The following is a 57,320-nucleotide window of genomic DNA, read 5'->3' as shown; positions in this document are numbered from 1 at the left end:
ACGTTGATTGGGGCAACCATGGTGCATCTGGGCGATGCGGATGGCTTAATTTGTGGAACTGTTGGTCGTTATTCAGACCATTTGCTCTACATTGATCAGATGCTTGGCTTAGCACCGAATGCCTCAGTGTATGCGGCAATGAGTATCTTGCTATTGCCGAATCATACGCTGGTGCTTGTGGATACGCACGTCAATGAAAATCCAAGTGCGCAGCAAGTGGCTGAATTTACGCTAGCAGCTGCGCAAGAAATGCGTCGCTTGAATTTGATTCCAAAAGTGGCTTTACTGTCGCGTTCGAATTTTGGAACAGGGAACACTGCTTCAGCTCAGAAAATGCGCGATGCGTTAGCTATCTTACGTGAACAAGTCCCCGATCTGGAAGTGGATGGTGAAATGCACGGTGATTGCGCACTCGATGAGAAGCTGCGTTTGCGTGTATTGCCGTCTTCTACGCTCAAAGGGGCAGCCAATTTGCTGGTATGTCCGAATATGGAGTCGGGCAATATCGCATACAACCTGCTTAAAACAGCAGCGGGTAGTAATGTCACGATTGGTCCATTCCTTTTAGGGCCGAAAGCACCTGTTCATATTCTGACCTCAAGTTCGACAGTTCGCCGAATTGTGAACATGACGGCATTAACCGTGTTAAAAGCCAATCATCAGGAAAACAACGGGTAAAAGTCCTGTGCGATCAAAGAGGTGGGGGTCAGACGTGTGGTTTGACCTCATCTCTGAAACAACCAGGCCAGATTTCAAAATGGCGCAGTGCACAGGTTGTATTTTTAGTAACTGAATCTAGAGTGTTGTGAATTACCCGCACTCCCGCATTGATTCATCGCGGTTTAGTCGATACGATTCGGCACTAGAGGTTCGTTATGACAACAACATGGGGCAGCAGGCTATGGCTAATGTAAACAAAACGCAAATTGATAGTTTGCTTAAAAATGGTGGGGAGTTTGACGCGCAATCCGATTTGGAAACAATGCGTGCACAACTCGAAGAAGCCGGTTTGGCATGCTTTATGGCAGAGTGTTCGAAAGCGAGAAACCGGTCAGCGGTGTTTCGGGCAGTCGCCAAAGCAGTGGATTATCCTGAGTTTTTTGGGTCCAGCTTAGAAGGCTTATACGACTGTTTAACAGACACGATTTCTGAGCAACGCGTGGGCGTGGCCATGCTTTTTCAGGATTTGCATTCGGCCGATCCGGATTTAGAGCCCGTGGTGCCACAAATTCAGGAAGTACTCAACGAAGCTGTTGACTACGCACGGGATCAGAATAAGGTGTTCTTATACGGCATTCAGCACGGTGGCAAACACCCAGACGCAGTCCCGGGCGTGGTGCATGCTTGGAGTGACGTGGCAGAATAAAGCCCGTTCTTCGTGATCATTACCAGCCTAGCAAAGCGCTTAGGCTGGCCACAGCAGTCAATCCAGCCGTTTCCGTTCTTAGAACACGTGGACCTAAACTAACGCAATGACTGTGCGCCTTTTGGAGAAGTTGGATTTCTTGCAGATCCCAGCCACCTTCGGGACCAATAAAAAAAGCACATCCGTTGGCAGCTCTGATTTCAGAAAGTAGGTCAGCGTGGTTTAAAGGCAGGGCTTGGCTATCTGGCAATAAGGCGAGTCGAGGCACTTGATCGCATAAAGTGATGGCTTGCGTAAGCGACACCGGCATGATGAGTTGCATCAGGTGATTACGACCACATTGTGCACTGGCCGATTCAATGATGCGCTGCCCGTGTTCTAAACGACGCTGTGCGCGCTTTTCATCTAACTGCACCACACTGCGTTTGGCTGTGCTCACAATTACGCGATGGACGCCTAGTTCAGTGGCTTTTTCAAGGACCCAGTCCAGTTTATCTTGCTGGGTCATCGCTTGCACTAGGGTGATTTGCCCAAGCATTTCACGACTTAAGTGCTCTGTCTGAAATACCCTAACGAGGGCGCGTCGTCGATCAATTTCTTCTAATGTGGCCTGGGCCTGTAAGCCTTGGCCGTTAAACAAGGTGATTGTTTCACCTAGACGCAATCGTCGCACATGCATGTGATGTGCGACCGTTTCGGGTAATTCGAGCAGTTGCTCTGTTTTGAGCTCACCCGGGCAGAGGAATCGTGGCCATTTCATGGTTTGATTTTAACAATTTCCTACCTCAACAAACCAAAACGCTTGCGATCAGGGGTTTGCTCAGGAAATCGGTCGCGCGGTGCTAAAATCTGGACTTTTCATGGACGCATCATCCTGTTGATGACAGGCTGCTGGTGTTTTTGTGTGTCAGCGGCTAAATCAATCTGTGATGTGTTCCGATTGCTGATTCGCTACATAAGGGCTTTCCCGTTTCATGAGTACATCCGACGTCACACCAACCCAGATGGCCAACGCAATTCGCGCGCTCTCCATGGACGCTGTCCAGAAAGCTAAATCAGGACATCCCGGTGCACCGATGGGTATGGCAGAAATGGCCGTCTCCTTGTTTACAGAGCACTTAAAACACAACCCAGTAGATCCGGACTGGTTTGACAGAGATCGTTTTGTGTTGTCAAACGGCCATGGTTCGATGCTGATGTATGCCTGTTTACATCTGGCTGGCTACGATTTACCCATGGATGAGTTGCGCCAATTTCGCCAACTCCATTCGCGTACACCAGGTCACCCCGAGGTCGGCTACACACCCGGTGTTGAAACCACCACAGGCCCACTCGGTCAAGGTTTGGCCAATGCAGTCGGGTTGGCGCTAGCTGAAGCATTACTCGCCAAAGAATTTAATCGCGATGATTTCCCCGTTGTTGATCATCATACCTACGCCTTTATTGGTGATGGTTGCCTGATGGAAGGGGTGTCGCACGAGGTATGTTCGCTGGCTGGAACATTGTCTCTAGGTAAGCTCATCGTTCTTTATGACGACAATGGTATTTCCATTGATGGTCAGGTGGAGTTTTGGTTTAAAGATGACACAGCGCGCCGTTTTGAGGCGTACGGATGGAATGTCATCCGCGATGTGGATGGTCACGATGTTCAGGCAGTCAATGCTGCGATTGAAGCGGCTAAAACTGATGGACAGGCCCAGAATAAACCGACACTGATTATTTGTAAAACCGTAATCGGCAAGGGCTCACCAGGCATGGCCGGCAGTGAGAAAGTGCATGGCAGCCCACTGGGTGATGAAGAGATTGCCGCTACACGGGAGGCTTTGAATTGGCCTGATGCACCCTTTGAGATACCTCAAGCGATTGCTCAAGCTTGGGATTGCCGTGCAAAAGGCCAAGCTAGTCAGAAAGCATGGCAAGCCATGTTTGAGGGTTATAGTGCAGCCCACCCAGAGTTAGCTGCTGAGTTAACAAGACGTTTGCGAGGTGATTTGCCTGAAGACTTTTCAGCGACATTACAAACTATGCTTGATGACATCAATACGCAAGCACAAACGCTGGCAACCCGCAAAGCATCACAAATGGTGCTGGGTCAATTGGCGAAAGAACTGCCAGAAATGTTGGGCGGCTCAGCTGATCTGACCGGTTCGAACTTCACTGACTGGCCTGATTGTGGTGCAGTCCGTGCCGATGCCAATGGTTTGTCATTCGGACGTCATATTAACTATGGTGTACGTGAGTTTGGTATGTCTGCCATCATGAACGGGATTGCTTTACATGGCGGTTATCTGCCATTTGGCGGCACGTTCTTGGTGTTTTCAGATTACTCCCGTAATGCGATTCGGATGGCTGCGCTCATGAAGCAGCGCGTTGTTCATGTGCTCACCCATGATTCGATTGGTCTAGGCGAAGATGGTCCAACCCACCAACCGATTGAGCATGCGGCCAGTCTGCGTCTGATTCCGAATCTGTCGGTTTGGCGTCCTTGTGACACCGTCGAAACGGCTGTGGCTTGGCAAACCGCTGTACAGCGTCCTGTGTCGCGTGGTATGCAAGTGCGGGATGGGGGACCGACTGCGCTGTTGTTGTCTCGACAGAATTTGCCGTTTGTTGAGCGTGATGCACAGACATTGCAAAACGTCTCACGCGGTGGTTATGTGTTGGCTGAGGATGCACAGGCATCGGCCACGATTATTGCAACGGGCTCAGAAGTGGAAATCGCCTTGCAAGCGCGTGATGCACTTGCTAAAGAAGGTGTGGCGGTCCGCGTGGTTTCGATGCCCAGCACAGATGTCTTCGATCAGCAAGATCTGGCGTATCGTCAGCAAGTGCTAGGCGTTGGTTTGCCGCGTGTGGCTGTTGAAGCGGGCGTACGTGATTTCTGGTTTAAATATGTTGGACTGGAAGGTGCTGTTGTAGGAATTGATCGGTTTGGTGAGTCTGCACCAGCCGCAGAGTTGTTTCAGTATTTTGGCATGACAGCGCAAGCCGTAGCGGATGCTGTCAAACAAGTAATTTCAAACTAGGAGAGTTTTGTCATGGCAATTCGCGTTGCGATTAATGGTTATGGTCGGATTGGTCGGAATATTCTGCGTGCTCACTACGAAGGTGGTAAGAAACACGATATCGAAATCGTGGCAATCAACGATCTGGGCGACCCAAAAACCAATGCCCATTTGACCCAATATGACACAGCACACGGTAAGTTCCCTGGCACAGTGTCGGTCGAAGGCGACTACATGGTAGTGAATGGCGATAAGATTCGCGTACTCGCTAACCGCAATCCCGCAGAGCTCCCTTGGGGTGATCTGAATGTGGACGTGGTGTTGGAATGCACAGGCTTTTTTGCCAGCAAAGAAAAAGCCAGCGCTCATCTGCAAGGTGGCGCACGTAAAGTCATTATTTCAGCACCTGGCGGCAAAGATGTGGACGCCACCGTGGTTTACGGTGTGAACCATGACATTTTGCGAGCTGAGCACACGGTGATTTCGAATGCTTCTTGCACCACAAACTGCTTGGCACCGCTGGTTAAGCCTTTGCACGACAAATTGGGCATTGAAACCGGTCTGATGACCACAATTCATGCCTACACCAACGATCAGGTGCTGACCGACGTCTATCACGAAGATCTGCGTCGTGCACGTTCTGCCACTATGAGCATGATCCCCACCAAAACCGGTGCAGCTGCCGCGGTCGGTCTGGTGTTGCCTGAACTGAACGGCAAGTTGGATGGTTATGCTATGCGTGTGCCAACCATTAACGTGTCGATTGTCGATCTGTCCTTTATCGCATCCCGTGAGACGACGGTGGAAGAAGTGGACACCATCTTACGCGAAGCGTCTGAAGACGGTGCACTCAAAGGTATTCTGACCTACAACACCGATCCGCTGGTGTCGATTGATTTCAACCACAATCCTGCATCAAGTAACTATGACGCTACATTAACCAAAGTGTCTGGCAAGCTGGTGAAAGTCAACTCTTGGTATGACAACGAGTGGGGCTTTAGCAACCGCATGCTCGATACGACTGTTGCATTGATGACGGCTAAATAAGCGCATGGATATTTTGACTCTGAAACAACTGGCCGAAGAAGGCCAGTTGCAAGGTAAGCGTGTTTTTATTCGAGCAGATTTGAATACACCCTTGAACGATCAGGGTGAAATCACCGAAGATACACGGATTCGCGCGTCACTACCCGGAATTGAACTTGCTCTACGTTCTGGTGCCAGTGTGATGGTGACGTCGCATCTAGGTCGTCCAACCGAAGGGCAGTTAACTGCAAAGGACAGTTTGGCACCGATTGCCAAACGTTTGCAGGATTTGCTCGGAAAGCCTGTACGTCTGGTTGCAGATTGGGTTGATGGTGTTGAGCTTGCACCCGGTGAAGTGGTGTTACTGGAGAATTGTCGCGCCAATCCGGGTGAGAAAGCCGATTCACCTGAATTAGCTGAAAAAATGGCTCGTCTGTGTGATGTCTATGTGAATGATGCGTTTGGTACAGCGCATCGTGCGCAAGCCACCACACATGGTCTGGCGTTGAAAGCACCGATCGCTTGTGCGGGTCCTTTGTTAAGCGCAGAACTTGGAGCGTTGGGCAAGGCTTTACATTCACCCGCTCGTCCTTTGGTTGCGATTGTGGGTGGCTCTAAAGTTTCGACAAAATTGTCGATTCTGAGCGCGCTTGCTGATCGTGTGGATCAGTTAATCGTGGGCGGTGGTATTGCCAATACGTTTATGCTGGCAGCAGGGTTACCAATCGGCAAATCACTGGCTGAACCTGATCAGGTTGAGCAAGCGAAAGCTGTGATGAAAAAAATGAAAGCACGTGGTGCACAAGTCCCCATTCCGGTGGATGTCGTTGTGGCCACGGAGTTTTCTGCCGATGCCAAAGCGACTCGCAAATCTGCCCAAGCGGTTGAGGCCGATGAGATGATTTTTGATATTGGTGAAGAAACCGTCAAAACGCTCTCAGAAATCCTAGCCAATGCGGGTACGATTGTCTGGAATGGTCCTGTGGGTGTCTTTGAGTTCGATGCGTTTGGATCGGGTACAGAAGGCATTGCAAAGGCCATCGCAAACAGCAAAGGGTTTTCGATTGCAGGTGGTGGCGATACCTTGGCTGCGATTGCCAAGTACGGCATTGGAGACCAAGTGGGGTATATCTCTACGGGTGGTGGTGCGTTTCTGGAGTTTCTGGAAGGTCGTGAACTGCCGGCAGTTGCTGCATTAAAAGCACGCATGAACGCTTAAGTGGTTGAAGTCATCTAAAAAAACAAATCGCTGGTTGCCATTTAGGCTTCCAGCGATTTGTTTTTTAAAAGAGGTTTTGTTGATTAACACATTAAAACTGATAAATTCATCGTCGCAAGCGACAGAAATTATATAAATCTAAGATTTTTATATACTCTGATTGATTTGTAGTACCGTTGTTTCGATAATTTTGAATGTTCACCTTTTGATAGTGATAGACTGCCTTGAAAACATTAATTTCTAATATCTACGATACCTTGGAGTCATTACTGGTGCCGTTAATTGCAACATTCTGGGATACCTTCAGTAGCAAACGACATTCGCATGACTTTGTCTATGCGCGTGCGGACTACTTTAGAACGCGGGTTGGTGTGATTGCGCTGATCTTTTTAATCCTAACGCCGTTCTGGGCGCTGTTTGATTTTTTTGTGCTTGCCGAGAATACGCGATGGTTGGTTATTCCCGCGCGCATTATCATGACCGTTGGTTTGATCGTGACCATGGTGATTGCGCTTAAAACGCGGAAAGGGACAACGCATATTTTTGTTGCGACCAGCTTGCTGTTTATCTTGCCGATATTGTTTTACCTGACTGTGGTGATCGCGACCTCGCAAGAGCCGCCATCAGACTTACCCGGGTATGACTTTATGCCGTATATGTTGACCGCAATGTTGGCGATTTTTCCGCTGACCCTGTTGGAAGGGTTGGTGTTGGGTCTGCTTTTCTTTTTGTCGCAAGTCTATGCATTGCACACTGATCATGTGCTCTTGAGCGTTCACGGTTTACAGACGTTGTGGCTATTAGGTGCGATCTTGGTGATCACTGTGACTTCAAGCTATTTTCATTTGGGCTTGTTGTTGCGTTTATACCGTGAGGCCACACACGATGGTTTGACAGGCCTGCTTAACAGAATGGCGTTCATACAGGCCGTGGAACAAGTGATGGCCACGCATCGGCGTGAAAGCATCGTGTTTATGATGCTGGACCTAGATCACTTTAAACGCTTGAATGACAATTATGGACATTCGGTTGGTGACAAGGTTTTGCAACAATTTGCCAGAATTATGCGCAAAGAAGTTCGGTCAATTGATTATGTGGCGCGTTATGGTGGCGAAGAGTTTGTGATTGTTCTCGTGGGTCAGAGCAAGGATGAAGCGATGGCGGTTGCTGAACGGATTCGCGCCAGTACTGAAAGCACGGTCATGCAAGATCATGAGGGTCAAGAATTTAATTTCACGGTCAGTATTGGGGTGGCGAGTTTGGAAGCGAATGAATCGATCGCGCAAGCCATGCGGCGTGCTGATGATGGTTTATACGAAGCCAAACGAATTTCACGTAATTGTGTGGTGGGTGTTTAATCACAAAGGTTTTTGTTTGCTAAGATTGATTTGAAAAGTGCCGGTGTACAGTGTGATGTAAACCGGCATTTTTGTTTGATTCACAGTGCGGATCACTCGAATATTAAAGATCCCACCAAGTACTGAATTATCTGAGGATTTATGTACAAAGACCAAATCATCTATTACGGGACAGGACTTGCGCTTGCCTTGCTGTTTTTAATCTTATCGAAATGGATGAGTGTTCGGCTTAAAAAGCAAACTAAAGTTGCCAAGAAAATTATCTATCACGGTTTGACCGTCACGCCATTGGTTTTGAGCGTATTGACGATCTATACCTACTACAACGAAGCGGCTGCAGAGTTTAAATTCACCCCCATTGTGAGCAAAATCGTCGATATAGCGATGCCGCTCTTAATTGCTTTTATTATTCTGCGGCAAGTGTTTGAACTGGTGAACTTGCTCGAAAGTCGTCAGATTAGCAAGGGAGAAGATAAAACCTCTGCCAGAGTTTTTTCTAGGGCATTAAAGATGCTCTCAACGCTGATTGTAGCCCTGTTGCTGGCGCATGACTTTGGATTAAATCTATCAGCGCTCATGGCCTTTGGTGGGATGGGTGGTTTGGTTGTGGGGTTGGCTGCTAAAGATACATTGAGTAATTTTTTCTCCGGCATCTTGTTGTTTTATGATCGGCAGTTTAATATTGGCGATTGGATTAGTTCACCAGACCGCAATATTCAAGGTACGGTGGTTGAAATTGGTTGGCGCTTGACCAAAATCATGACTTTTGATCATCGGCCATTGTATGTGCCTAACGCATTGTTTTCGACGATCAGTGTCGAAAACCCAGGTCGCATGACCAATCGACGAATTAAAACGTCCATCAGTTTACGCTATGAAGATGCCGCAAAAATTAGTGCAGTGGTAAGCGATATTAAGACAATGCTTAAAAACAATGAAGACATTGATCAGAGCCAAACTATGCTTGTGTATTTTGATGAATTTGGCGACTCTTCTTTAAATATTTTGATTTACTGTTTTACAAAAACGACCGTGTGGGCCAAGTGGTTGGAGGCGCAACAAACGGTCTTTTTAAACATCATCGATATTGTGCATCAGCATGGTGCAGACTTTGCGTTTGATTCCACTACGGTTTATCTCAAAAAAGATGATTAGAGGTTCAGGCTAGAGCTTCGGTGTTGTGACATAAAAAAACCCGCATGGTTGTCTTTGAAGAACGTTTTCTTAAACAACGAATGCGGGTTTATTTATGTCCGGTAGGGGACACCGGACAAATTGGTTTTACTTTGAAGTGGATTGCGTTTTTTGCTCCTCGCTTCGTGCTTGATTCTCATACAACACGCCACCCATGGCAGCTACTAGGATCATAAATCCTGTCCCCAGCAACCAAGCCAGATACCATGGACCATAGTCCCCCATGATGACTGTGAGTAAAATGGCGATGACAGCCAGTATCAGTAGAACGATGATGCGCGATAATAGTGACATAGCGTCATCTCCTTAATACAAGGTTTCTTCGGATTCGATGGTTTTGACATCGACTTTGCCGCGCATGACATAGAACGCCCAGCTGGTGTATGTCACGATAAGCGGGATAAAGATAGCCGTAAAGCCCAGCATCCAGCCCATGGTTAACGTGCTTGCGCCGGAGTTCCACACAGTCAAGCTATGGGAAGGACTGCTTGATGACGGCATGATGAATGGGAACATCGTCGCACCGACCATACCCAGTACACCCACCCAAGTCACGACACCCATCCACCAGCCCACTTGGTTGTAACGCTTATGCAAAGCAATCAACCCAATGATGATGCTTGCATAGGCTAAGGCGGGAAGTAACCATAAAACGGGGTATTGTGCAAAATTCTGCAGCAATGCGCCGTCCACGATGGTAACTGTCTGATGCAAGGGTGTTTGTGGCACCCCCGGTGCTGGCGACTGAACCAATTCGTAACCGGGATGGATCGTAGACCACAGACCCACTACCGTCATCAGAATCAAGGCCAGAATGCCACCCCAAGTGGCTGCTTTCAGTGCACGTTGACTAATGTTTTTTTCGCCACTGCCGATTAACAACATCGCAGCGCCTGAGTAAATAGACAAAGCCACGGATGTCAGTCCGCAGAGAATGGCGTATGGGTTAAAGAGATCGATGAAACTGCCCGTGTAATACGACACCATGCGTGCATCAAAGTGAAAGGGCACACCCTGCAGAACGTTACCAACGGCTGCACCAAAGACCAGCATGGGCACTAAGCCTGAGACAAACAAACTCCAGTCCCACATGTTGCGCCATTTACTGCATTCAATCTGGCTGCGATATTCAAACCCTAATGGGCGCACAATCATGCTCCAGAGTAAAACGAGCATGACGATGTAAAACCCAGAAAAGGCTGTTGCGTAAACCAATGGCCAGGCAGCGAAGATCGCGCCACCGCCCAGCACAAACCAGACTTGGTTGCCGTCCCAGTGAGGCCCGATAATATTCAGAGCCACTCTGCGTTCGTTGTCTGTGCGTCCGACATAGCGCAGGATAGTCCCCACGCCCATGTCCATACCCATCATTGCACCCAGACCCATCAGCAGGATCCCTAGGAGTAGCCACCAGACAATAATTAAATAAAAATATGTATCCATGGTGTTTGCCTCTTATTGCGCACTGAGTTGAGTTTGCGTTTGCAATCCGCGTTGCTGCAATTCTAAATCACTGGCAGGTGGCGGTCCCTCTTTGATTTTGCGTGTCATCAAGAAGACCTCAATGATGGCAAACACGGTGTAGAGCAACACAAATCCGATGAGTGAAACGATCATGTACGTGACGGAGTGCGTGGAAGCAGATAGCCACGTCGGCAAGACCTCATAAACAGTCCAAGGTTGTCGGCCCACTTCAGCCACAATCCAGCCCATTTCACAGGCAATAAATGGCACGGGAATCATCCAGACCGATGCGCGCAAGAACCAGCGTTTTTCATGCACTTTGTTGCTCAGTGTCAGCACAATGGCAGTCACAAAGTAGAGCAGCATCAGGAGTCCGAGTCCAACCATGATCCGGAAGGCCCAGAAAATAGCCCAGACTTCCGGAATGGTGTCTTTGGCAGCGAGCTCAACTTCACGTTCGGTGATTTGTGTCAGATCACCGTCGGGTGCGTATTTTTGAACCAATAAGCCATACCCGATGTCGTCTTTGTGAGCTTCAAAGATCGCCATCGCGTGTGCGTCTTGCGGATCACGCCCTAACTGCTCAAGAGCGTGTACGGCTGGGATGCCGTTGTGTATCCGCACTTTGGCTTCTTCCTGAAGCTCTTGAACGGAAGGCACCACACCATCGAGAGAGTGTGTGACCAAGATCGACAGGAACGCAGGAACTTGTATGTCGAATAGGTTTTTCTCTTCTTTTTGTGAAGGCAATGCAATCACGTTAAAAGACATAGGGGCTTTTTCTGGTTCCCAGAGTGCTTCCATCGCCGCCAGTTTGGACGGTTGTGCATGACCACCAATAAAGCCTAGCGCGTCACCCAAAGTGATAACACCCGCTGTTCCCATGACACCGAAGAGTGCAGCGATGCGGAAAGAGCGCTTGGCGATATCCATGTGACGGTTACGAAGCATGTAAAACGCGCTGATGCCACAAACGAAGACAGCCGCTGTGACATAACCGGCAATCACGGTGTGGACGAATTTGGCTTGTGCGTCAGGGTTAAAGAACAAGTCGTTAAAGCTTGCCAACTCCATGCGCATCGTGATGGGGTTCAGTTCGGCGCCCATTGGGCTTTGCATAAAGCTGTTGGCGACCAGAATCCAGAGTGCGGATAGGTTAGAGGCTAGGGCAACCAGGTAGGTGATCACTAAGTGTTTGCCTTTCGACAAGCGATCCCAGCCAAAAACCATCAGTCCGACAAAGGTCGACTCCATAAAGAACGCCATCAGACCCTCTACCGCTAGAAGCGTGCCAAATGTGTCACCGACAAAGCTAGAGTAGTAAGACCAGTTCATCCCAAACTGCACTTCCATGGTCAACCCGGTGGCGACACCGAGTGCAAAGTTGATCATGAAAAGATGCATCCAGAACTTGGTTGCGCGTTTATAGATTTCTTGCCCGGTGACCACATACACCGTTTCCATAATCGCTAGCATCACTGAAAGGCCCAGTGTTAAGGGCACAAACAGGAAGTGATACAAAGCGGTGGCGGCAAACTGTAATCGTGATAAATCAACGACGGTTTCATCAAACATTTTTACCCACCATAATTGTGATCTGGTTGCCGGAGACGACGCTCCAGAATGAATGCGACAAGCATCACGCACATAAGTACTCTTGGCAAGTTTGGCTGATCTAAATCAAAAAAATCAACTGTGACTCACCAGTAGTTTCAGAATAGACGTTAAAACGACATTCGTGTGAAGATTGTAAACTAAATAATTTGCAGGATTCCTGGTTGTAACGATCAAAAAGATTTCAAGAGATTTTTTATGGGATTTGCGTTGTCTTTTTGTCTCTTTTTAAGATTGTTTGATAAAAAATTCTGACTGAAAATTCGATTTCTATCGATTTCTGACTTTTGAATAATAGGTTCTCAATCGTTGTGCTCAGTGATAAGGTGACTTCAAATCAAGTGTCAGAGCGTCAATGCTTTTGTGATGCTTTTAAGACACATTAAAAATATACGGATGGAGACTGAGCATGATGAAGACTGTACCTGCGGGTGCATTAGCGGGTGTGCGTGTGATTGACGCCTCCCGAGTGTTGGGTGGACCGTACTGCGGTCAGATTTTGGGGGATCACGGGGCGGATGTCCTCAAGATTGAAGTGGCCCATGGTGATGATACTCGACAGTGGGGGCCGCCTTTTATGGGGCCCAATTCTGCTTACTTTAGCGGTGCAAACCGTAACAAGCAGACGCACATTTTAGATTTGTCGACGCCACAAGGACGTGAAGCCTTGTTTGAAATGCTTGACACTGCAGATGTGTTCGTGGAGAACTTCAAACGCTCGACGCTCGAGAAGTGGGGTTTGACCTTAGAGAGCTTCAGATCCCGCAATCCGCGTCTGATCCATTGCCGTGTGTCCGGATTTGGTTCAGTTGGTCCGTATGGTGACTTACCTGCCTATGATCCGGCTGTGCAAGCTTTGTCAGGCATTATGAGCGTGAATGGCAATGCGCAGTCAGGTCCGTTGCGGGTTGGGCTGCCTGTGGTGGATCTGACAACCGGTATGAGTGCCGTGATCGGAGTTTTGTTAGCGCTCTATGAGCGAACCTTGTCGGGCGTAGGACAACTGGTTGAAACAACTTTGTATGGCAATGCCTTAGCCATGTTGCATCCGCATACGAGTAATTATTTCTCCAATGGCAAGAATCCTGTTCGCACTGGTAATGCCCATCCCAATATTTATCCCTACGATTGTTTCGAAACTGCAGAAGGTTTGATTTATCTGGCGGTGGGCAATGATGTGCAATTTAAGATTTTTTGCGCCCATGTTGGATTAGAGCCATTGGTGAACGATGAGCGATTTGCCACCAGTACCCAGCGCCATATCAATCGTGATGCGCTAAAGGAAATCCTTGTGCAGCATCTACGCACTTATCACGCTAAAACATTGGCCACAGAATTGATTCACAAAGGCGTGCCTTGTGCACCCGTGCAATCCGTGGAGGAGGTATTAAGCGATCCACACACAAAAGCACAAAACTTAATTGTTGAGCTCGAACCGGGTTACCGAGGGATTGCTTCCCCCATCATGATGAGTCGCACGCCACCGAGCTATCGTTACGCGCCACCAACGCTTCCAGAAACTAAGGACACATCCGATGACTGAACCCATCCAGCAAACACCATCAGCCAAGGATGAGGCTGACTGGCGGTACCCATATGATTCAAAAAGTCGCTATCACTTGCATCATCCTCATTTAATTTGTCGTGATGTGGATGTCACGATTGATTTTTATACACGCTGGTTTGATGCCGAAGTCATCTGGGATGGTGAATATGCGGGGACACGCAACGTCTTTCTGAAAATTGGCCAAGGCGCGATGCATCTCTATGAAAAAGAGATTGATCCTAGTCCTCGCAATGCCGTGCATCATCTCGGTATTCAAATTGTTGGTTTGCAGGATCTGTATGATCGGATGCAAAAAGCAGGCATACCACTGCGTAATCCGATTCGCCACAATGGCGGTGGTGGCTATTTTATGGTGCAAGCGCCTGATCAGGTTTTGTTGGAATTGTTTGAGCCAGGACCAGAACGTGATCCGATTGTGCAACGATATTATGGATTTGATATGCCGTCATCGGAGTGATCGGATATACCCCGGTATATTGGATGAATTGAAGTCGTGCCTGTGAATAATTTCGTGTGTACCAGGTAGGTCGCGACTGGTATAGATTGTGAATAAATGAATTATGAAGGAGTGAATGTCGATGTTTAAGGCAATTTTGCTAGAGCGAGACGATGAGGGCGCAACCAAAGCTGCTTTGACCTCAGTCGCTGTTGATCAGTTACCGCAAGGTGAGGTAGAGATTGATGTCAGTTACTCCACCTTGAATTACAAAGATGCGCTTGCGATTACAGGCAAAGCGCCGGTTGTGCGTCAGTGGCCTATGGTGCCAGGCATTGATCTAGCGGGTGTGGTGCGGGCAAGCTCGGATCCAGCGTATCCGGTTGGGACAGCCGTGGTGGTGAATGGCCATGGCATGGGTGAGTTGCATTGGGGTGGTTTGGCAGAGCGAGCTCGTGTGCCGGCACAATGGATCACCAAGCTGCCTGAAGGAATGTCAGCCCAAGATGCGATGAGTATTGGAACGGCGGGTTATACCGCGATGCTCAGCGTATTGGCCTTGGAACGTCAAGGCGTCAAGCCTTCAGATGGTCCGGTGTTGGTGACGGGTGCCAATGGCGGTGTCGGTAGTTTTGCAGTGGCTTTGTTAGCTGGGCGTGGGTTTGATGTGACGGCATCGACGGGCCGGATGCAAGAAGCGGAGCGCTTAAAAGCCTTGGGTGCTAAAACAGTCATTGACCGCGGGCCACTCAGTGAAAAAGGCAAACCCCTGCAAAAAGAAGTGTGGGCAGCGGCCGTTGACTGTGTGGGCAGTCATACGCTGGCCAATGTATGTGCGCAAATGCGTTATGGGGGTGTTGTGACCGCCTGCGGATTGGCGCAAGGTTTGGATTTCCCAGCGACAGTTGCACCTTTTATTTTGAGAGGCGTCACGCTCGTGGGGATTGATAGTGTGTATGCGTCGGCATCAGCCCGAGAACAAGCTTGGCAAGCGCTTGCAAAGGAAACAACCCCAACATTGCGCCAAAACATGGTTCGTGAATTGACTTTGGATCAAGCCCTTGCCGGTGCGCAAGATTTGTTGGACGGAAAAATCTTGGGACGTGTGGTTGTGAACGTGAGGTCTTGATGAATCTGACAACCGAGTTCGATCAGCATTTACCAGAGTCTGCACAAGCTTTATTGCGTACAGCGCATGAGTTTGGCCAGCGGCATTTGCAACAAGATACGGCTGATTTATCTGACTCGGTGCGACGTGATCTGTTGCGCTTGGCGATACGGGCTGGACTGGCCAGTATGGAAGTGCCGATCGAACACGGAGGACCAGGACTGACTTTTGCGACTCGCATGCGAGTTTGTGAAACGCTTGCTAATTTCGATGGAGCATTTGCTTTTAGTCTCGTCAATCATCACAACATCATGTCTCGAATTGCGCGTTTAGGCACAGAAGCACTTCGTGCCGATGTGCTGCGAGCCATGCTTGCCGGGGATCAGATTGGTTGTACTGCGATGACTGAGCCGCAGTCGGGTAGTGATTTTGCCAATATGCAGACTATGGCAACGCGCACATCGGACGGTTGGTTGCTCACCGGTGAGAAAGCGTGGATCACCAATGCAGCCTTAGCCGACGTTTTACTGGTTTATGCCCAAACCGATCCCACTCAGGGGATTGGTGGTATTGCTGGGTTTGTGGTGAAAGCGACAACGCCTGGTTTTGAGCGACTACCTGCCTATGATGCAAAGTTCACGCGTGGCACGGAAGTGGGTGGCTTTGCGCTGAAAGATTGTTTTGTGGCCGATAGCCACGTTCTGTATCCAGCACCTCAAGGATTTAAAGCCGCCATGAGTGGCGTCAATCAAGCCAGAATTCATGTGGCTGCGCTTAATACGGGCTTAGTTGATAGTGCTTTACAGACCGCACTGAACTACGCTCGTGAACGAAATGCGTTTGGGGTGGATCTTTTAAGTCACCAGGGTATTGGTTGGTCGCTCGCCGACGTGGCCACACAATTGCAAGCGATGCGTTTGCTGCTATATCAGGCGACTCGTGCCGTTGAGTCATCGCAGTCATCATCAGAGGATGTCCAGATGGTGGCTGCAATGGCCAAGAAATTCTCAAATGATCATGCGCTACAAGCCATTGCACAGTGCATGCAAGCCATGGGTGCAGAAGGTTTGCGAGATCGTTATGTGTTGGCGCGTCATCTGGCGTGCGCGCGAGCCTTGTGCTACACAGATGGGACACCAGAAATGATGAACGAGAGGATTCGCGTTCTTTTACGAAAATCCTCATAGATCTGCAGTATTTAATTAGAGGAGAGGGTGATGACAAGAAAAAGTTGCTTTATTCGCATGGAAGATGTGACGCCGTATTCGCCTGCAAACCATGAGGGAACAAAAAATTATCGGATTATTTCTCCAGAGACCGTGGGCGCTCAGCACCTTGAAGTTTTGATTGGTGTCATTGAGAAAAACCAAGGCGCCTTACCCCATGCACATCCTGATATGGAACAGGTTTGTTATTTGCTAGAAGGTACAGCCGTGGCCGAAGTGTGTGGAGAACGTCGAGAAATGGTGCCTGGAGATTGCTGTTTTTTCCCTGCGGGTGAGCCACATGTTTTTACGGCCACCAGCGATGAGCCTGTGAAATTGATGGTGATTTACTCACCGCCGTATGGTGAAGACCCAGCTAAAGTGATTCGTTGAAGGATTCGATTAGAGTTGAACTGTGGATGACGCCGTGTATGTTTGGTGTTTAAATAGATCTGAGTTTTTTGCACGGTTAATTCGATAATGTCTAAAATCCTCCGCTTTTTTCTGTTGTGCTGGTGTTTGCTGTTTGTGTCGGAGTTGCCTGCGCAAACGCAATCACCTCATGAGCCAATTTCTATTCAACGTGAATCACCTTACGAGGTGTTTCAGAGCTTCATGGGTGCGACACAACGTGCTGAAGCGGATTACGAGCTTTACAAACAAGATAAAAGCGCCCAAAAGCTGTCTGCTTTGCTCGATGATTTAGGACGCATCCGAACTCTCTTGGATTTGAGTCAAACACCACCTGCGACCCGTACACGGATTGGGGACAACGCCATTGTGTATCTCTACGATATCCTGGCTCGTTTGCCAGAAATTCCCTCAGACACCATCCCGGGTTACCAAATCAAAGGGGATGCGGCGAGTTTGAAAGATTTGCCATCACGCTGGACAATCCCAGGCACAGATATTCAGATCGTGCGTGTGCAAGAAGGTCCTTATAGCGATGAGTATCAGTTCTCTGCAGCAACGGTTAAAAACCTTGCAGATTACTACCAATCTTTTATCGATTTGCCATTACGACATCCGCGTCTGTATTCATCACTTTATTTAGAACGTGCCAATGCCACGGGCTATCTCATGCCAAAAGATTTTGCGAACGTCTTCCCAGATTGGATGCAAAAACATTATTTCAACACGCCGATCTGGAAAATTGCGCTGATCAGTTTGCTTAATATCGTTTTGATTGTTTTAGCAGTTTTATGGATTCGGTTTGGTTGGCGGTTTGCGTCTTCGAGAACCGGTGTCATCCGTCAAACCTTGTATATATTGATTCCATTGGGTTTGCTAATTGGACTTTATAGCAGTGATCATTTTGTGATCACACAGATTTATCCGGTCGGAAGTTTTGCCAGTGGCGGCGGTTTAGTGACTTCGATTATTTACTATGGTTTGGCAGCTTGGTTGGCTTGGCTGATTGTGTATTTAGTCGCGGATTTGCTGATTCGTTCGTTGCAGTTCTTCTCGAAAGGTTATGACGAACCATTACTTCGTTTGTCTGTGAAGCTTTTTGCGTGGATTGCGGTCTTATTGATCATCTTTCAAGGAGCGGATCAGTTAGGAATCCCAGCCATGGGCTTGCTGGCAGGTTTTGGGGTTGGGGGGATTGCGGTCGCCTTGGCATCACAATCCACGATAGAAAACCTCTTCGGCGGTTTGTCGCTTTTTGCGGATCGTCCATTTCGCGTGGGCGACAAAATTGAGTTTAATGAGCAGGCTGCGACAGTGCTTCGAATCGGACCTAGATCCACGCGTTTGCGACTGGTTAATGGCGCATTGTGTACGGTGCCAAACTCTGATCTGGCCAAGATGCATATCGTGAACTTTACTCAACGAAATGCTTGTCATCTGGATCAGGTGATTTCATTACGAAGTGATAGCTCGACGGAGGATATCCGGCACGTCCTGATTCAGATCCGTGAACGGGTTCTGCAGGAGCCCTTGGTCGAGAAAAAAAGCGGCTGGCCACGGGTACAGGTCATTAGCGCACGACAAGGGCGCATCGACATCCGAATCCGCGCCATGGTTCTAACGGGTGACATGAGTGAGTTTCTCTCCGTTCAGGAATTAATCATGCTGGATGTGCTGAACTATCTCGAAGAGATGCAGCTTAAATTGATTCAACCTTATCCGGTGGCTTCGTAAATGATGCAAAAAGATACGACATCTGCATTCAAAGGTAAAACCGGTTTGACCCGGATTGTTCGGGCTTTTGGTTATTCCTTGAAAGGTCTTCGGGCGACTTGGCGCGATGAAGCTGCGTTTCGGCAAGAATGTGTTCTAGCGATTGTGATGTTGCCAGCAGCGTTTTGGGTGGGCAGAACCGCGGTTGAGATTTTTCTGTTGTGTGTGACGGTGATGTTGGTTCTGATGCTGGAGCTAGTGAATAGTGGACTTGAAGCCTTGGCAGACGCCATCAGCCTTGAACACCATCCATTACTAGGAAAAGCCAAAGACACAGGGAGTGCCGCTGTACTTTTAGCGTTGATTTTGGCAGCAGGCTGGTGGGGCTACGTTCTTGTGGATCGGTTTGTTCTGAGCTGAATCATTAGTTTGTTTTTCAAAAAACACGGGCCACTTCAATCGTGTGATTGCTGACGTGCTGTGAACAGAGTCTACGGTATAAGATGATGACATCGAATTCGCGGCTTGAGGCTTGTTGGGTCACGCCAGTTTTTAATCTACTTTTGAGTTGATATAAACCATGAATCTTGAGAATTACACACTGCTACAACTCCATGATGGATTGCGCACTGGTGAGGTGTCGGCGGTTTCAATTCATGCGCAATGTGTCGAAAATTACGAAGCACGTGAGGCGCATTTGCAAGCGTATAAATATTGGGATCCAGCGAGTGCACAAGATACAGCACAATCCGCTGATCATTTGTTGTCTCGTGGAGTTGATACAGGTTTAATGATGGGACTGCCAGTCTCCGTCAAGGATTTATATGCGGTACGTGGCATGCCAACATTTGCGGGTTCCGCACTGTCGTTAGGGGCGCAGTGGGAAATTCCTGGATCACTGATATCCGGTTTAGAAAACCAACTAAGCGTATTGACAGGTAAAACGCATACCGTTGAATTTGCATTTGGCGGCGTGGGTATGAATAGTCACTGGGGTACACCCCGAAATCCATGGTCGGCCGAGCATCGCGTGCCCGGTGGCTCCAGTTCGGGAGCAGGCGTGTCTTTGATGCAAGGCTCGGCCTTATTGGCTTTGGGTACAGACACCGGTGGATCAGTACGGATTCCAGCCTCATTTACCGGGGTGACGGCATTGAAGACCACTAAAGGGCGTTGGCCGACTGACGGCGTCGCACCACTCTCATCGACACTCGATACGATGGGGGTTTTGGCGCGCAGTGTGGCGGATCTCGCATTTGGTTTTCAGGGCATTGAGCTGGGTTTGAATGGCTTTGTGCCCGAAATTCCTTACCTACCCTCAGGACATGGCGTGCGTTTAGGTCGGTTTGATGAGTTTTTTCTGAAAGACGCTGATCCAGATATTGTGGAAGGGTTTGAGCAAGCATTGCGCAAGCTAGAGGCAAGTGGTTTTGTGGTGAGCGATACTGCTTTCCCGGGATGTGTTGAGTCTTATGAGATCTATAGTCGCGGTGGGTTGGTTGCGTGTGAATTAAATGCCTTTTTACAAACAAACTTGCCAGACCATATTGAAAAACTAGATCCAATGGTGCGTTTGCGTTTTGACAGTGCACAGGCGTTGTCAGGTGTTGAGTATATTAAGAATCTTCTTTCTCTACAAAACGCCTCCACGCAAGCTGAACAAGCTTTTATCCATCAGGATGTGATTGTGACACCCACCATGGCCTGCGCCCCACCCAAAGTTGAAGACTTACATGTGATTGATGCTTATGGTCAGGCAAATGCCCTTATTTTGCGCAACACATGTATCGGCAATTTATTGGGTCTGTCTGCAATTACGGTTCCAATGGGATTAGATGGCAATGGTCTGCCCATGGGTTTACAGTTAATGGCACCAGCCTTTGCTGAAGAGAAACTACTGGCCATTGCCTTGCAAGTTGAAGCTTGCTTGGGTACGCCTTTGCAGCAACTTGGGCAACCTAGTTTTCTATCGTCGACGTCCTCCGAAGCTTAATTTTTAAATATGTCAGTGTTCTCACAAAAGAAACGCGTGGCGATTGTCACCACAGGTGGCACGATCGCCAGCTTGCCCGGTGACGAAGGGCGTCATGTCGCTGGTGCCATTCAGGGTGATGAATTGGTGGCGCAGCTGGTCAATACGCAGACGGTATCGCTACAGGTGCACTCTTTATTCCAAAAACCCAGTAATGCGATCACGCCAGATGATTTGCTTACATTGCGCACGATGTGCCAGCATTTAATTGATGCAGGTGAGATCGATGGCATTGTGATCACGCATGGTACGGATACGCTCGAAGAAACCGCTTATTTTCTGGAAAGTAGCTTGCGTACAGGAAATGTTGTCGTCGTTGTGACAGGTGCGCAGCGTGTTCCACATGCGGTTTCTAGTGATGCCGATGCGAATTTGCGCGATGCCATTACAGTGGCGGCCAGTGATGAAACGAAAGGCCTAGGCGTTTTGGTGGTGTTTAACGAAACGATTCATAGCGCCAGTTTTGTGCGCAAAGTGAGTAGTTATCAGTTGAACGGTTTTGAGTCGCCGGCTTTGGGTTGTTTGGGATTTGTGGATGGTGAAGCTGTCTTGGTTTATCAGATGCCACGTCGCCAGCCATGTTTAGTTCCAGCTACAACGCATTTGCCCACCGTTGAAATGCTTAATCTGGGTTTAGGCTCCGGTCCTTTGATGCTTAAGGCTTTGGTTGATTCGGACGTACAAGGTATCGTGCTTGAGGGGATTGGCAGGGGGCAAGTGCCACCTAGTTGGGAGCAGGAGGTTAAACGGGCCGATGAAAAAGGAATTGTGGTGCTTGTGTGCAGTTCCACTTTGCACGGACCTGTTTCACCTTGCTATGAGTATCAGGCTTCGTTATACGATTTAGAGCAGCTTGGGGCGATGGGTGTGAGTGGGCTGAGCGCCAGAAAACTGCGCATTCGTTTGATGCTGGCATTATCGGTTTTGGGATCGAATCCGGGGCAAGAGACTTTGCGCCCCTTGTTTCGTTGGGGCGCCTAGATTAGCTGACCAGATTACAGTTGCTCGTCGTTATAGACATTTTGTATGGCTTGATCAACCTCGTAACCAGTCTGAACACCATGTTGATGGCCTTGAAACCAGGCTTTCCAAGCCAGATGGATCTCATCGCCCGAGTATTCGCCATCCGGTGTGAATTCAGGTTCTAAACCTTCGGTTTGCAGCCAGGATTCAAAGGCGGCTCTGAGTTTATTCATCATATGCTCCAGAAAATGTTTGAGTTGATCGGTTTACGAAAATTATTCAGCAAACCAAATCATTTATTAAAGTTTACGCGCGAATTTGATGGACTGGGTATGGGGATTAACACCTTCGTTTATTTAAAAAACCGCAGACAGAATCGGTTTAACTAAGAATTTAGACAGCAACTTGTTAAACGCTATTGGTATGATTCTTCCTGAAAGAAAGTCGCTGTGGTGTTTCCGGCGACTAATTAACTAAGGAATAAGCATGTCGAAGGACTTTTGTCATCTAGAGGGCAAGAAAGGTCTGGTGTTGGGTCTGGCCAATGAAGCCAGTATTGCAGCGGCCGTGGTGCGTCAGTTGCATGCGCTGGGTGCGCAAATGCATGTAAGCTGTTTGAATGAAAAAGCCATGTCGTACGCCTCTCGGGTCACTGAACCGTTAGGTGTGACACTCAAAACGTGTGATGTGGATCTTGAAGGGGATTTGTCTAAGTTTGTGAATGAAGCTGCGCAAGAATTGGGGAAACTCGATTTTATTGTGCACTCGATTGCTTGGGCACCGTTAGAAGATCTGCATGGACGCGTGGTTGATAGTTCTCAAAAAGGCTTCGCAAAAGCAATGTCTTTGTCTTGTCACTCCTTTGCTCAGACAGCCCATCTGGCTTTACCTTACTTGAATCGGGGTGCGAGTCTAGTCACCATGAGCTATCACGGTGCAGAAGAGGTGGTTCCTAAATACGGCATTATGGGGCCTGTCAAAGCAGCATTGGAGTCTACAGTTCGTTATATGGCGGCCGAGCTGGGCCCTGAGAGCATTCGGGTTCATGCGGTGTCACCGGGGCCAATCTTGACGCGGGCAGCCTCTGGGATTCGTGACTTTGACGAGCTGATGGAAGAAGCCCGTACACGCAGCCCGCTCAGACGTTTGGTGACGATTGAAGAAGCCGCTAACTTGACCGCATTTCTAGTTTCGGATGCCTCAAGTGGCATGACCGGGCAAACCATTTACGTCGATGCCGGTTTTAACTTCATGGCTTGATGACTGGGGTGGTCGTTTTTAGGTGAGAACGACCGCCACCAATGTACCTAAGCTGTATAAGAGTAGAAAGGTCGTGCCTGCGATTGCAATCATCGGAATACAACAGCCCATCGCGCGTCCCATTTTTCGTTGACGTGCCGATCGAGTCAGGGGAATGCCGAGCTGTCGAGAAAGATTGGATTTAGCTGATCAAAATCGAATGGCTCGTTTTCATGAGAATGGAAATCCGTACTTCTTTTTGCGAGCCATGACAATGATCGTCTCGAGAACGATTCAACGCAAAAATAGTGATCCATACACTGCATAGTGCTGACAAAATTTATACCAAAAACACATGTTACTGGTATCATTCATTTTTTATGGCGACATGCGCAAAAATGATGCCTTTTCAGACTTGTGCAGTTCATTTGTTTGGCTAAAAATCTATTAAAACGTCTTTACGGCTTTTAATGGTTGCCAAAATCATAAAAAAACAAAAAATACAGACTGTTGCAGTCTGAAATATTCATTAACAGCCAGAAGTCTAAATTCTGAGGAGTGGGGATGCGCCATTTTCGGTTTTCAATTTTTATCACCATCATTTGTCTTGGTGTGGGCTACTACTGGGGCCTAAAAAGCTCGATCGGTGCTTGGGGTGCATTAACACTGACTTTGTTGTTAGGCATTATGGAGGTGAGCCTGTCTTTTGATAACGCGGTTGTCAATGCCTCCGTGCTCAAAGAAATGAATGAGAAGTGGCGTCGCTTGTTTTTAACGGTTGGCATTTTGATTGCCGTGTTTGGCATGCGCCTCGTCTTTCCGATTGCCGTGGTGGCGGTTGCTGCGGGTGAGGGCGTTGTGGCAGTAAGTCAGATGGCACTTACGAATCCGGAAGAATATGCTGCGCATCTAGCTAGTGCACATGCGGGTATTGCATCGTTTGGTGGCATGTTCTTGTTACTCGTGTTTTTGTCTTTCCTTCTTGATGAGGGTAAAGAAATTCACTGGCTGGGCCGCGTTGAAGCATTTCTTTCCAAGCTCGGTAAATTTGATGCATTCTCGATTGTTGTCGCATTAGGTGTTTTGTTACTTGTTCAAGCCTTTTTACCGTTGGATATGGAATCTCGGTTAAGCGTTGTTGTGGCTGGCATAGGCGGGGTCTTTTTATACGTTGTGGTCGATAGTGTTGGGAGCTTTTTCGGGGGTGGAGAAGATGTAGAAGCGATGAGTAATGTTGCTAAGCGTTCCGGTGCCATGGGCTTCATTTATCTGGAGGTGCTTGATGCTTCATTCTCGTTTGATGGTGTGATCGGTGCATTTGCCATCACACGCGACGTGGTGATTATCATGCTCGGATTGGGCATTGGCGCGATGTTTGTTCGGTCATTTACGGTGTATTTGGTAGAGCAGGGCACTTTAGATCAGTACGTTTTTCTTGAACATGGTGCGCACTATGCGATTGGTGCGCTCGCATTCATCATGATGGGCAGCATTGTGTGGCATATCAGTGAAGTGATCACTGGGCTCATTGGCGTGGCATTTATCGTTGCTTCGATTGTTTCATCGTTGATTTACAGACGAAAAAATAACCAATTACCTGCCAGTTAGTCCGAATCCATCTGAAATAAAAACGGTGCGTGAAGTGAACACTGAGTGTCACTTCACGCGCCGTTTTAGTTTAAGAGCTGTTTTGGTCAGGTACGGTTCTATTCGCATACTGTTTGGTTTTTAACGATACACCAAGCCGCCATCAATGATGGGTGCTTGCCCAGTCATATAGTCCGCATCGGGTCCTGCCAGATAGGCTACAAATCCAGCGACGTCTTCGGGCGTTTGCGCACGTCCCAGTGCAATGCCGTTGACGTATTGGTCGTAAGTTTCTCCGATTTTTGCGCCAGTGATTTCAGCCATTTTGGCATCAATCTCCACCCACATGTCTGTTCCGACCACACCGGGACAATAGGCGTTCACGGTGATGCCGTCGGCTGCATATTCTTTGGCAGCAGATTGTGTCAAGGCACGTACTGCAAATTTTGATGCGGAGTAGACCCCGAGTAATGGGAAGCCCTCATGACCAGCAATAGAGGCTGCGCTGATGATTTTCCCTTTCTGTTTGCGAGCCCGAAACTTAGCTGCGGCAGCTTGAATGCCCCAGAGCACACCTTTAATGTTGATGTTAATCAGGCGTTCAACTTCTTCTGGTTGGGCTTGAGCAATCGGTTGGACGCTCGCGATCCCTGCGTTATTGATGATGACATCAAACCCACCTAGTTCTTTTTCTGCATGATCAACGGCGGCATAGACTTGATCTCGATTTGAAACATCGGCCTGAAATATGGTGGCTTTACGTCCAATCGCTGCAATTTCTTTATCGACTTTTTCAAGGCCAGCCGCATCCATATCGACGAGTGCGATGTTTGCACCGTCTTGCGCTAGGCGTAGAGCAATTGCGCGTCCAATGCCACGTGCAGCGCCTGTGACTAGAATCACTTTGTCATCGATGGTTCCCATTTCAACCTCCTTAATCTTGTTTGTGCAACGATGAGGTGCTCAGGGATTTCTGAGAACGTGAAACACAATGTTTACGTCGCCAGAGGTCGTGATCAGTTGTTGTCTTAGATACGATCGCCGGCACGGCTCATCGTGATAATGATCGTAGATCTAAAGATCAGGCTGTATGGCCGATACCCATGTTACTAAGAACGTTAAAAACGTCCATAAAAATGGATTTCTAGGTCATTGAATATAAAGGGAGTAATCTAGTGGATGATGTTGAATTGTTGAGCGGCTAGGGAAATGTGTTTTTCTTTTCTATCCGTTTTTTGCATTTTATAGCGATGAAATACTGGTTCATGTCAGGAGAGTGTGATTCGAATTGCCTTCTATGAAATATTTGTCTACAGAGCTTTTCATTGCGTTCATGACGTCATTAAAAATTTATCTTGCGAGTTTTGTATAAACGTATACAATTATACGAAACACTGGAGGAATGATGGATTGGCTGGTTAGTGAAGTTGATGAAGATGACTTTCTTGAAATTAAGAATACATCTTTAGGAAAATTGGTTCGTGACCAGATTTTGAGCCAAATTTTGTCAGGTGTATTCGCGCCAGGTCAGGCGATAAGAGAATCTGAGTTAGTTGATCAGTTAAAGGTGTCGCGTGTTCCGGTGAGAGAAGCTTTACGAGAGCTAGAGAGTTCGGGGTTGGTGGTTTCTCGCAAGCATTCAGGGGTTTATGTTCGCGAATTGTCAGAGTCTGAAGAACGGGATTTATATTATTTTCGTGCGGTTCTTGATAGTCATGCGGGTCGAATGGCGGCACAACTTACGACAGAGAAACGTCATCAACTTGTAAAGTCTCTTGAAGAAAGTACAGTTGCGATGGATATTGCAATTAAAGAAAAGGATCCACAAGCGTATTACCGAGAGAATCTTTTATTTCATTGGCATTTTATTCAATATTTAGAAAATAAAGAAATAGCAAAAGTATATAGAGAATTAATTCAAAAACTTCATTTGTCGCGACTTAAAAATCTTTCATCGGTAGGTTATCGAGAACGTTCTAATGCAGAACATAAGCAGATCGTTGAATCTCTTAGTGATGCAAATATTAAAAAACAAGATAAATGTTGTTCGGTTTTATTAGATCATCATGTGAGAAGTGCATATGATCGATTGCGAAGCATTGAGTGAAAAATGATTAGTTATTAGTGATTAATTAAATTCATAAGTTTGCGTATAGGAGAGACAAAAACATGGATCGTCGTTCATTTTTAGTTGGTGGTGCAGCTGTACTTGCAATGCCTAAGATTTCATTTGCAAACTCAACTTTTCCATCACGCCCAATTATGTACATTGTGCCTGTGGCGCCAGGTGGAGGGAGTGATTATGTGGCTAGAGCAGTGACTTCGGCGTGGGGAAAAAAAGCTTGGGCAAAATATTGTAGTAGATAATCAAAGTGGTGCGGGAGGCATTATTGCTTGCCAAAAAACAGAAAGATCTGCACCTGACGGTTACACTTTAATGCAAGGTTATGTGGCAACGCTCGCGACAAGTCCGGCGACGCGTAATGTTCCTTACGACCCAGTTGAGAGCTTCACGCCTGTTGGTATGATCGGCGGCACACCAAACGTATTGGTGATTAATTCGAAACTGCCTATTTATACCTTTAAAGAATTTGTAGAGTATGTCAAAAAGCAAGGAAATGATCTTAATTATGGTTCGGCTGGCGCAGGATCATTAACTCATTTGCTGATGGAATTGCTTAAGCAAGATATTGACTCAAATATGATTCATATTGCTTACAAAGGAATTGCTCCTGGGTTTTTAGATTTGATTGCAGGCCAGACTCATGCAATGTTCCCGGGCTTAGCAGCAGCTGTTCCTCATCTCACTTCAGGAGCGGTGCGTGCTCTTGCTATTACTGGGAAAGAAAGAAGCCCTCGTTTTCCGGATATCCCCACCTTTGAAGAGTTGGGCGTGAAAGGGTATTCCGATGTGCTGCAGTGGTATGGTGTTTCAGGACCTAAAGGTATTGATCCAGCAATTGTAAAAATTTTGAATGAAAGTTTGAATGATGTGCTGAGTGAGCCTGAATTGGTTAAACAATTAGAAGTTGAGGCGATACAACCTATGCCAATGTCGTCGCAAGAGTTTGCTAGTTATGCAAAAGCCGACTTTGAGCGTTGGAGAGACCTTGCTAAGAAACAAAATATCAAAATAGATACGTGATAGTTAAATTTTTATAGGAATATGTAAGTTATGTCACGCAATACACAAGTTGCTTCTGATCAAAACGCCCCATCGATTACGAATATTTTGGCGGAATATATTGTCAATCATCCATCACGTGGTTGGGATGATGATGTTGAGCATGAGGCGCATCGCACTTTTATGAATTGGTTGGGTTGTGCAGTCGGTGCATCACAACACGAGGCTGCAGTTGCAGCTTTAGCAGCCGTCAATACTCTACAGCCTTCTCCTCAAGCTACTATTTTAGGTAGAACTGAAAAGGTTGATATTGGTTCTGCAGCTTTAATTAATGGAATAACCTCTCATACGTTTGATTTTGATGATACGCACCTCAAAACCATTATTCATCCGGCTGGGCCTGTGTGTTCTGCGCTTGTTTCACTGGCTGAATTAACTGGAGCGAGTGGGCGTCAAATCATTGATTCATTGGTAATCGGAATCGACGTTTCCTGCCGTATTGGTAATATGATTTACCCTGATCACTATGATCGTGGTTGGCATATTACAGGGACCACGGGCGTACTGGGTGCGGCAGCGGCTTGTGCCAGATTACTTGGACTGGACGTTAAGCAAACGACGATGGCGTTAGGGATTGCAGCTTCTCAACCCGTGGGTTTGCGTGAGCAATTTGGCACGATGACAAAACCATTCCATCCAGGTGCTGCGGCTCAATCCGGATTGATGTCGGCTTTATTTGCGAAGTCGGGTTTTACTGCAAGTGGACGTGCGTTAGAGGCACCTAGAGGTTTTGCTCAAGTCATTTCAACCAAATATGACTGGAATGAAATTACGGATCAATTGGGCGAGCGGTTTGAGATTTCATTTAACTCTTATAAACCTTTTGCATGCGGTATTGTGATCCATCCCAGTATTGATGCTTGTGTGCAATTGCGAGAAAAGGGAGTGACACCTGAAAATCTGGCTCGTATTGATTTGAAAGTGCATCCTTTGGTGCTTGAATTAACGGGCAAAAAAGAACCGAAAGATGGATTGGAAGGTAAATTTAGTGTGTACCATGGTTGTGCAGCAGGGCTCATTTTCGGAAGAGCCAGCGAAGACGAGTATGCCGATGAGATAGTTAATCGTGCGGATGTGGTCGGTGTTCGCAATAAAGTCACTGCTGTGATCGACAACAATATGGATGAGGCTAGTGTGGATGCCACTGCGACTTTGGTCGATGGTAGCACTGTTCATATATTTGTCGAACATGCCATTGGTTCTTTACAGCGCCCTATGACTGGTAAAGATTTGGAAAATAAGTTTCACGGCATGACCGATGGAATTTTGGGTGCTGAACAGACTTCTGATCTTATCTCGGCGTGCTGGAATTTATCTAAATCGGCAAATATCGGTAAAGTCACAGAATTGTCCAAAAAATAATCATTTTATTTTTGAATGATGTTGGTTGATTAAAAAGAGCATTTCATTTTTCTTCGACTTAACAGAAATAAAGACTCACCACTTAGATTTAAAATTCTGGTGGTGAGTTTTTATTTTGCACTCAGCATGTGTATGCGCCAGGCTCGCAAGTTTCATCATGAACTTTGTGTGCTGAGAAGCTAGGTATCTCTATATGTCGTCTGACTCATCAAACGTAACCATTAGGTACCTCCGAATAAATCATGCCACTTCAGTGCTGAAGTTTCTTCATCCTACGCCCAAAGCGCTTTCGGAGGAACATTGAATTTTATGCGTTGTGCTTTTCGATTCAACAGCATAAAGTGGGTGCGGGTGTCTGCGTAATCTCGCGCGTAATCTTTGCGTAATGAATTGCTAAATACTGGACATATATGAAAGTGTGCGTATTTATTTTTGCTTTTTGGTCGGCGTTTGCACGGCGTTTGTAGCAGGTGGTTTTGTCTATTTGTATGCGTACAATTTAGCGTTAAAGCGTTTGATGGTGTTGTGTATTAACCGCACTTTTGCGAATTTTAGGCAAAAAAATAGACGTCCATTGACGTCTATTTAATTAGCGGTGGTGCCCAGGAGAGGACTCGAACCTCCACACCTTGCGGCACATGGACCTGAACCATGCGCGTCTACCAATTCCGCCACCTGGGCATCAATGTCAGGCATAATGTTATTCTGACAAGAAACGAATTATATACGAGATTTAAATTTTGGCAAATCAGCCCACAAAAAAAAACGTAAACGCACCACAGATCAACCGTGTTCCGAATGAATACGCACACATTCCTGATTACGACCCGGATGTTCCCAGTCGCGAAGACATCCTAGTCGCACTGCGTGAGGCGTCAGACCCTTTAACGATTGAAGCATTGGCCGACTACTTGGGATTGGAGCGTGAATCCACCTTAGTTGGCTATGAGCGCCGTATTCGTGCCATGCTTCGAGATGGGCAACTCTATACCAATCGTACCGGCGTATTACTACTCGCAAAGAAACTGGATTTCATTGCAGGTCGTGTTTTAGGCCACCGAGATGGTTTTGGTTTTCTGGTGCGTGATGAAGGCGGTCCAGATATCTATTTGTCTCCAAGAGAGATGGCTAAGGTGTTGCATGGTGATCGAGTGCTCGTCAAGCTCATTGGAGAGCATCGAGGCAAACCTGACGGCATAATTATGGAGGTGCTTGAGCGGCGCACTGTGAAACTGGTAGGTCGGTTCTTAAAAGAGCATGGTGTCTCGGTTGTGGCTCCGGAAGACCAGCGTGTGAAACATGACATTCTCGTGCCTCCCACAGAAACAGGCGGTGCCAAGCACGGTCAGGTTGTGTGTGTTGAGATTATTCAGCAACCCACACGCCAAACTCAACCGCTGGGACGTGTCTCTGAAATCTTGGGTGAAATTGATGATCCCGGTATGGAGATTGAAATTGCGGTACGCAAGTTTGATGTACCAGTTGATTTCTCGGATGCCGCACAAGCCCAAGCTCGCGATTTACCAGACACCGTACAGAATGATGAGCTGAAAGGCCGTGTTGATTTGCGCGATGTCCCCTTGATCACCATCGACGGCGAAGATGCCCGAGATTTTGATGATGCGGTGTATTGCGAGCCTGTTGAATTAGGGACTGAGAAACGCAAACGCCCTGGTTGGCGCCTGATTGTGGCCATTGCCGATGTCAGCCACTACGTACGGGAAGGGCAGCCGCTGGATGTCGATGCACGTGCACGTGGCACGAGTGTGTACTTTCCACGACGGGTTATTCCTATGTTGCCCGCCAAACTTTCAACTGGGATTTGTTCACTCAATCCGAATGTTGAACGTTTGACACTGGTCTGCGATATGGTGATTGCAGGCAACGGTGTCAAAGCAGGTCAGGTTGTAGCTTATCAATTCTATCCGGCTGTTATTAAATCGCATGCGCGCACTACATACACTCAGGTCTGGGAAGCACTGCAGCAGCCTAAAGGTCCTGTAGCCAATGAACTCGGTACGTTGTTGGGACCAGTCCAGCATTTATATGCCTTAAGTCTTTTGTTGATTGCTGCCAGAAAAAAACGCGGCGCAATTGATTTTGAGACGGTTGAAACCAAGATTGTGTGTGATGACCTCGGTCGCATCGACAGCATTATTGGTGTGGTACGAAACGATGCCCACCGCATGATTGAAGAAAGCATGTTGGCGGCGAACACCTGCGCAGCAGACTTTATGCAACGTAGCCGTCATGCGGGTCTTTACAGAATTCATGAAGGTCCGACCACAGAAAAATTACAATCATTGCGACTCTTCCTTAAAACACTGGGTTTGGAGTTGGAGGGTGGCGCGGAGCCGTCTGCCAGTGACTATGCCAAGTTAGTGGACAAGGTGCGTGATCGTCCGGACTTTGATTTGCTGCAGACGATGTGTTTGCGCTCGATGCAGCAAGCCATTTATTCGCCAGACAATATGGGTCACTTTGGGCTTTCTTATACGGCCTATAGTCACTTTACGTCGCCCATTCGCCGTTATCCTGACTTATTGACCCATCGAGTGATTAAGGCATTGTTGCGTAAGCAACGCTACACACCAACGCCACCTGATCACGTCGTGGTGCCAGGGATGACCGCACAAGAGATTGAGCATGATATCTGGCAGAAGTTGGGTGTCATTTTGTCGGCCTATGAACGCCGCGCAGATGATGCTTCGCGCGATGTTGAGGCTTGGCTCAAATGCTGGTTTGCCAAAGAAAAAATTGGCGAAGTCTTTAGTGGCCGCATTACGGGCGTAGCCAACTTTGGGATTTTTGTGACGCTGGACACTTTGCACGTCGAAGGTATGGTGCACGTTTCAGAACTGGGAACAGAGTATTTTCAGTTCAATGAAGCCATGCATGAGCTTAGAGGTGAGCGTACGGGACAACGATACCGCTTAACAGATACTGTGCAGGTTCAGATTGCAAACGTGGATCTCGAAGCGCGTCGTATTGAGTTTCGTTTGGTGACAGGCACCTCGTATGCGGCGCTCAAGCGTGTGGCTAGACGCATGCAAGATCCGTCTGATGATGTCCCTGTTTATAAGAAACCAGCTGCACCCAAGCCTTCGCAACTGAAAGGTAAGGCCAGTGAGCGGCGTGCAAAAGCAACGCGAGAAGCTCGTAAGGCGATCAAAGCAAGTAGTAAGGCGAGTTCCAAAGCAAAATCAAAATCCAGTGCGGGTGGTAGTAAAAAGAAGCGCGGTTGACGTGATTTGGATTGAGTTTGCACAGGAGTGCGACAATACGCCGCATTAAATTGGTCATTGATGAGTTTTTAGGAAGGTTATGAGTCAACATCAGGTGCTTGCAGGATTTCATGCAGTCACAGCCAGAGTCAGACATGCGCCCCAAACTATTCGTGCGGTGTACGTCGATATGCAACGCCGTGATAAACGCATGCAGTCATTGATTGATCGCATGAAATTGGCGGGCTTGAAAATTCAGACAGTTTCAGCTGAGCGATTGGATGAGCTGGCCGCCGGTGTTCGGCATCAGGGCGTTGTCGCCATGGCCAATACAATGGCGCTGGCACAGACGGTCGATGAGTTGTTTGATGAAATCGATGGTGTTCCGTTTCTGTTGATTCTGGATGGAGTGACTGATCCTCATAATCTAGGTGCTTGTTTGCGCACTGCCAATGCGGCTGGTGTGCATGCTGTGATCGCTCCTCGTGACCGTTCAGCCGGTTTAACTGCAGTGGCGCGACGTGTGGCTTGCGGTGCAGCTGAGAGTACGCCGTACATACTTGTAACGAATCTGGCGCGTTGCCTGCGAGATTTGAAAGCTCGTGGAGTCTGGATTGTTGGAACCGATGAGCGTGGTGAACAAACACCGTCTGAGGTGGATCTAAAAACACCGATCGCTTGGGTCATGGGTGCCGAAGGTGAAGGCATGCGTCATTTGACGAGTCAGCTGTGCGACATGTTGGTACGTATTCCGATGGCAGGATCTGTTGAGAGCTTAAACGTCAGTGTGGCCACGGGTGTTTGTTTGTTCGAAACGGTGCGTCAACGTCTTTCGACTTAAACTGTGACTGTTGCTGGCGTTAGAATTAAAAGCAATTCATTCGGTCTTCTTCCGAAGACCTTTTTTGTCTGTTTTGTGAAAGGTTACGACATTTGGTTTCGTGTGTAGCCATCCGTCTTATAGAGTTTCAAATTCCATCATGTCTGATCAAAGCTATTCCGAAGGCTTAACAACCCGAATTTTGCATGCCGATCGTCGCGCAGGTGCTGAGCACGGTGCGGTTCATAAGCCCATGCATTCCTCCTCTCAATATGCGTTTGAAGATGCCCAGTCGCTCACCGCCGTGTTTCAAGGCCAACCAGGTTTTAGTTATGCGCGCCAGGGTACACCAACGACAGCCTGGTTAGAGCGTAAGCTCACGCTCATGGAAAACGCACAAGGGAGCGTGGTTTTTTCGACTGGAATGGCGGCTTTGGCGGCTTTGTTCACGACCTTACTCAAGGCCGGTGACCACGTGGTGGCTAGTCAGAATATCTTTGGCAACACCAATAGTTTGTTTGGCACGCTTCGTCAGTTGGGTGTGGAAGTGACCCTGGTCGATGCGACGGATGCACGCAATCTTGAAGCCGCTTTACAAGACAATACTCGTCTGTTGTTTGTGGAAACGATTGCCAATCCGGGGACTCAGGTGGCTGATCTGATCAAAATCGGTGAACTGGCCAAAGCACATCAGCTTCTTTATGTCGTGGACAGTACGTTGACGACACCTTGGCTTTTACAAGGTCGTGACATCAACGCCAGTTTAGTGGTGCACTCACTGTCTAAGCATATTGCCGGGCAAGCTCAGGCCTTAGGTGGTGTTGTGATCGATACGGGGTGCTTTGACTGGGAGGCATACGACAATATTTTGCCAACCTATCGTCAGGGAAACCCTGCGCAATGGGGGTTGACACAGATTCGCAAGAAAGGGTTGCGAGATATGGGTGCGACCTTGGCTGCAGAACCTGCGCATCGGATTTCCTTGGGTGCCGAAACTATGGCTTTACGACTAGCGCGAGGTTGTGACAATGCAATGGCCTTAGCTCAGATGCTGGAAGTGCACCCTGGCGTGCAGTCGGTTGCTTACCCAGGTCTCGCATCGCATGCGCAACATGAGCGTGCTACAACGCTGTTTGGGGGGCGCTATGGCACATTATTGTCGTTTGTGATTAAACCCGAATTAGACTGTCTCGATGTGCTTAATCGATTAAAAATTGCGATTCTTGCAACCCATTTGGGCGATACGAGAACACTTTGCCTGCCTGCAGCGCTCACAATTTATCACGAGATGGGGCCGGCAATGCGCGCACAAATGGGTATCTCTGACAACCTGATTCGGGTGTCAGTAGGTATCGAAGATGAACAAGATTTGCTGCGCGACTTCTCAAACGCCTTGGAGAATTAATACTTTTTTAAGACACACAGGTGTTTGCAAGTGTGCTAAAAATATGTTCTTGTTGCTGAGGATCAACAATATTTTGCGTAACTAAGCATTTTCTGGGGTTTATACGCTTGACACAGAGGGCCTGAGAGGGCTACATATCTTGTATGCGAGCATTGATGCGATTGGCTCGCCAATTTAAGACTGTCGATTCGATCGTGGTCTGCTCATTTAAATTTTTAAAACAGAGGGGTAATCCTGAAATGAATAAAACCGAATTGATCGACCATATTGCAAGTGAAGCAGAGATTTCGAAAGCGGCAGCAGGGCGTGCGCTTGATGCGCTGATTGAAGGTGTGAAATCAAGCCTCAAAGAAGGTGAGGACGTCACATTGGTCGGCTTCGGAACGTTTACGGTTTCGGTGCGTGCTGCCCGTACAGGTCGTAACCCCCGTACTGGCGAAGAAATCAAGATCAAAAAAGCCAAAGTGCCCAAGTTCCGTCCCGGTAAAGGTCTGAAGGACGCCGTGAACTAATTACAACGTGTTTTGACCTTTTTCAGCGGTTCGGTATAATACGAACCGCTGAGTCTTTTTTGGCGTTCAGAAAACCTTCACACAAGTCTTTTAGAGTGATCCTTCAGAGTGACTTTGTTGTCTCCCAGAATCTCTGGTCATTGGACATTCTTTTCGTTTGTGGGTGCTTAGCTCAGTTGGTAGAGCGGCGCCTTTACACGGCGTAGGTCGGCGGTTCGAGCCCGTCAGCACCCACCACAAACACTTCAGCTTTTAAAACCTTCGTTTTAAAAGCTATACTTCAAAAATCTCCGCTTCAAAAAACTTTCCAACTTGTCTATTGCTAAAAACAATAGGTTGCGTCAGTTTTCGCCAGCACGTGCAATTAAAATTGATTTTTGTGCACACTGACACTGTTGATTTGTTTGATATCAGAAAGGGCTTCATTCGAAACTCTTGAGAAGTGTAAGCGGATTTACTAATTTACCCTGAGTGTTGCGAACATGTGCTTAGACTTTCAGATTGTCTAAGCCGCGCATTGGTACTGACTTTGAAGATTTGTCTGGAGTGCCTGTATGTTTGATGTGGTGATCAATGTGTTTCGCAACCATCCCGAGGTCGCGATTTTCTTATCGATTGCGATTGGTACGCTGATTGGGCGAATCAAGCTCGGACCGTTTCATTTGGGGGCAGTTGCGGGTTCTTTATTGGCGGGTCTGGTCATCGGACAGCTAGATATTGCAATTCCAGCCTTGCTCAAAAGCGTTTTCTTTGCCTTGTTTATCTATTCGGTAGGCTTTAAAAGCGGGCCTGCATTTTTTGAAAGTCTAAACCGAGGCACAATCAAACTGGTGATTCTCTCCGTTGTACTGTGTGTCACGGGGCTAGCCTGTATTCTTATCATGAATGAGGTTTTTCACTTTGATGCTGGCTTTGCAGCAGGCATTGGAGCCGGAGCATTGACGGATACAGCCATGATGGGAACGGCTTCCAGCGCAATGCAGACGCTAGACATTACCAAGGAAGCCCTCGATATTCTGAATAGTCATATGGCGATTGCATACGCCGTGACTTATGTGTTCGGGACTGTAGGTTTGATTATTTTTGTGGGTGCCGTCGCTCCATTTCTTTTGCGGATTAATCTGAAAGAGTCTGCGCGTGAGTTCGAAGCTCAACTGACGGGCGGTGAAGGAAACGTCGGCTCTGGCTCTTCAGAAGATGATGTGAGTGTGTACAGCATGATGGTGTTTCGTTCACATCAGGTGATGCCTGATGCGCCAGTGGTTGGTTTAACCGTTGAGCAAGTCGAAGAGCAACTGCCATACCTGAGCATTGAACGTGTTATTCGCAATGATGAGATTCATGAGAGAGAGCCAGACCTGATCCTAGATGAAGGCGATGTGGTCGGTCTTGCCGCACGCCGCAGCAAAGCCACGAATCTGGAGTTCAAAATCGGACCAGAAGTTGATAACGCTATTGCGCTGTCTTATCCCCAGAAGTCTGTCGTGATGGTTTTGAATAAAAAAGAATATGAAGGGCTGTCACTCAAAGAAATTCGAACCAACTTAGGTCAGGTGAGTGACCATGGTGTCTTTGTCTCACGAATGACACGGGGTGAGTATGAATTGCCACTGAGTAAACACCTGATTTATACACGGGGTGACGTGGTCGAGCTGATTGGTCGAGCTGATCAAGTTGAGAACATCGCAAATCAGTTTGGGCGGATTAAAAAATCACGGTATAAAAGCGATATCGCATTGCATACGTTCGCGATTGCAATTGGCACGATGGTGGGCTTGTTGTCGACGCATATTGGTGCGATTCCGATCGAGCTCGGTGTGGGCGGTGGTATTTTGATTGTGGCACTCATTGCCGGTTGGTTGCATACCCGCTATCCAAACCTGGGTGATTTACCACCTGCGGCACAGTGGGCGTTTTCTGAGCTTGGTTTAACTGCGTTTGCGGCGATTGTCGGATTGATGGCAGGTCCCAGAGCCATTGTGGCCATGCAGGAGCATGGTTGGTCTTTGCTAGGGGCTGGAGTCTTTGTGACCTTAGTGCCACCAATTGTGGCTTTATACGTTGGCCGCTATATATTGAAGCTACACCCCCTTGTTTTATTAGGCGGTATTGCGGGTGCTCAAACAGAAGCGGCTTCAATGAGTGCGGTGATCGAAGAAAGTGGCAGCCAGGCACCGGTCATCGGATTTACGGTTTGCTACGCGGTCTCAAATATCTTATTCGCTGTCTGGGGGCCGATTATCGTGGCGCTTTCTTAATTCACGGTCAATGGCTCTTCTGGTTAACCCTTGTGGATAGGGTGTATCATAGAAGTAAGGATTGTCGTTTGCCGTTGAGTTTAATTTCATCAGTGCGCGCTGATCCCTCAATCTCATAATTGATTTGCATGCGCATCTCAACAATAAACAAGGAGAGTTGTTTATGTCACTTAGAATTAATGACGTCGCCCCAAACTTCACGGTCGACTCAACCGCTGGAAAAGTTACCCTGCATGATTGGATGGGTGACAGCTATGCCATTCTCTTTTCTCATCCTAAAGATTTCACCCCTGTGTGCACCACTGAGTTCGCTGCAGTAGCGCAATTGGCTAAAGAATGGGAAGCCCGCAATACCAAAGTGATGGGTGTTTCCGTGGACAGCGTCGAAGATCACGTGAAATGGAAAAACGATATTGAGAAAGTAGCCGGTGCACCCGCTAATTTCCCCATCATCGATGACCGTTCGCTGGAGGTCTCTAAGCTCTACAATATGTTGCCTGCTGATGCGTACTTGCCAGATGGCCGTACTCCGGCTGACAGCGCGACAGTGCGTACTGTGTTCATCATCGGTCCCGACAAGAAAATTCGTCTGACCTTGGCATACCCCATGTCTGTCGGTCGTAACTTTGCTGAAATCCTGCGTGCTCTGGATGCCATTCAGGCAACCGACGGTGTGCCCTTGGCAACACCGGCAAACTGGGTCCCCGGTCAGGACGTGATCGTCGGTCTGGCACTGAACGATGAAGAAGCAAAAGCTCAGTTTGGTGAAATCGATGTCAAATTGCCATACCTGCGTATGGCCAAAGCACCGAAGAAGTAATTTAGGTGTTGCTGAATAGGTTGTGTCGTGATTGACATGACTTGCGGGCACAAATAAAAACCGTCTGATACTCTGAAAATGGGTTCAGACGGTTTTTTATTGTGATTTTTGAGCGATCGCTAAGATGAACGAGACCGTGAATCACTTTGACAAGTCTTTACTTGAAATGTTGAATACTTCTTTAGATATGGAAACCATCTCATGAAACAGTCAAATCCAGATGCTCTACAAACTTCAAAAACCTATGTTCTGCTCCACGGTGCTTGGCATGGGGGCTGGTGCTGGCGAGAGGTTGCCGCAGCGTTGCGACAAGCTGGGCATCAGGTTTACACGCCAACACAGACTGGCTTGGGGGAACGCTCGCATCTTTTGTCTAAAGACATTACGTTGGATGTGTTCATTGACGACTTGAAGAATGTCCTCACATGGGAAGATTTGAATGATGTGGTACTGGTAGGGCACAGCTTTGGAGGGATTGTGATTTCTGCTGTGGCAGATCAAATGCCTGAGAGAATTCGACATTTAGTCTATCTGGATTCCTTAATTCTACAAAATGGTCAAAGTGCGTTTTCAGTGATTTCAGCGGATGTTGCCGATGAGCGTAGAGCGCTTTCACAGGCCTCTTCGGGCGGTGTGTCGATACCAATACCCACGCCAGAGGCGATGGGTGTCTCAGAGCCCTCACAGGCGGCCTGGTTGATGTCTAAATGCACACCGCATCCCATTGCAACCTATGAATCCGTATTAACGCTGAATAATCCAGTTGGGAACGGCTTGCCAGCGACTTATGTGGCAGTTGTGCCTGAGTATGGTCCCACGACATCCAGTCGGACTTTCGCCAAAACTCAAAAAGATTGGCGGTATCTGGAAATGGATGCTGGTCACGATGCCATGTTGACCTCTCCAGACGCTGTGATCCGTTTATTACTGTCAATCTGATTGACGTTAAGACGTCGCTTAATACAGACAAAATAAAGCCCCTGAGAGATCAATCGCAGGGGCTTAGGGACTTCGTTAGTCGGGGGCGCTATTGTATTAACGACCCGCGACTTTACCGCCAATCCGAAGACGCAGTGCATTCAGTTTAATGAAACCTTCTGCATCGGCTTGGTTGTATGCGCCGCCGTCATCGTCAAAGGTGGCGATGGTCTGATCAAACAACGAGTTGTCTGAGTCACGTGAGACTGTGATGACATTGCCTTTGTACAGTTTCAGACGCACCCAGCCATTGACCGCTTTCTGTGTGTGATCGATGAGAACCTGAAGCGCTTCACGTTCTGGAGACCACCAGTAGCCGTTGTAAATCAGTTCGGCATAGCGAGGCATGAGGTCGTCTTTAAGGTGGGCGACTTCACGGTCCAGCGTGACAGATTCAATGGCACGATGTGCTCTGAGCAAAATGGTACCACCGGGAGTTTCGTAGCAACCCCGTGATTTCATACCGACATAGCGGTTTTCAACCAAGTCCAGACGGCCAATACCATGCTTGCCACCCAGTTTATTGAGTGTCTCTAACAAGGTTGCAGGTGTCATCGCTTCGCCGTTGATGGCAACAGGGTCGCCATGACGGAATTCGATGTCAATGTATTCTGGTGTATCGGGTGCGTCCTCAGGTGAGACGCTCCAGCGCCACATGGCTTCTTCAGCTTCGTTTTTGGGATCTTCTAAGTGACGACCTTCATAGCTGATATGCAACAGGTTGGCGTCCATGGAGTAGGGCGCACCACCTTCTTTATGTTTCATGTCAACAGGGATGCCAGCGGCTTCGGCGTAGTCAAGCAGTTTCTGGCGAGACAGAAGATCCCATTCACGCCAAGGGGCAATGACTTTGATCTCGGGATCCAGTGCGTAGTAACCCAGCTCAAAACGAACCTGATCGTTACCTTTACCGGTCGCGCCGTGTGAAACTGCGTCTGCACCAACTTGGTGTGCGATTTCGACCTGACGTTTGGCGATCAAGGGTCTTGCAATCGAGGTGCCCAACAGATATTCGCCTTCGTAGATCGTATTGCAGCGGAACATTGGGAAAACATAGTTGCGCACAAACTCTTCACGCAGGTCTTCAATAAAAATGTTTTCTTTAGGAATGCCGAACTGAAGCGCTTTGGCACGTGCCGGTTCAACTTCCTCGCCTTGACCAATGTCCGCCGTAAAGGTGACGACTTCACATTGGTAGGTATCTTGTAACCATTTAAGAATAACGGATGTGTCGAGTCCACCCGAATAGGCTAGAACGACTTTTTTAACTTGACTCATGAAACACCTTAAAAAGGCCGGTCTGGCTGAGTAGATCAGTCAAACCGGTTTGCGATTAATGTGGGTGGTCAGGCGCAATGCTGACGCATGGAGTTGATTTTAACAAGCTCAGTCGTCAGACGAGCCGTCTAAGCGTCCCAGCAACAAAAATTCCATCAAGGCTTTTTGTGCGTGAAGTCGGTTTTCTGCTTCATCCCAGACAACGCTTTGTGGACCATCGATGACACCAGCGCTCACTTCTTCACCGCGATGAGCAGGTAGGCAATGCATAAACAGTGCATCGGGTTTGGCTCGTGACATGAGACGCTCGTCGACGCACCAGTTCGCAAAGGCTTTGCGGCGCGCTTCATTTTCTTCTTCGTATCCCATACTGGTCCAGACGTCTGTTGTGACTAAGTCAGCCCCTTCACACGCTTGTGCCGGATCATCAAAAGACTTATAGACGTGGCTTGGAATGCCCTCTAAACGAGCAGGATCGAGTTGATAGCCAGGAGGCGCACTAAAGTGAAATGTAAAGCCCAGTAATGCAGCGGCCTGAATCCAGGTGTAGGACATGTTGTTGGCGTCACCAATCCAAGTCACGACTTTGCCTTGAATCGACTGACGGTGTTCAATGTAGGTAAACACATCTGCCAAGATTTGGCAGGGGTGAAACTCATTGGTCAAACCATTGATGACAGGGACACGAGAATATTCAGAAAACTGCTCGATACGTTCTTGTCCAAAGGTGCGAATCATCACCAGATCGACCATTCGAGAAATCACTCGTGCAGTGTCTTCGATGGGTTCGGAGCGACCCAGTTGCGAATCATTGGTGGTCAGATGAATCACGACCCCACCCATTTGATACATCCCAGCCTCAAAGGACACGCGAGTGCGTGTACTGGCTTTTTCAAACACCATGGCCAAAGTGCGGTCATGCAAAGGGCGATAGGGGATGTAGCGTTTAAATTTGTCCTTAATAATGGCGGCACGCTTAAGGACATAGTGCAATTCGCTGGCACTTAAGTCGTCAAGCCGTAAAAAGTGACGGATGGGTGTTGCTGTCGTTTGTTCCATAGAATCGTCTGGGCCATGCAGCGCAATTAGCCCTTGTCCTGTAAAAACTGTTGAATAAGGGAAATCAGGGTGTCTGCCAATGTATCAGCTTCTTCCATGCTGAGAATCAGGGGGGGCAGTAAGCGCACCACAGAATCACGTGTTACGTTGATCAACAAACCCTGTTCCAGCGCTTGTGGAACCAAGATGGCGCAAGGACGATCGAGCTCAATGCCCAGCATCAGTCCCTTGCCGCGGATTTCGCGCACGCCGTCAAGGCCGGCCAAGCCGTCTTGAAGACGTTTGACCAGATGCGCACCAACCTGATTCACGTTATCTAGAATTTTGTCGGATTCGATGGTTTCAAGGACGGCCAAGCCAGCAGCGCACACCAAGGGGCCACCACCAAACGTTGTGCCATGTTGACCAGGCTGTAGAACGCCGGCTGCGGGACCTGTTGCAATGACAGCACCAATGGGTACACCGCCGCCCAAGCCTTTGGCCAGTGTTACAACATCCGGTTGAATACCTGCCCATTCGTAAGAAAACCATTTGCCTGTGCGACCCATACCTGCTTGCACTTCGTCGATCATGAGAAGCCAGCCGCGCGCTGTGCACAAATCACGCACTGCTTTCAGATAAGAGGCTTCGGTGGGTCGAATACCGCCTTCACCCTGAACCACTTCGAGTAAAACGGCAACCACATCGGGACACTGATCACCTGCTGCTTCGAGGGCAGCGATGTCGTTGTAACGAACCTGCATAAACCCTTCGGGTAGCGGATCAAATCCTTCACGTGCTTTCGTACTGCCTGTGGCAGCCAGTGTGCCCAATGTACGACCATGCCAGGAGGATTCCATGGAAATAATGGTTGGTACTTTAATGCCACGTTTGTGGCCATACATGCGAGCCAGTTTGATGGCGCCTTCGTTGGCTTCCGATCCACTGTTCGCAAAAAACACCTCGGTCATGCCAGACAAACGCACGAGTTCTTGAGCGAGTTTTTCTTGATGCTCAATCTCGTAGATGTTGGATGTATGGATGACTTTGCTGGCCTGGTCGCAGATGGCTTTCACAAGCGTTGGGTGAGCGTGGCCTAGACAGGTGACGCCGATTCCGCTCAAGGCATCTAGATATCGTCGACCTTGCGCATCCCATAACCAGACACCTTGACCATGTGTGAAAGAAACGGCTTGCCGTCCATAAATGTTTGAAAGCGCAGAAGTCATGAGTTAGCTATCCTGTCAGTCAGTCAAAAACCCAAAGAGGGAGGGGAGGTTAAAGTATGAATCATATACAATCCCTAAGGTTAGCGGTTCATTTCTTTGTCTCAACTCCCATCTTTGATGGCGTTTTAATGCTTTATTGTGGCGCACATGACAAATTCGGCTCAGTCTCCTCTCTTTGTAATTTACGGTGTGACCTCTGAAGGCCAGCGATTCCGGCCCAGTGACTGGGCTGAACGACTCGCAGGTGTGCTGTCTCCGTATCGACCGCCAACCGATGGGCCTTGCTGTCCGATCTCTTATTCACCCTTTGCAGTGCCCAATCGGATCGATGGGGTGCCGTGTGTGGTGATTGATCATCGTCTGCGAGAAATTGAGCCGCTTGCCTGGAAGTTTGCAGTGGACTTTGCACATGACAATCGGCTCAAGACTGCAGAAGGTGATCACACGTTGTTGAGTGACAATGGAGTGACTAAACCTTCACCCGCAAAATAAGCACGTAAGTTTTCTAGTAACAAGGTTTCCATGTCTTGACGTGTTTCGTACGTTGCGCTGGCCACATGAGGCATGAGCACTACTTGTGGCATTTGTTTGAGTGCATCTGGGACTCGGGGTTCATGCTCAAAAACGTCTAATCCTGCACCACCGAGCTCACCACTTTGTAGGAGTTCAATCATGCCTTGTTCGTCGATGACTGAGCCGCGTGCAATATTAACAACGATGCCTTTGGGTCCCAGTGCACGCAGTACTTCGCGACTCACAATGCCACGGGTTTCCTCACCACCGACGCTGGCAATAACTAAAAAATCGGCCCATTGAGCGAGTTCTAGGAGTGTCTTGCTGTATTCATAAGGCACGTCATTGCGAGGGTTGCGGTTGTGGTAACGCACCTCCATATCAAAGCCATGTGAGCGTTTGGCAATGGCTTGGCCAATTCGGCCTAAACCTAGAATGCCCAGTTTTTTACCAGCCACGCGCGTCCCCAGTGGCAGTGTTCTCGTGCCGTTTTCCCAATCATTGGCGCGCACCATCTGGTCACCTTGCACAATATGGCGTGCGCTCGCCATCAATAATGCCCAAGCTTCATCGGCAACACAGTCGTTCAGGACATCCGGTGTTGTACTTAATTGCACGTTGCGTTGTTTGAGTAGTTCAAGGTCTATTAAGTCGTAACCCACACCCCAACTACAGATGGCTTTCAGTGAGGGGAGTGCAAGAATGACGTCAGACGGACAGCCGTAACGTGCGGTGGTAATGATCACTTCGACATCTTTAGCGGCTTCCAAACATGCTTGACGGTCTTGGGCTTCCCACAGCGCGATGACGTCATAGTTTTCACGCAATGCGGCATTGGCCTGAATGGCACCTGCGATGGAGCCAATTTGTAGTACGCGGGGTTTTGTCATGAAGGTTCCTTGACGATGAGTATTCGATGATGGGATTTTGCCTCAGAGAATCAGTCCTGAGAAGTCAACAGTTTGTAGGTTCTGGAAATTGAACATTTGCAACAGACTAACCAATGGAATCAGGTCGCGCGCTATTGGCGGATATTGCAGTGAATCTGAAACTGTGGGATTTTCAACGGTTGGATTGTTGGGTACGCGTTTTATGCTGGCGCAAGATTCATGATGAATCACGCCAAACTTACGAGCAGGTGATTGCTCGGCTTAAAGCGTACGGAGTGCAGTCTGCAGTGCATTAGGCGTGTGCGTCAATTGAATGTTGGTGAGGTTGCCTATAAAGCAAAAGACAAAAGCAAAAGATAAATGCAAAAAAACGTTTGGGCTTTTGGTTTAAGGTTTTTTTATCAACAAGAAAAGGTGTGGTGACGAATGTCAGCACACCTCATCGACTTCTTGCAGCCAGTTTAGAAAAACGTTTAGTTTGTTTTTAAACTCAACGAATGTCTATTGCAAAGCTTAGGCGGCTTGGCCCATAGCTTTGACAGCTGCGTTCAGACGGCTCTTATGACGAGCAGCCTTGTTTTTATGAATGATTTTTTTGTCGGCCACGCGATCAATCACACTAGTGGTTTTGCGCAGCGATTCCATTGCAGCAGCTTGATCGCCTGCATTGATAGCGGCGATTGTGCGTTTGATGTATGTGCGCATCATGGAGCGCATGCTGCCGTTATGTGCGCGGCTGGCAACGTTTTGACGAGCGCGTTTGCGTGCTTGTGGGGAATTGGCCATCTTTTTCTTTACCTAAAAGTCTCTAGAAAATTAAATCTTGTACCGGAGATCTGTCAATAAGAACCTGATCACCGAATCACAATATGTATGCATTGGGTCTGAAGTTGTTCGTGCGATTGAATCGGCTTTTTTGCAGGGGGTTGTTGGTGTGAACGAAGACACCACTCTGCAACAAACGAATGACTCCAAGTTTTAGTCAATTCAGCATTTTAGCACGACAAACCAAATTTTTACACCTTTTGCACATTCGACACAGTGACAAGGTATGTATGAGATGATTCGCCAGGATGGATTAAGTCGTTTGCGCGGTTTTATTGGCTTGAGGTTGACGATAAAAATCTTTAGGCCGTACACCCAGTGCAAATAGGATAATCAAATAGGCTAGGCCGCCTGAAGAGAGTGTCAACATCAACCATGCGGCACGCATCCAAACTGAAATCGTGTCACTGGTCCAGTCAACTTGTGCGCCGACCAGCTGAAGTATCCAGCCCATGACGATTAATGCGAAGATCTGTCGCAGTAGAAAGAGCAACCACCCTTGACTTGGTCGGTAAATTCCCCGTTTTCTTAAGCCAATGAAGAGTGCTAAAGCATTTGTGCAAGCACCAAGACCAATGGCTAAAGCCAAACCAGCATGATCTAGCCAAGGGACGAGCACGACGTTAAATAATTGCGTGATGACGAGCACGCCAATGGCAATTTTGACGGGTGTTCGGATATCTTGACGACCATAAAAGCCAGGCGCCAGAATCTTTACGAGTAATAAACCAATTAGCCCAGCCGAATACGCCATGACCGCAGTTTGCGTTTGCGCGACATCACGTGCCGTAAATGCACCGTACTGAAAGAGAGTTGCCACCATGCCGTCTGCGAGCAAAATCATGCAAAGGGCGGCGGGTAAACCCAGCAAAAAGACTAAACGTAAGCCCCAGTCCAAAAGAGCGCTGTAATGCTGATCGTCTTGACTGGCATTGGCTCGTGACAAAGTGGGAAGTAAAACGGTTCCGAGCGCCACTCCAATTAAAGCGGTGGGAAACTCCATCAATCGGTCGGCAAAGGACAACCAAGTGACACTGCCCGGTGTGAGCCAAGTGGCGATGTTGGTGTTGATGAGCAATGAAATTTGTGCGACTGAAACGCCAATTGTGGCGGGAATCATCTGTCGGATGACACGCCGGACCATGCTGTCATTCCAAGACTCACGTAGGGATGTGCGAGCCAACCGCGGACGTAGCTTCAAATGTGACAGAGCCCACCATTGCACACCGAGTTGAGCCAGACCACCGATCATGACGCCGATTGCGAGCGCATAGATGGGTTGCGACAGATGGGGTACTAGTAAAAAACTCGCACCAATCATGCTGAGATTCAGTAAAACGGGTGTGAACGCAGGCACCGCAAAGCGTTTATAAGTGTTAAGGATGCCAGAGGCAAAGGCCACGAGAGACATACAGATGATGTAAGGGAACATCAGCCGTGTCATCCACGTCGCTGCTTCAAAGGCGTCTTGACGTGCTTCACCCATCATGCCACTGGCCATGGCCATGACAACCAAAGGCGCGGCAATGATACCGAGCAAAGTCACTAAAGTTAGGGTGGTGAATAAGATTTTGGCGACACGGTCGACAAATTGCTGTACCCCTTCATGATCGGGATGGGTTTGTCGTACTTCGCCAAGAATCGGAATAAAAGCCTGTGAAAAAGCGCCTTCAGCGAATAGGCGTCGCATCAGGTTTGGAATGCGGAATGCGACCCAAAATGCGTCGGTGAGTCCGCTTGCACCAAACAGTCTGGCAATGACAATGTCACGTGCCAGACCGGTAAATCGCGACAGCAGCGTCAGGCTACTGACTGTCGCGGCCGCACGTAATAAACTCATTTAGGTGGCATGCGGATTGCGCCATCTAGACGAATCGTTTCACCGTTGAGCATGTCATTGGTGATGATTTGATGAACCAGTTTGGCATAGTCCTCTGGCCGACCCAGACGAGATGGGAAGGGGATGCTGGCGGCTAGTGAGTCCTGAACGTTTTGTGGCATTCCAAAAATCATCGGGGTCCCAAAAATACCTGGTGCGATGGTCATGCAACGAATGCCGACAGGTGCCAGATCGCGAGCGATCGGTAATGTCATGCCGACAACAGCAGCTTTGGAAGCGGCATAAGCGGCTTGACCAATTTGACCGTCATAAGCAGCCACAGAAGCGGTGTTAATCATCACACCGCGCTCACCCGTTTCCAGAGGTTCGTTGCGCTGCATGAGTTCAGCGGTCAGTCGCATCATGTTAAATGAGCCAATTGTGTTGACTGCGATCACTTTTTGGAAGAGGTCCAGAGCATGGGCGCCGTTGCGACCCACAATTTTGGCAGCCGGTGCAATTCCAGCGCAGTTAATGAGACCAAACACTTGGCCCAGTTTCTCAGCTTCGGCCACAGCGTTGGCGGCATCACTTTCTTGCGTGACATCGCAATGCACATAGACTTGACCGAGTTTAGCGGCCAGTGCCTGACCTAGTTCGTCTTGAACGTCAGCCATGAGCACTTTGGCGCCTTCTTTGACCAGCATTTCAGTTGTTCCAGCGCCCAAGCCAGAAGCTGCGCCAGTCACAATAAAAACTTTATCTTTGATTTGCATCGTGAAACATTCCTTGTTAAATCAATGAATGAATAGGGATTTACGCCAATGCTTGCAGCAAACGCTGATGGACTTCTTCCATGGAACCTACACCGCTGATTTTTCTGTAGCGCGGGGCATCTGCTTGGGTTTGAGCCAGTTTGGCGTAGAAATCGACCAATGGGCGTGTTTGTTCAACGTAGACATTGAGACGATGGCGCACGGTTTCTTCTTTGTCGTCATCACGTTGAACCAAAGGTTCGCCCGTGACATCATCCAAACCAGGTTTTTGGGGTGGATTGAAACGATCGTGATAGGTGCGACCACTGGATAAATGCACGCGACGACCGCTCATGCGCTCGATAATGTCTTCATTAGGAACTTCGATTTCCACGACAAAGTCTAAACCAACGGATGCGTCGATCAGGGCTTGTGCCTGAGGAATTGTGCGTGGGAAACCATCAAACAAGTAGCCTGTTTTGCAATCGTCTTCTTTGAGACGATCTTTGACCAGACCAATGATGATGTCATCTGAAACCAAGGCACCCGCGTCCATCACTTTTTTGGCTTCCAGGCCCAACGGCGTGCCGGCTTTAACAGCTGCTCGCAACATATCACCCGTGGCAATTTGCGGGATGTTGAAATGTTTTGTGAGAAAGGTGGCTTGTGTGCCTTTGCCTGCCCCTGGAGGGCCAAGTAATATGAGACGCATAGGTTGCTCCTGTCTTGATGTTGCGTCATGTGTCTTGTCACGAAAGAATTTAAGTGATCTTAATAAGTGTGACTGTTCTGTTGCATGACCTAAATTGGTTAATAGTACTTGATGTTCAAATTTGATGGGTGCAGTTCACGTATATTGCCGACGGATTCGTTCTAAATCTTCATGGGTATCAACCCCTGCTTCGTGGGGAAGTGTCGTGATGGCGACATGAATTCGGTACCCGTTTTCTAGTACACGCAACTGTTCTAGAGATTCCGTTTGTTCCAATAAGCCAGGCTCTAATCTGGAGAAGACCTGTAAAAAAGCGTTTCGATACGCATATAAGCCGATATGGTGTAAACACGGGGCTAGGGCGTTTTCTCGAATGTGGGGAATCGCCGCTCTAGAGAAATACAGGGCACGATTGTGTCGGTCACAGACCACTTTGACAACATTGGGATTGAGTCGCTGGGTTTCATCGGTTAGTACTTTGGCGCAGGTCGACATGTGTGATTCAGTGTCTTCGGCTAAGGCTTGAGCAACTTGATCGATGAGTGCAGGTGCAATACGCGGTTCGTCGCCTTGTACATTCACGATCAGACAATCGTCAGGCAATGCTAATAAGCGTGCCGCTTGTGCCAATCGGTCGGTTCCACTGGTGTGATCACGGTCAGTCAGGATGGCTGACAAACCAAAGCTTTGTACGGCTTGCAAAATACGTTCATCGTCGGTCGCCACGGTGACTGATTTTGCCTGGCTTTGCAGGGCTTGCTGCGCGGTACGCACGACCAAAGGAATGCCACCCAGATCTGCCAGCATCTTCTCGGGCAAACGGGTGGAATGCCAGCGCGCTGGAATCACGACATGAAAGGGTGTGCTCATGGCTGGGCGCTGGTTGACTCTTCGTCTAAGGGCAGGGCTTTGTCGGCCAGCATGACTGGAATACCATCTTTGACGGGAAAGACCAGTTTGTCGCCACGGCACACTAAACCAGTGCGCGCCGCATTCCATTGCAAGCGTCCTTTACAAACGGGGCAAACCAGAATTTCAAGTAACTTGTGATCCATGTTGATTCCTGTTGTGATCAACCGGTATGGCGACCGATGTGATGTGATGATGTCTGGGCAAACGCAGGCGAGTTTACTGCCGCTGCGCACGAATATCGTGCAATCGTGCATCTAGCCAGTCAAATAAAACGTCGTCACCCCATTGAGTGTCCGCGACAGCGACCCATACACGTGCGTCTTGGCAGAGTTGGGCGTGCGTACTGAGCAGATCGGGGTTATCAGACTCGTCTTGCCTAACGCGCTTAAGGTGCGTTTGTGACCAAGGTAGAGTGCCTAGCCGGACAGCGTCTTTTTCGGTTAACAGTATAGTGCTTTCTGGCTGCTCAGAGAGCCAAGTCTGAGACAGATCGGCGTGATCAGCCAGGCCTTCTGTTCTGTCCGGATGAAGTCCTAAGGTTCGTAATTGCGCAAAAAAACGCTCAGGCACGCCAATGCCGGCTAACGCGAGCAAACTGGCTTGAGATTGGCGCCATGCTTGAAACGAGTCCGGCGTGATGATTTCGCCTGTTTGTAAATGTCGCAATGTACAGATCTCAAGACGAAATTCACAAAAGACTTGTAGCTGCTCGACTCGGGTTGGTTTGGGCTTTGCGTCGGTGATGCGTTTTGTGATGGCATCCACTTGCTCTCGACGCTGTGCTGGTTCGCGCAAAGGCCCTGCCGGCAAGAGTAGGCCGTTGCCGATTCCCCGATTGTCTTCCACAAGGATTTCGATGTCCCGATGCATGGGCCAATGCTGTAAGCCATCATCACTCAGAATGACATTGATCGATGGGTCAAATGATTGCAGTGCCAAAACAGCTTGGTGGCGATCAGAAAATACCGCCACTGCAATATCTGTTTTTTGTGCAATCATGGCGGGCTCATCACCAAATTGGTCGGCGCTAAGTTGTCCACGACCAACTGCAGGCGTTTTAGATGATTTGGTGCCATAACCACGACTGACTAGACCAGGGTTCCAGCCTCGGGCACGCAGTGCTTCAATGCATCGCAATATCACAGGCGTTTTACCCGTGCCACCGACATACAGATTGCCAACCACAATGACAGGAGTTATCGGCTTTTGGGTGCGCTGTTTTTTTTGGAGCCCTTGATGGCGTGAGACGTGCAAACCCAACCCGTAGAGTGCACTGAGTGGTCGAGCCAAAATAGACCACCATCCCGATTTTTGCCACTGTTCGTGTATCCAAGGTGCTCGCATGCTGTCCCTTTATCCTTTTGGGTGAATTAGGGCGCGTTGCGCGCAGCAAAGCTAACGCGCCCAATGCCAGCTTGGCGAGCTGCTTGCATCGCTTGAACGACGTTTTGATGGGCTGTGCTGGCATCGGCGCGAATGATGAGAACTGTTTCAGTGTCGACATTCGGCAGTCGTGACAGGGTTTGCATCAGTGTTTCCAAATCGTTTTGTGGCAGTAGCTTGTCCTGTACAGCGTACTGTCCATCGGCTGTGATGGTGAGTTCAAAAGTGGTAGGGATTTCCAGCTCAGTCTGTGCCTGAGCTAGGTTGACTTCAACTTGGCGTTCTACAGAAAATGATGTGGAAACGGCTAAAAAGATAATGATCACCAACAACACGTCAATCATCGGAATCAGATTGATCTCCGGTGTTTCGTTGTCAAAGTGTCGAGGAATACGCATTGTGGTCTGAAATTTTGTATTTGTAGGATCTAAGCATTGGTTTTCGGTGTACGTATGAGCTCAATCACATCGCGCCCTACCAGTTCAATCTTGTGCAGCAGAGTATCGGCACGCATGCGCAGTAAGCGGTGTGCAATGAGGGCTGGAATTGCAATCAGAATCCCGAAGCCCGCGTTGTATAGCGCCACTGAAATACCGCGAGCCAATAAACCAGGATCAGCACCACCCGGTTCAAAGATGGCGAAGATTTCAATCATCCCAACGACCGTGCCAAATAAACCCATGAGCGGGGCAACAGTTCCGATCGTGCCTAGTAAAGGCAAATAGCGATTCAAATCAAGTGATATGTCCGAGCCGTTTTCTTGAGCGACTTCGCGGATGCGCTCGGCATCTTGGGAGCGGTTACGTAAAATACCGGACACCATCGGTCCTGCAGTGCAAGAAGTGGTGAGTCGCTCGAGATCTTCGGTGGTGAGTGTGTTGGCGTTGAGCATGCGTTTGACGTCACGCACCAGACTGGCTGGGATGACCCGAGCTTCGCGTAGGCTCAAAATACGTTCGATGATGATTGCGAGGGCAATCACGGAAATCAATAAAAGTGGCCAGATTGGCCAGCCTGCATCGGCAATCAAGGTTTGCAAAATCAACTCTCGGTAGCAGAAAGATTTAAAAATCAAATCGTTGTGTGTGCGCTTTGGTTTGTACTTGGATTTGTACAAAATTTGCGATTGACCGATTGTACGCAATTGCGCTTGGATCACTTAAACAAAGCATACATTGGCCGTAGATTGCGGTATGGAATGTCATAAAACTGCCTTCGGTTTGTACGCTGAGAACTATCCACAATATCTGTGGATAACTCCGTGGGTAACTTTGCTATGTTCCATGTTTATATGGCGTTGAGGTTCAGTGATAAAAAAATGAGCAGTTTTTTAAATCAATTGTGTGGTTTTTTGATAAGTTGTTATTTATCAATTGATTACAAGATTTATTTATAGCTTTGCTTTGACAAAATGACGGAAGTGACAATCAAAATGTCGATTTGACAGGACGGAATTTTTATGTATTTTTTCTGTGGATAGATTGATCTCAAGATTGCATAAAAAATGCATATAACACAAAATTTCTGATCAATGTCTGCACAACGGAACATAGATTAATTTATATGTTTATAGAGTTTTTCGATAACCCATTTTTGGGCTAATTGTGCCTGGCTCTGCACGCCAAGTTGGTTTGTCTTGCAATTCGAACTATCCACAATATCTGTGGATAAGTCCGTGGGTAACTCGACTTTTTCTGCGGTTTCCCTAGAGTGCCACCTAAGTGCTAAATAATTGATCACTCATAAGCAGAAATACGAAACGGAATTTCTATCGCAATTTATTTCAGAGCGTTACCGTTTTTGATTAGTGACAGTGTGACGAACACCAAGTGAGTTTATTCATCAAAATGAGTGTGATCAGAATCTGTGGATAGGCAAATTTTGAAATAGGACAAATGGATCCATATGAGCGAATCCTGACGGATACCGTTCTCTCGCGCTTGCTCTGAATCGTAGCGCCGGTTAATTAAAAAATGGGATGGGTGTATGTGAGCGATTCATCAGGACTGATTGTCTGAGTGTTTCTGGCTGTCAGATTGTGATTATCACTATTCGAACTATCCACATTTTCTGTGGATAAGTCAGTGGGTAAGTATCGTTAACCACTGATTTAGCATGGTTGGGCTGAGATTGCTTAGGGAATGATCAAAAATTGAGTTTTACTGTGATCTTGTTTAATAGTTAATATATTTCAATTTGTTATTGATTTTTATTAAAGTAGTTTGTTAAATAATTGTTGGAACTGTAGCTACACTCTCTTGAGGAAATAACTAAATTTCAGATGTCCACACACATGTGGATAGTTGACCATCGATTTGCGTTATATTGCTCATCCCTTTCGAGGGCATGCCTAGTGAAATTTGTTTTAGATCAAGTGTTCTGTGGGTGACACTTGCATAGGCAACTCTGACATAAAAGCGGATTTCCCATGACGCAGTTGCTGCGCTTCGATACAATAGGGGTAGGACGTCGCCCATGCGCGATGATTATTTCATTACTTTTTTATGAGAGGATCTAATTTATGGCTCATACCCTTCCTCCTTTGCCGTATGCGATGGATGCCCTGGCACCCCACATTTCTAAAGAAACACTGGAATATCACTACGGTAAGCACCATCAGGCTTATGTCACCAACCTGAACAACCTGATCGGTGGAACAGAATTCGAAAACGCTTCTTTGGAAGATATCGTCAAGAAATCTTCCGGCGGTGTTTTCAACAACGCAGCACAAGTCTGGAATCACACTTTCTACTGGAATAGCCTCTCACCACAAGGTGGTGGCGAGCCAACTGGTGAGCTCCTCAAAGCCATCGAGGCCAAGTGGGGCAGTGTACAAGCGTTTAAAGACGCCTTTAATCAATCCGCAGCGGGTAACTTCGGTTCTGGCTGGACTTGGTTGGTTAAGAAGCCCAATGGTGAGCTCGATATCGTGAACACTAGCAATGCAGCGACACCTCTGACCACAGAAGACAAAGCTTTGTTGACCTGTGACGTTTGGGAGCATGCTTACTACATCGACTACCGTAATGCACGTCCACAGTATCTGGAGACATTCTGGAAGCTGGTGAACTGGCAGTTTGCAGCTGACAACCTGGCCTAAAGCGAAAGCTTAAGGTTTAGTCAGTTAGAAACGCCGGCGTTTTGCCGGCGTTTTGCTATCAACAGCATTTTATGTCGGGCTTGTTTTGTGAAGACGCTTATGCTGTCTGGTGAGCGTTGCTCGCCAAAATAGAAAGGTGCGTGTGTAGAATGTAACTGCGATTATTTTGCGTTTTGAAATATCGCCGATGTTTTATTCGAATTTGTAGAGACAAATTTTTGCTGACAAGATCTGGCATAGACACTTGGGCAGCCTGCTGAAATAGGAAATCGATTCAATGAAAGAAGCTTTTATTTGCGATGGAATCCGTACACCCATTGGTCGTTACGGTGGTTCACTGGCGCAGGTGCGTACCGATGATCTGGGCGCAGTTCCCATCAAAGCATTGATGGAACGCAATCCCAACGTCGATTGGTCACGTGTAGATGATGTGCTTTATGGTTGCGCAAACCAAGCGGGTGAAGACAACCGTAACGTGGCCAGAATGTCGGCATTGTTGTCAGGCTTGCCGATTGATGTGCCAGGTGCCACGATTAACCGTTTGTGCGGTTCGGGTATGGATGCCATTGGTACGGCAGCACGTGCCATTAAAACCGGCGAAACATCCTTGATGATTGCCGGTGGTGTAGAAAGCATGAGCCGTGCCCCCTTTGTGATGGGTAAGGCAGAGACGGCGTTTTCTCGTTCAGCTGATATTTTTGACACAACGATTGGCTGGCGTTTTGTGAACCGTTTAATGAAAGAGCAATTCGGTGTGGATTCCATGCCAGAAACCGCTGAAAACGTCGCGGACCAGTTCAAGATCTCCCGTGAAGATCAGGACTTGTTTGCGCTTGCTAGCCAAACTAAAGCTGCCGCTGCTCAGAAAAACGGTATTTTTGCAGAAGAAATCACCTCGGTAATTATCCCGCAGCGTCGCGGCGATCCCATTGTCGTCTCACAAGACGAGCATCCTCGTGAAACCAGCTTGGAAGCACTTGCCAAACTGCGTGCCTTTGTGCGTGCAGATGGCACAATTACGGCAGGAAACGCCTCGGGTGTGAACGATGGTGCTGTGGCTGCTTTGTTGGCAAACGAAGAAACCGCGAAGTTGTATGGTTTGACACCACGCGCACGTGTTGTGGCGATGGCGACAGCGGGTGTGGAACCCCGCATCATGGGCATTGGACCTGCGCCGGCTTCAAAGAAAGTATTGGCCAATACAGGCTTGACCATTGATCAGATGGACGTCATTGAGTTGAATGAAGCCTTTGCATCACAAGGTCTAGCCACTTTGCGTGACCTCGGTGTGGCCGATGATGATCCTCGCGTGAACCCCAACGGTGGTGCCATTGCTTTGGGTCACCCATTGGGTGCCAGTGGCGCACGTTTGGTTGTGACTGCTATGAACCAACTGCATCGCACTGGTGGTCGCTACGCACTGTGCACCATGTGTATTGGTGTGGGTCAGGGTATTGCCATGATCATTGAGCGCGTTTAATTTAAATAGCGCTGTTTTTTCGGCTTGAAACGTTTGCTTCAGGGTCGAAACACGATTTAGCGAATTGGGCACTCAGTCGAGTGCCCAATTTATTGGAGCCAGTCATTTGATTGATGAGAGTGATTAAGGACTGGGTGGCAAACCACGAACGATTTGTCCAGCTTGGATATTGCGCTGCTCAAACCAGCCTTGATTGACCTCTAACGCGAAGCGCACAGGCTCTGTTGAACAATGTGATGTTCTGGACTGTGGTTGCATGTGGGCAATGTTGGTGATCGTGCCATCGTTTTTTAGAAACGCGATGGATAGAGGAATGAGTGTGTTCGCCATCCAGAAGCACTGCATGTTTGCATCTTGAAACACAAAGAGCATGCCGGCATTATCCGCCATATGGGTGCGTCCCATGAGGCCGATCGCACGCTGTTCTGGTGTGATGGCTAATTCAGCGTTGACACGATGCATCCCCGCAAATAGAGGGATGGTTTCGAGTGGGGCTTGTGTAGGCACTTGCGCTTGCGCGGTTGAGAGACCCACGGCCAAGGTGGCTGCGAGTGCAGCGAGAGGCTGAAAATAAAACCAGCGTCTAGTTTGATGACGCTGGTTTAAATCAAGTAAACAATGATGATTGGAGGAATACGACATTCTTCTTATATGGACTTTTCAAAGTCCTTCAAGTCAGGCAGCCGTAATGTTAACAGCCTGTTGACCTTTGGGTCCTTGAGCTATTTCAAAATTGACGCGTTGACCTTCTTTGAGAGTTTTGAAACCGTTCATCTGAATGGAGGAGAAGTGTGCAAAAAGATCTTCACCGCCGCCATCGGGTGTAATAAAGCCAAAACCTTTGGCATCATTGAACCATTTAACGGTACCGGTACTCTGTCCAGAAGTCTGGATTGGGTCTGACATGGTGACTGCCTCAACTTGTTACAGGTGGTTACATATAAAACAAAATCAATGACTTTGTTCGATTCTCGTGGCCGAAAAGGTAAACTTGACGGGTGACGATGAAAATATGCGCTATTGGTCGACTTGTCGTCAAGGGGTTATCGGGTTTTCTCTTAGACAATTTGTTGTATCGCGCATCAAAGTATTGAATCTTGAGTGGAGCTTTTGTTTCTTTAGAATGACGATTGAACATGATTTTTCCGGCAATGTGGTCTTGGATCGGCAAACCAGCCAGGTCAAACCACCCCCGATGTATCAGGTCATTTTGCTCAATGACGATTACACGCCGATGGAATTTGTAGTGCTTATCCTGCAAAAGTATTTCTCAAAAACAGAATTGGAAGCCACACGGATTATGTTGCGCGTTCACCATGACGGGCGAGGGGTCTGTGGCGTGTATACCAAAGACATCGCAGCGACCCGCACAGCGCAGGTTATGCAGTTGGCGCGCGCCCATCAACATCCGCTGCAATGCGTGATGGAACCCGTGGAAGAATGAGCTTTCTATCAAAACTCATTGAGTGTTTTCCTAGGGTTTTTTGCACCAAAGGGTGATTTCGTGACATGATGGAACTGAAAGACGGATCTATCGTCGAATTAAGATGGTTTAAAAGCAACGGGAGGAATCGTGATTTCTCAAGAACTTGAAGTCACTCTGCACATGGCGTTTGTGGAAGCTCGATCAGCACGCCACGAATTCATCACCGTTGAGCATTTGCTGTTGGCTTTGTTAGACAATGCCGCAGCGGTAGAGGTGTTAAAGGCGTGCTCAGCGAATTTGGATGAGTTGCGCCAGAATTTACGCAAATTTGTGACAGACAACACACCCTTAATCCCACAAAACAGTGACCTTGAAACACAACCGACCATGGGCTTTCAACGCGTTATTCAACGCGCTGTGATGCATGTGTCTGCGGGTGGCTCTTCCAAAAAACCCGTCACCGGCGCCAATGTGTTGGTGGCCATTTTTGGTGAAAAAGATTCACACGCGGTGTATTACCTGCAACAGCAAGATATTTCGCGACTGGATGTGGTGAATTACATTTCACACGGCATTACCAAGCATCCTCAAACGCCTCAGGAGCCCGTTGGGCAGCAGCGTAGAGCACCGGGTGCGACGCCGACTGATGAGGCACCACAGGAGCCCAAAAAGACGCCATTAGAGCTATATGCTCTGGATCTGAATGCAGATGCAGAGGCTGGTCGCATTGATCCGCTGATTGGGCGTGATCAAGAAATTGAGCGCGTGATCCAGATTCTGTGTCGTCGCAGAAAAAACAATCCATTGCTGGTCGGTGAAGCCGGTGTGGGTAAAACCGCGATTGCCGAAGGATTGGCTTGGCGTATTACGCAAGGTACCGTCCCGGAAGT

The 57,320-nt window shown here is 48.1% G+C and carries 56 protein-coding genes and 2 tRNA genes (2 of these 58 cut by a window edge); 36 read left to right on the top strand and 22 right to left on the bottom strand.

The annotated features are described in order from the left end of the window. Positions 1-678: the 3' end of an NADP-dependent malic enzyme gene (locus ACOI06_RS09370; protein ID WP_420662298.1), read on the top strand. The gene continues 1,617 nt to the left of window position 1, outside the view; the window shows 678 of its 2,295 coding nt (coding positions 1,618-2,295); its start codon lies off the left edge, out of view; it ends in the stop codon at positions 676-678. Between the two features lie 223 nt (positions 679-901). Further along, positions 902-1,366 carry a barstar family protein gene (locus tag ACOI06_RS09365; protein ID WP_420662297.1) on the top strand — a complete coding sequence of 155 codons (465 nt, stop codon included), beginning with the start codon at positions 902-904 and terminating at the stop codon, positions 1,364-1,366. Positions 1,367-1,385: 19 nt separating this feature from the next. Here ACOI06_RS09365 and ACOI06_RS09360 read toward each other — a convergent pair whose 3' ends face one another. Then, positions 1,386-2,126: a 16S rRNA (uracil(1498)-N(3))-methyltransferase gene (locus ACOI06_RS09360; protein WP_420662296.1), complete on the bottom strand. Its 741-nt coding sequence runs from the start codon at positions 2,124-2,126 to the stop codon at positions 1,386-1,388. Between the two features lie 214 nt (positions 2,127-2,340). On the opposite strand from ACOI06_RS09360, the gene tkt reads away from it, so the two are divergent. The 5 genes from tkt (at position 2,341) to ACOI06_RS09335 (ending at position 9,129) form a co-directional block, all read left to right on the top strand. Then, positions 2,341-4,392 carry a transketolase gene (gene tkt / locus ACOI06_RS09355; protein WP_420662295.1) on the top strand — a complete coding sequence of 684 codons (2,052 nt, stop codon included), beginning with the start codon at positions 2,341-2,343 and terminating at the stop codon, positions 4,390-4,392. 12 nt (positions 4,393-4,404) lie between these two features. Then, positions 4,405-5,418, top strand: coding sequence for a type I glyceraldehyde-3-phosphate dehydrogenase (gene gap / locus ACOI06_RS09350; RefSeq protein WP_420662294.1), 1,014 nt, complete (start codon positions 4,405-4,407; stop codon positions 5,416-5,418). Between the two features lie 4 nt (positions 5,419-5,422). Next, entirely contained in the window at positions 5,423-6,616 is a 1,194-nt protein-coding gene (locus tag ACOI06_RS09345) for a phosphoglycerate kinase (RefSeq protein WP_420662293.1), read from the top strand. A 224-nt stretch (positions 6,617-6,840) separates the two neighbouring features. Then, positions 6,841-7,974 (top strand): diguanylate cyclase, encoded by a 1,134-nt coding sequence (locus ACOI06_RS09340; protein ID WP_420662292.1) that lies wholly within the window; start codon positions 6,841-6,843, stop codon positions 7,972-7,974. A gap of 141 nt (positions 7,975-8,115) precedes the next feature. After that, the gene (locus tag ACOI06_RS09335) at positions 8,116-9,129 is read left to right on the top strand and encodes a mechanosensitive ion channel family protein (protein WP_420662291.1); all 1,014 of its coding nucleotides are present in this window, start codon (positions 8,116-8,118) and stop codon (positions 9,127-9,129) included. A 126-nt stretch (positions 9,130-9,255) separates the two neighbouring features. Here ACOI06_RS09335 and ACOI06_RS09330 read toward each other — a convergent pair whose 3' ends face one another. From ACOI06_RS09330 to ACOI06_RS09320, 3 genes are read right to left on the bottom strand one after another with little or no spacing between them, the layout of a single operon-like run. Continuing rightward, positions 9,256-9,462, bottom strand: a complete 207-nt coding sequence (locus ACOI06_RS09330) for a hypothetical protein (protein WP_420662290.1) — start codon at positions 9,460-9,462, stop codon at positions 9,256-9,258. A gap of 12 nt (positions 9,463-9,474) precedes the next feature. Continuing rightward, a complete protein-coding gene (gene cydB, locus ACOI06_RS09325) occupies positions 9,475-10,611 on the bottom strand; it encodes a cytochrome d ubiquinol oxidase subunit II (protein ID WP_420662289.1) in 1,137 nt (378 codons plus the stop codon). A 12-nt stretch (positions 10,612-10,623) separates the two neighbouring features. Further along, the gene (locus tag ACOI06_RS09320) at positions 10,624-12,207 is read right to left on the bottom strand and encodes a cytochrome ubiquinol oxidase subunit I (protein WP_420662288.1); all 1,584 of its coding nucleotides are present in this window, start codon (positions 12,205-12,207) and stop codon (positions 10,624-10,626) included. Positions 12,208-12,655: 448 nt separating this feature from the next. On the opposite strand from ACOI06_RS09320, the gene ACOI06_RS09315 reads away from it, so the two are divergent. From ACOI06_RS09315 to ACOI06_RS09275, 9 genes are all read left to right on the top strand, one after another. Next, positions 12,656-13,789 (top strand): CaiB/BaiF CoA transferase family protein, encoded by a 1,134-nt coding sequence (locus ACOI06_RS09315; protein ID WP_420662287.1) that lies wholly within the window; start codon positions 12,656-12,658, stop codon positions 13,787-13,789. Then, a complete protein-coding gene (locus tag ACOI06_RS09310) occupies positions 13,782-14,270 on the top strand; it encodes a VOC family protein (RefSeq protein WP_420662286.1) in 489 nt (162 codons plus the stop codon). The genes ACOI06_RS09315 and ACOI06_RS09310 overlap by 8 nt, the downstream gene beginning before the upstream one ends. 121 nt (positions 14,271-14,391) lie before the next feature. Next, complete coding sequence (locus ACOI06_RS09305; RefSeq protein ID WP_420662285.1) at positions 14,392-15,378, top strand: MDR family oxidoreductase; 987 nt, start codon at positions 14,392-14,394, stop codon at positions 15,376-15,378. Beyond that, positions 15,378-16,544 carry an acyl-CoA dehydrogenase family protein gene (locus ACOI06_RS09300; RefSeq protein ID WP_420662284.1) on the top strand — a complete coding sequence of 389 codons (1,167 nt, stop codon included), beginning with the start codon at positions 15,378-15,380 and terminating at the stop codon, positions 16,542-16,544. Before ACOI06_RS09305 ends, ACOI06_RS09300 begins: the two co-directional genes overlap by 1 nt. 30 nt (positions 16,545-16,574) lie before the next feature. Beyond that, positions 16,575-16,955, top strand: coding sequence for a cupin domain-containing protein (locus ACOI06_RS09295; RefSeq protein ID WP_420662283.1), 381 nt, complete (start codon positions 16,575-16,577; stop codon positions 16,953-16,955). Between the two features lie 87 nt (positions 16,956-17,042). After that, positions 17,043-18,707, top strand: coding sequence for a mechanosensitive ion channel family protein (locus tag ACOI06_RS09290; protein ID WP_420662282.1), 1,665 nt, complete (start codon positions 17,043-17,045; stop codon positions 18,705-18,707). Next, positions 18,708-19,106, top strand: coding sequence for a diacylglycerol kinase (locus ACOI06_RS09285; RefSeq protein WP_420662281.1), 399 nt, complete (start codon positions 18,708-18,710; stop codon positions 19,104-19,106). 160 nt (positions 19,107-19,266) lie between these two features. After that, complete coding sequence (locus ACOI06_RS09280; RefSeq protein WP_420662279.1) at positions 19,267-20,679, top strand: amidase; 1,413 nt, start codon at positions 19,267-19,269, stop codon at positions 20,677-20,679. Positions 20,680-20,688: 9 nt separating this feature from the next. Continuing rightward, positions 20,689-21,699, top strand: coding sequence for an asparaginase (locus tag ACOI06_RS09275; RefSeq protein ID WP_420662278.1), 1,011 nt, complete (start codon positions 20,689-20,691; stop codon positions 21,697-21,699). Positions 21,700-21,713: 14 nt separating this feature from the next. Here the strand turns inward: ACOI06_RS09275 and ACOI06_RS09270 are convergent, their stop codons facing one another. Beyond that, on the bottom strand, positions 21,714-21,914 hold the full coding sequence (locus tag ACOI06_RS09270; protein ID WP_420662277.1) for a hypothetical protein: 201 nt from the start codon (positions 21,912-21,914) through the stop codon (positions 21,714-21,716). A gap of 253 nt (positions 21,915-22,167) precedes the next feature. Here ACOI06_RS09270 and fabI point away from each other — a divergent pair, with 253 nt between their 5' ends. Together fabI and ACOI06_RS09260 are read left to right on the top strand one after the other, a co-directional pair. Beyond that, the gene (gene fabI, locus ACOI06_RS09265) at positions 22,168-22,941 is read left to right on the top strand and encodes an enoyl-ACP reductase FabI (protein WP_420662276.1); all 774 of its coding nucleotides are present in this window, start codon (positions 22,168-22,170) and stop codon (positions 22,939-22,941) included. Between the two features lie 543 nt (positions 22,942-23,484). Further along, positions 23,485-24,528 (top strand): DUF475 domain-containing protein, encoded by a 1,044-nt coding sequence (locus ACOI06_RS09260; protein WP_420662274.1) that lies wholly within the window; start codon positions 23,485-23,487, stop codon positions 24,526-24,528. 120 nt (positions 24,529-24,648) lie between these two features. Here the strand turns inward: ACOI06_RS09260 and ACOI06_RS09255 are convergent, their stop codons facing one another. Beyond that, entirely contained in the window at positions 24,649-25,431 is a 783-nt protein-coding gene (locus tag ACOI06_RS09255) for an acetoin reductase (protein WP_420662273.1), read from the bottom strand. Between the two features lie 481 nt (positions 25,432-25,912). Here ACOI06_RS09255 and ACOI06_RS09250 point away from each other — a divergent pair, with 481 nt between their 5' ends. The 4 genes from ACOI06_RS09250 to ACOI06_RS09235 all read left to right on the top strand — a co-directional run bounded on the left by ACOI06_RS09250 (position 25,913) and on the right by ACOI06_RS09235 (position 29,053). After that, a complete protein-coding gene (locus ACOI06_RS09250) occupies positions 25,913-26,614 on the top strand; it encodes a GntR family transcriptional regulator (RefSeq protein WP_420662272.1) in 702 nt (233 codons plus the stop codon). Positions 26,615-26,676: 62 nt separating this feature from the next. After that, positions 26,677-26,874 carry a hypothetical protein gene (locus ACOI06_RS09245; RefSeq protein ID WP_420662271.1) on the top strand — a complete coding sequence of 66 codons (198 nt, stop codon included), beginning with the start codon at positions 26,677-26,679 and terminating at the stop codon, positions 26,872-26,874. Beyond that, the gene (locus ACOI06_RS09240; RefSeq protein ID WP_420662323.1) at positions 26,861-27,652 is read left to right on the top strand and encodes a Bug family tripartite tricarboxylate transporter substrate binding protein; all 792 of its coding nucleotides are present in this window, start codon (positions 26,861-26,863) and stop codon (positions 27,650-27,652) included. Before ACOI06_RS09245 ends, ACOI06_RS09240 begins: the two co-directional genes overlap by 14 nt. A gap of 30 nt (positions 27,653-27,682) precedes the next feature. Next, positions 27,683-29,053: an MmgE/PrpD family protein gene (locus ACOI06_RS09235; RefSeq protein WP_420662270.1), complete on the top strand. Its 1,371-nt coding sequence runs from the start codon at positions 27,683-27,685 to the stop codon at positions 29,051-29,053. A gap of 596 nt (positions 29,054-29,649) precedes the next feature. On the opposite strand, the gene ACOI06_RS09230 is transcribed toward ACOI06_RS09235, so the two are convergent. Further along, positions 29,650-29,734, bottom strand: a tRNA-Leu gene (locus ACOI06_RS09230). 101 nt (positions 29,735-29,835) lie between these two features. On the opposite strand from ACOI06_RS09230, the gene rnr reads away from it, so the two are divergent. From rnr to ACOI06_RS09190, 8 genes are all read left to right on the top strand, one after another. Further along, positions 29,836-32,298 carry a ribonuclease R gene (gene rnr / locus ACOI06_RS09225; protein WP_420662322.1) on the top strand — a complete coding sequence of 821 codons (2,463 nt, stop codon included), beginning with the start codon at positions 29,836-29,838 and terminating at the stop codon, positions 32,296-32,298. A gap of 79 nt (positions 32,299-32,377) precedes the next feature. Beyond that, positions 32,378-33,118 (top strand): 23S rRNA (guanosine(2251)-2'-O)-methyltransferase RlmB, encoded by a 741-nt coding sequence (rlmB, locus tag ACOI06_RS09220; RefSeq protein WP_420662269.1) that lies wholly within the window; start codon positions 32,378-32,380, stop codon positions 33,116-33,118. A gap of 139 nt (positions 33,119-33,257) precedes the next feature. After that, positions 33,258-34,502 (top strand): cystathionine gamma-synthase family protein, encoded by a 1,245-nt coding sequence (locus tag ACOI06_RS09215; RefSeq protein ID WP_420662268.1) that lies wholly within the window; start codon positions 33,258-33,260, stop codon positions 34,500-34,502. A 239-nt stretch (positions 34,503-34,741) separates the two neighbouring features. Further along, the gene (locus tag ACOI06_RS09210) at positions 34,742-35,014 is read left to right on the top strand and encodes an HU family DNA-binding protein (RefSeq protein WP_420662267.1); all 273 of its coding nucleotides are present in this window, start codon (positions 34,742-34,744) and stop codon (positions 35,012-35,014) included. Between the two features lie 161 nt (positions 35,015-35,175). Further along, positions 35,176-35,251, top strand: a tRNA-Val gene (locus ACOI06_RS09205). 317 nt (positions 35,252-35,568) lie between these two features. Beyond that, entirely contained in the window at positions 35,569-37,272 is a 1,704-nt protein-coding gene (gene aspT, locus ACOI06_RS09200) for an aspartate-alanine antiporter (RefSeq protein ID WP_420662266.1), read from the top strand. A gap of 163 nt (positions 37,273-37,435) precedes the next feature. Next, complete coding sequence (locus ACOI06_RS09195; RefSeq protein ID WP_420662265.1) at positions 37,436-38,092, top strand: peroxiredoxin; 657 nt, start codon at positions 37,436-37,438, stop codon at positions 38,090-38,092. A 201-nt stretch (positions 38,093-38,293) separates the two neighbouring features. Beyond that, positions 38,294-39,031: an alpha/beta fold hydrolase gene (locus tag ACOI06_RS09190; RefSeq protein WP_420662264.1), complete on the top strand. Its 738-nt coding sequence runs from the start codon at positions 38,294-38,296 to the stop codon at positions 39,029-39,031. A 96-nt stretch (positions 39,032-39,127) separates the two neighbouring features. Here ACOI06_RS09190 and ACOI06_RS09185 read toward each other — a convergent pair whose 3' ends face one another. The 3 genes from ACOI06_RS09185 to ACOI06_RS09175 form a co-directional block, all read right to left on the bottom strand. Continuing rightward, on the bottom strand, positions 39,128-40,348 hold the full coding sequence (locus ACOI06_RS09185) for an argininosuccinate synthase (protein WP_420662263.1): 1,221 nt from the start codon (positions 40,346-40,348) through the stop codon (positions 39,128-39,130). Between the two features lie 108 nt (positions 40,349-40,456). Then, on the bottom strand, positions 40,457-41,407 hold the full coding sequence (argF, locus tag ACOI06_RS09180) for an ornithine carbamoyltransferase (RefSeq protein WP_420662262.1): 951 nt from the start codon (positions 41,405-41,407) through the stop codon (positions 40,457-40,459). 26 nt (positions 41,408-41,433) lie between these two features. After that, positions 41,434-42,615, bottom strand: coding sequence for an acetylornithine transaminase (locus ACOI06_RS09175; protein WP_420662261.1), 1,182 nt, complete (start codon positions 42,613-42,615; stop codon positions 41,434-41,436). Positions 42,616-42,762: 147 nt separating this feature from the next. On the opposite strand from ACOI06_RS09175, the gene ACOI06_RS09170 reads away from it, so the two are divergent. Beyond that, the gene (locus ACOI06_RS09170) at positions 42,763-43,107 is read left to right on the top strand and encodes a DUF3579 domain-containing protein (protein WP_420662260.1); all 345 of its coding nucleotides are present in this window, start codon (positions 42,763-42,765) and stop codon (positions 43,105-43,107) included. Here the strand turns inward: ACOI06_RS09170 and ACOI06_RS09165 are convergent. After that, entirely contained in the window at positions 43,056-44,018 is a 963-nt protein-coding gene (locus tag ACOI06_RS09165; RefSeq protein ID WP_420662259.1) for a 2-hydroxyacid dehydrogenase, read from the bottom strand. The two genes, ACOI06_RS09170 and ACOI06_RS09165, sit on opposite strands and share 52 nt — an antisense overlap. 113 nt (positions 44,019-44,131) lie before the next feature. Here ACOI06_RS09165 and ACOI06_RS09160 point away from each other — a divergent pair, with 113 nt between their 5' ends. Then, positions 44,132-44,314 carry a hypothetical protein gene (locus ACOI06_RS09160; protein ID WP_420662258.1) on the top strand — a complete coding sequence of 61 codons (183 nt, stop codon included), beginning with the start codon at positions 44,132-44,134 and terminating at the stop codon, positions 44,312-44,314. A 217-nt stretch (positions 44,315-44,531) separates the two neighbouring features. Here ACOI06_RS09160 and rpsT read toward each other — a convergent pair whose 3' ends face one another. The 9 genes from rpsT to ACOI06_RS09115 all read right to left on the bottom strand — a co-directional run bounded on the left by rpsT (position 44,532) and on the right by ACOI06_RS09115 (position 51,463). Beyond that, entirely contained in the window at positions 44,532-44,804 is a 273-nt protein-coding gene (gene rpsT, locus ACOI06_RS09155; protein WP_420662257.1) for a 30S ribosomal protein S20, read from the bottom strand. 292 nt (positions 44,805-45,096) lie between these two features. Continuing rightward, a complete protein-coding gene (gene murJ / locus ACOI06_RS09150; protein WP_420662256.1) occupies positions 45,097-46,683 on the bottom strand; it encodes a murein biosynthesis integral membrane protein MurJ in 1,587 nt (528 codons plus the stop codon). After that, the gene (locus ACOI06_RS09145) at positions 46,680-47,438 is read right to left on the bottom strand and encodes a 3-hydroxyacyl-CoA dehydrogenase (protein WP_420662255.1); all 759 of its coding nucleotides are present in this window, start codon (positions 47,436-47,438) and stop codon (positions 46,680-46,682) included. The genes murJ and ACOI06_RS09145 overlap by 4 nt, the downstream gene beginning before the upstream one ends. Before the next feature lie 40 nt (positions 47,439-47,478). Continuing rightward, the gene (gene adk, locus ACOI06_RS09140; RefSeq protein ID WP_420662254.1) at positions 47,479-48,129 is read right to left on the bottom strand and encodes an adenylate kinase; all 651 of its coding nucleotides are present in this window, start codon (positions 48,127-48,129) and stop codon (positions 47,479-47,481) included. A gap of 135 nt (positions 48,130-48,264) precedes the next feature. Then, a complete protein-coding gene (gene kdsB, locus ACOI06_RS09135) occupies positions 48,265-48,999 on the bottom strand; it encodes a 3-deoxy-manno-octulosonate cytidylyltransferase (RefSeq protein ID WP_420662253.1) in 735 nt (244 codons plus the stop codon). Continuing rightward, positions 48,996-49,184, bottom strand: coding sequence for a Trm112 family protein (locus ACOI06_RS09130; protein ID WP_420662251.1), 189 nt, complete (start codon positions 49,182-49,184; stop codon positions 48,996-48,998). The genes kdsB and ACOI06_RS09130 overlap by 4 nt, the downstream gene beginning before the upstream one ends. Positions 49,185-49,257: 73 nt before the next feature. After that, positions 49,258-50,385, bottom strand: a complete 1,128-nt coding sequence (lpxK, locus tag ACOI06_RS09125) for a tetraacyldisaccharide 4'-kinase (protein ID WP_420662250.1) — start codon at positions 50,383-50,385, stop codon at positions 49,258-49,260. Between the two features lie 26 nt (positions 50,386-50,411). Continuing rightward, entirely contained in the window at positions 50,412-50,822 is a 411-nt protein-coding gene (locus ACOI06_RS09120; RefSeq protein ID WP_420662249.1) for an ExbD/TolR family protein, read from the bottom strand. A 29-nt stretch (positions 50,823-50,851) separates the two neighbouring features. Next, the gene (locus ACOI06_RS09115) at positions 50,852-51,463 is read right to left on the bottom strand and encodes a MotA/TolQ/ExbB proton channel family protein (protein WP_420662247.1); all 612 of its coding nucleotides are present in this window, start codon (positions 51,461-51,463) and stop codon (positions 50,852-50,854) included. 1,482 nt (positions 51,464-52,945) lie between these two features. On the opposite strand from ACOI06_RS09115, the gene sodB reads away from it, so the two are divergent. Together sodB and pcaF are read left to right on the top strand one after the other, a co-directional pair. Next, the gene (gene sodB / locus ACOI06_RS09110) at positions 52,946-53,524 is read left to right on the top strand and encodes a superoxide dismutase [Fe] (RefSeq protein ID WP_420662246.1); all 579 of its coding nucleotides are present in this window, start codon (positions 52,946-52,948) and stop codon (positions 53,522-53,524) included. Between the two features lie 277 nt (positions 53,525-53,801). Beyond that, complete coding sequence (gene pcaF, locus ACOI06_RS09105) at positions 53,802-55,004, top strand: 3-oxoadipyl-CoA thiolase (protein WP_420662245.1); 1,203 nt, start codon at positions 53,802-53,804, stop codon at positions 55,002-55,004. A 123-nt stretch (positions 55,005-55,127) separates the two neighbouring features. Here pcaF and ACOI06_RS09100 read toward each other — a convergent pair whose 3' ends face one another. Together ACOI06_RS09100 and ACOI06_RS09095 are read right to left on the bottom strand one after the other, a co-directional pair. After that, complete coding sequence (locus ACOI06_RS09100; RefSeq protein WP_420662243.1) at positions 55,128-55,646, bottom strand: DUF192 domain-containing protein; 519 nt, start codon at positions 55,644-55,646, stop codon at positions 55,128-55,130. 33 nt (positions 55,647-55,679) lie between these two features. Further along, positions 55,680-55,910: a cold-shock protein gene (locus ACOI06_RS09095; RefSeq protein WP_420662242.1), complete on the bottom strand. Its 231-nt coding sequence runs from the start codon at positions 55,908-55,910 to the stop codon at positions 55,680-55,682. 217 nt (positions 55,911-56,127) lie between these two features. On the opposite strand from ACOI06_RS09095, the gene clpS reads away from it, so the two are divergent. Together clpS and clpA are read left to right on the top strand one after the other, a co-directional pair. After that, complete coding sequence (clpS, locus tag ACOI06_RS09090; RefSeq protein WP_420662240.1) at positions 56,128-56,448, top strand: ATP-dependent Clp protease adapter ClpS; 321 nt, start codon at positions 56,128-56,130, stop codon at positions 56,446-56,448. Positions 56,449-56,577: 129 nt separating this feature from the next. Continuing rightward, positions 56,578-57,320: the 5' end (the start) of an ATP-dependent Clp protease ATP-binding subunit ClpA gene (clpA, locus tag ACOI06_RS09085; protein ID WP_420662239.1), read on the top strand. 1,588 nt of this gene lie beyond the right edge of the window; only the first 743 of its 2,331 coding nucleotides appear in the window; the start codon lies at positions 56,578-56,580; the stop codon falls past the right edge of the window.

It is taken from the genome of Orrella sp. 11846, assembly GCF_048820935.1.
Classification (GTDB): Bacteria; Pseudomonadota; Gammaproteobacteria; order Burkholderiales; family Burkholderiaceae_B; genus Algicoccus.
The sequence above is the reverse complement of the archived record's forward strand: the minus strand, read 5'-3'. Positions and strand labels throughout refer to the sequence as shown.

Coding starts and splice junctions, on each gene's coding strand:
- ACOI06_RS09365 (WP_420662297.1), top strand. CDS start 902: ATGGCTAATGTAAACAAAACGCAAATTGATAGTTTGCTTAAAAATGGT.
- ACOI06_RS09360 (WP_420662296.1), bottom strand. CDS start 2,126: ATGAAATGGCCACGATTCCTCTGCCCGGGTGAGCTCAAAACAGAGCAA.
- tkt (WP_420662295.1), top strand. CDS start 2,341: ATGAGTACATCCGACGTCACACCAACCCAGATGGCCAACGCAATTCGC.
- gap (WP_420662294.1), top strand. CDS start 4,405: ATGGCAATTCGCGTTGCGATTAATGGTTATGGTCGGATTGGTCGGAAT.
- ACOI06_RS09345 (WP_420662293.1), top strand. CDS start 5,423: ATGGATATTTTGACTCTGAAACAACTGGCCGAAGAAGGCCAGTTGCAA.
- ACOI06_RS09335 (WP_420662291.1), top strand. CDS start 8,116: ATGTACAAAGACCAAATCATCTATTACGGGACAGGACTTGCGCTTGCC.
- ACOI06_RS09330 (WP_420662290.1), bottom strand. CDS start 9,462: ATGTCACTATTATCGCGCATCATCGTTCTACTGATACTGGCTGTCATC.
- cydB (WP_420662289.1), bottom strand. CDS start 10,611: ATGGATACATATTTTTATTTAATTATTGTCTGGTGGCTACTCCTAGGG.
- ACOI06_RS09320 (WP_420662288.1), bottom strand. CDS start 12,207: ATGTTTGATGAAACCGTCGTTGATTTATCACGATTACAGTTTGCCGCC.
- ACOI06_RS09315 (WP_420662287.1), top strand. CDS start 12,656: ATGATGAAGACTGTACCTGCGGGTGCATTAGCGGGTGTGCGTGTGATT.
- ACOI06_RS09310 (WP_420662286.1), top strand. CDS start 13,782: ATGACTGAACCCATCCAGCAAACACCATCAGCCAAGGATGAGGCTGAC.
- ACOI06_RS09305 (WP_420662285.1), top strand. CDS start 14,392: ATGTTTAAGGCAATTTTGCTAGAGCGAGACGATGAGGGCGCAACCAAA.
- ACOI06_RS09300 (WP_420662284.1), top strand. CDS start 15,378: ATGAATCTGACAACCGAGTTCGATCAGCATTTACCAGAGTCTGCACAA.
- ACOI06_RS09295 (WP_420662283.1), top strand. CDS start 16,575: ATGACAAGAAAAAGTTGCTTTATTCGCATGGAAGATGTGACGCCGTAT.
- ACOI06_RS09290 (WP_420662282.1), top strand. CDS start 17,043: ATGTCTAAAATCCTCCGCTTTTTTCTGTTGTGCTGGTGTTTGCTGTTT.
- ACOI06_RS09285 (WP_420662281.1), top strand. CDS start 18,708: ATGATGCAAAAAGATACGACATCTGCATTCAAAGGTAAAACCGGTTTG.
- ACOI06_RS09280 (WP_420662279.1), top strand. CDS start 19,267: ATGAATCTTGAGAATTACACACTGCTACAACTCCATGATGGATTGCGC.
- ACOI06_RS09275 (WP_420662278.1), top strand. CDS start 20,689: ATGTCAGTGTTCTCACAAAAGAAACGCGTGGCGATTGTCACCACAGGT.
- ACOI06_RS09270 (WP_420662277.1), bottom strand. CDS start 21,914: ATGAATAAACTCAGAGCCGCCTTTGAATCCTGGCTGCAAACCGAAGGT.
- fabI (WP_420662276.1), top strand. CDS start 22,168: ATGTCGAAGGACTTTTGTCATCTAGAGGGCAAGAAAGGTCTGGTGTTG.
- ACOI06_RS09260 (WP_420662274.1), top strand. CDS start 23,485: ATGCGCCATTTTCGGTTTTCAATTTTTATCACCATCATTTGTCTTGGT.
- ACOI06_RS09255 (WP_420662273.1), bottom strand. CDS start 25,431: ATGGGAACCATCGATGACAAAGTGATTCTAGTCACAGGCGCTGCACGT.
- ACOI06_RS09250 (WP_420662272.1), top strand. CDS start 25,913: ATGGATTGGCTGGTTAGTGAAGTTGATGAAGATGACTTTCTTGAAATT.
- ACOI06_RS09245 (WP_420662271.1), top strand. CDS start 26,677: ATGGATCGTCGTTCATTTTTAGTTGGTGGTGCAGCTGTACTTGCAATG.
- ACOI06_RS09235 (WP_420662270.1), top strand. CDS start 27,683: ATGTCACGCAATACACAAGTTGCTTCTGATCAAAACGCCCCATCGATT.
- rlmB (WP_420662269.1), top strand. CDS start 32,378: ATGAGTCAACATCAGGTGCTTGCAGGATTTCATGCAGTCACAGCCAGA.
- ACOI06_RS09215 (WP_420662268.1), top strand. CDS start 33,258: ATGTCTGATCAAAGCTATTCCGAAGGCTTAACAACCCGAATTTTGCAT.
- ACOI06_RS09210 (WP_420662267.1), top strand. CDS start 34,742: ATGAATAAAACCGAATTGATCGACCATATTGCAAGTGAAGCAGAGATT.
- aspT (WP_420662266.1), top strand. CDS start 35,569: ATGTTTGATGTGGTGATCAATGTGTTTCGCAACCATCCCGAGGTCGCG.
- ACOI06_RS09195 (WP_420662265.1), top strand. CDS start 37,436: ATGTCACTTAGAATTAATGACGTCGCCCCAAACTTCACGGTCGACTCA.
- ACOI06_RS09190 (WP_420662264.1), top strand. CDS start 38,294: ATGAAACAGTCAAATCCAGATGCTCTACAAACTTCAAAAACCTATGTT.
- ACOI06_RS09185 (WP_420662263.1), bottom strand. CDS start 40,348: ATGAGTCAAGTTAAAAAAGTCGTTCTAGCCTATTCGGGTGGACTCGAC.
- argF (WP_420662262.1), bottom strand. CDS start 41,407: ATGGAACAAACGACAGCAACACCCATCCGTCACTTTTTACGGCTTGAC.
- ACOI06_RS09175 (WP_420662261.1), bottom strand. CDS start 42,615: ATGACTTCTGCGCTTTCAAACATTTATGGACGGCAAGCCGTTTCTTTC.
- ACOI06_RS09170 (WP_420662260.1), top strand. CDS start 42,763: ATGACAAATTCGGCTCAGTCTCCTCTCTTTGTAATTTACGGTGTGACC.
- ACOI06_RS09165 (WP_420662259.1), bottom strand. CDS start 44,018: ATGACAAAACCCCGCGTACTACAAATTGGCTCCATCGCAGGTGCCATT.
- ACOI06_RS09160 (WP_420662258.1), top strand. CDS start 44,132: ATGGAATCAGGTCGCGCGCTATTGGCGGATATTGCAGTGAATCTGAAA.
- rpsT (WP_420662257.1), bottom strand. CDS start 44,804: ATGGCCAATTCCCCACAAGCACGCAAACGCGCTCGTCAAAACGTTGCC.
- murJ (WP_420662256.1), bottom strand. CDS start 46,683: ATGAGTTTATTACGTGCGGCCGCGACAGTCAGTAGCCTGACGCTGCTG.
- ACOI06_RS09145 (WP_420662255.1), bottom strand. CDS start 47,438: ATGCAAATCAAAGATAAAGTTTTTATTGTGACTGGCGCAGCTTCTGGC.
- adk (WP_420662254.1), bottom strand. CDS start 48,129: ATGCGTCTCATATTACTTGGCCCTCCAGGGGCAGGCAAAGGCACACAA.
- kdsB (WP_420662253.1), bottom strand. CDS start 48,999: ATGAGCACACCCTTTCATGTCGTGATTCCAGCGCGCTGGCATTCCACC.
- ACOI06_RS09130 (WP_420662251.1), bottom strand. CDS start 49,184: ATGGATCACAAGTTACTTGAAATTCTGGTTTGCCCCGTTTGTAAAGGA.
- lpxK (WP_420662250.1), bottom strand. CDS start 50,385: ATGCGAGCACCTTGGATACACGAACAGTGGCAAAAATCGGGATGGTGG.
- ACOI06_RS09120 (WP_420662249.1), bottom strand. CDS start 50,822: ATGCGTATTCCTCGACACTTTGACAACGAAACACCGGAGATCAATCTG.
- sodB (WP_420662246.1), top strand. CDS start 52,946: ATGGCTCATACCCTTCCTCCTTTGCCGTATGCGATGGATGCCCTGGCA.
- pcaF (WP_420662245.1), top strand. CDS start 53,802: ATGAAAGAAGCTTTTATTTGCGATGGAATCCGTACACCCATTGGTCGT.
- ACOI06_RS09100 (WP_420662243.1), bottom strand. CDS start 55,646: ATGTCGTATTCCTCCAATCATCATTGTTTACTTGATTTAAACCAGCGT.
- ACOI06_RS09095 (WP_420662242.1), bottom strand. CDS start 55,910: ATGTCAGACCCAATCCAGACTTCTGGACAGAGTACCGGTACCGTTAAA.
- clpS (WP_420662240.1), top strand. CDS start 56,128: ATGACGATTGAACATGATTTTTCCGGCAATGTGGTCTTGGATCGGCAA.